The organism is Streptomyces sp. NPDC050287, assembly GCF_044459385.1.
In the GTDB taxonomy this organism is placed as follows: domain Bacteria; phylum Actinomycetota; class Actinomycetes; order Streptomycetales; family Streptomycetaceae; genus Streptomyces.
The window spans coordinates 623,002-680,672 of sequence record NZ_JBITIY010000005.1 but is presented as its reverse complement, the minus strand read 5'-3'; the positions used below and the strand labels follow the sequence as shown (position 1 = coordinate 680,672).

The window sequence follows — 57,671 nt, the reverse complement described above, 5'->3', positions numbered from 1 at the left end:
CATGGGGGCCGGCTTCGCGCTGGCGCTCGCGCTGAACTCCGGCATCCGGCGGCTGCGGGGCGTGTTCCGTACGGCGTTCTTCGCGCCGGTCGTCACGAACGTCGTGGCGGTCGCCCTGATCTGGCAGTACGCCTTCAACGCGAACGGCACGGTCAACAAGGTGCTCGGCGCGGTCGGCTTCGCCGGGCCGAACTGGCTGGACGACCCGAATCTGGCGATGCCCGTCGTCATCCTGCTCGGCGTCTGGCGCAACTTCGGCACCGCGATGGTGCTGTTCCTCGCCGGTCTCCAGGCCGTTCCCCGGGATGTGTACGAGGCCGCCGCCCTCGACGGGGCGGGCCGGTGGCGGCAACTGCGGCACATCACCCTGCCGTTGCTGCTGCCCACCACGCTCATGGTGTCGGTGCTGCTGACCGTCTTCTATCTCCAGGTGTTCGACGAGCCGTACCTGCTCACGAACGGCGGCCCGCTCGGCTCCACCGAGTCGGTGGCGCTGTACACCTACCGGCAGTTCGGGTCCGGTGAGTTCGGTACGTCCTCGGCCGCCTCCTTCGTGACGCTCCTGCTGGTGGCCCTGGTGAGTGTCGTCCAGTTCCGATTGCTGAGGTCCCGCACATGACCGTCGTAGCCGCGCTGGAGAACGCGGACGTTACCGCCGCCGACCGGATCGCCGTACGCCGCCGGTCCGTCGCCCGCCCGTTGCTGTACGGGGCGCTGGTGCTGTGCGCGCTGCTCACGCTGCTGCCGTTCTTCTGGGTGATCAGCGGCTCGTTGCGCAGCCTCGACGAGATCCGTTCCGATCCCGGTGCCTGGCTGCCGCACCAGGTCACCTTCGACAACTTCGTCCGGCTTTTCAGAACCCAGGGGTTCGGCCGGTTCCTGGTCAACAGTGTCGTGGTCGCGCTCGCCGTGGTGGCGGGCAACATCGTGGCGGCGTCGGCCGCGGGCTACGCGCTCGCCAAGTTCGACTTCGGGGGCAAACGGATCGCGTTCGGCGCGGTCATGGCGGCGATGATGGTGCCGTTCACGGCGGTGTTCGTGCCGCAGTTCGTGATCACCGTGGACCTGCGTCTGGCGGACACCCTGACCGGGATCGCCCTGCCCGGTGCGGCGATGCCGATGTGCGTGTTCATCATGCGGCAGTACGCGCTGTCGATCCCCGACGAACTGCTGGAAGCGGCCCGCATCGACGGGGCGGGCGAGTTCCGGATCTTCTTCCGGATCTTCCTCCCGCTGGCCGGACCCGCGGTCGCGACGGTCACGATCCTGTCGTTCCTGTACTCCTGGAACAACTTCATCTGGCCGCTGATCGTCGCCCAGAGCACGTCGAGTTACACCCTGCCGGTGGGCCTGGCCGCCACCAGCCAGGCGGCGGCCCATGTCACCGACTACGGGCTGATGCTCGCGGGAGCCATCGTCGTCATGCTGCCGGTGCTGCTGCTCTTCCTGTTCCTGCAGCGGTACTTCGTGCAGGGCGTCGCCGGAACGGGAATGCGGTGACCGTGATGAACTCCCTTCTCGCGCCCGGCGAACCGGTCACCGTGCACGCCCCCGCCGGCACCGTCGTCGGCCGCGGCACCGGCCCGGTACGGCGCTTCCTCGGCATCCCGTACGCCGAAGCGCCCATCGGCGCCCGGCGGTTCGCGGCACCGGTCCGACGCGGTCGGTTCCCGGAGCCGTACGACGCGTCCCGGCACGGCGCCACCTCCCAGCGCGTGCCCCTGTTCGCGACGACCACCGTGCCGGAGCCGTCGGTACCGGGCGACGACGTACTGAACCTCGGCGTCGTCGCCCCGGCCGCAACCGACGACCGCGGGCCCTTCCCCGTCCTGGTGTGGATCCACGGCGGCGCCTTCCTCGCCGGGAGCCCGGCCAGTCCCTGGTACGACGGCCGTGCCTTCGCCCGGGACGGCGTGGTGTGTGTCACCGTCGGCTATCGGCTGGGCGTCGACGGGTTCGCCGTAATGGACGACGTGCCCACCAACCTCGGCCTGCGGGACCTGCTGCTGGCGCTGGACTGGGTGCGGGAGAACGTCGCCGCCTTCGGGGGCGATCCGGACCGGGTCACCGTCGCCGGCCAGTCGGCCGGGGGCGCGGCGGTCCTCGCGCTGCTCTCCTCACCGGCGGGCGCCGGCCGCTTCCACCGTGCGGTCAGTGTGTCCGGCGGCTTCTTCGCGGGGAGCGGAGGCGTCGGCTTCCTCGAACAGCTCGGGCGCAGGCTCGGTGTGCCGCCGACATGGGCCGGGTTCGGTGGCTGCTCCGTGGAGCGCGTCCAGCGCGCCGTCCTCGACCTGCGCGACGAGCGGGCCGACGGTCGGCTGGTGCTCGGCCCGGTCGTCGGCGACGACCTGCTGCCGGTGCCGGTCGGCGACGGGCTCGCCGCGCACGGGCAGGGCGTACCGCTGCTGATGGGCGCGACGGGCGACGAGTTCGACAGCGGGTCGTCCGACGCCGCGGAAGACCGCACGGAAGACTCCGGGGAAGGCGCCGAGGAGGACCCCGCGGCACGCACCGCCGCGCGTGCGGCCGGCACCCGCCTCACCGACACCCTGTTCCGCGCCGCCTGCCCGCGCGCGGCGGCAGCACGCCGCGACGCCGCGGCCGGTACCTGGCTGTACTCCTTCGAATGGCCCTCCCCCGCGCTCGGCGGCGCCGCGCACTGCGTCGACCTCCCGTTCTTCTTCGATGTCCTCGACGCGCCGGGCGTCACCGAGGCCCTGGGCCCGAACCCGCCCGCGGACCTGGCCACCGCCATGCACGCCGACCTGGCCGGATTCGTCCACGGTCGGGAACCCTCGTGGGAACGGGCGGCCGGGGTGCTCGGCGACCCGGCGCGCGAGTACGGGCGGCCCGGGGCAGCGCCCGTCGCGGACACCACCGGCGTGTTCGATCCCGTAGTACGGACGCGGCCAGAGGCGGCGGAGACGTGCTGATGGCCGGGATGAACCAGAGCGCGGTCCGACGGGTCAACACCTCCGTCATCCTGCGCGCCCTCGCGGTGTCGGCCGGACCGGTCACGTTGACCGCGCTCGCCGAGCAGGCCGGTCTGTCCCGGCGCACCATCGAACTCATCCTTGACTCGCTCGTCGAGGCGGGCTGGGTGAGCGAACTGGACCGGGTGCCGACGAGCGGCTGCGCCGGCCGCCCCGCCCGGCGGTACGAACTGCGGGCGGAGCACGCGCTGTTGGCGGCCGTCCGCATCACCACCCTGGACGCCTCCGCGGTCGTCGCCGATGTACGCGGCCGCGTCGTCGGCCGGGCGCACGGGCCCCTGCGCTCCTACCAGGACCCGCAGTCCACGCTCGACGATGTGGCGTCACTGGTGCGGGAGGCACTCGACGACGCGGGCGGATCGACGGACCGGCTGCGGGCCGGCGCGGTCGCGAGCGGCGGTGCGATCGACGACGAGGGAGTCGTACGACGCCTGGTGCACACGACACGCTGGGAGGGCGTGCACCTGCCCGGGGAACTCTCCCGGCGGCTCGGGGTGCCCTGGTTCGCGGACAACGACTCCAACCTCGGCGCGCTGGGCGAGCGTTGGCGAGGAGTGGCGGGCGACCACGACAACGTCGTCTGGGCCCTCCTCGGCAACCGGACCGGTCTCGGCGTCCTCATACGGGGTGCCGTCCACCGGGGTCTCGACGGCGCCGCGGGCGAGATCGTGGAGGCGCGGTCGATCCCGGCCGGCTCGGTGGAGAACCTCCCGGTGGCCGGGCTGACCTCACCGGAACCGGACCGCAGGAGCCTCGCCCTCGACCGGTTCGCCGCGGCCCGGGCCGGCGAACGGTCCGCGCTCGCCGAGGTCGACGAGTTCGTGGAGAACATCGCGTCCATCCTCTCGATCCTGTCGTGGACGGTCGCGCCGTCCCTCATCGTGCTCGGTGGCGGTCTGGAGGACGCGGCCGACGTGCTCCTCCCCCGGGTCCGCGAGGCGCTGCGCCGGGCCCGCACTCCCGCGGTCGAGCTGCGGGCCTCCGGACTCGGCCGGGACGCGCCGCTGGTCGGTGCCGTCAAGCTGGCCCTCGACAGCATGGACACCGAGCTGTTCGGCCCGCTCGCCCCCAGTACGTGAACGCGTGTCAGTACACGATCGTGCGTCGAGCGGCGCCCACCCCCACATCAGCACCCGTGGCACGGGTCCACCCCCGCGCACCCTGCCACCAGACAGGAGTCTTTCTGTGACGGACATGACCGGCGTGACCGGCAACCCCCGCACCGACGTCCTCGTGGTCGGCAGCGGCATCATGGGGTCCGTCGTCGCCCGGCTGCTGCGCGAGAGCGATCCGGCGCTGAGGATCACCATGGTCGACGGTGGCAGCGCGATAGGGACCGCCCCCGGAGTGCACCTCCATGACGTCGACGACCCGGTGCTGTGGTCGCGCTACAACGAACAGGTCGGCACCGGCGTCCAGGGCATGTACACGGGCGCCGAGGTGGTGCGCGAGGTCCCGGACAGCCTCACCGGTCTGGCGCCCGGCATGTTCCACGCGCTCGCCTTCGGTGAGGACGCCGAGGCGATGCCGGCCACGGCGCTCGCGTGGAACGCGGGCGGCATGGGCGTGCACTGGACCGCCGCGACCCCGTGGCCCGCCGGGGACGAGGTGTTCGACTTCGGCGACCCGGACCGCTGGGCCGCGGACCTCGACACCGCGCGCGCCCTGCTCGCGGTCACCCCCGCCGCGATCGGTCCGACCGAGGTCGGCCGACTGGTCCTCGACGTCCTGCGGCACCACTACGACGGCATCGGGCCCGGCGACCGGGAGCCCCAGCCGATGCCGATGGCCGTCACCCCGGCACCGTCGGGCCCCCTTCCCCGCACGGCGCCGGGTACGGTCTTCCCCGCGATCGCGGCGGGCGGCGATCCCGCCTTCACCCTGCTGACGGGCACGCTGGCGACATCCCTCGTCGTCTCGGGCAACCGCGTCACCGGCGTCCGGTTGCGCCGCGTCGCCGACGGCACCGGGTCCTCCGAGTCCTCCGAGTCCTCCGAGTCCTCCGAGTACGAACTCCTCGCCGACTCGGTGGTGGTGTGCGCCGACGCGCTGCGCACCCCGCAACTGCTGTTCGCGTCCGGCATCCGGCCGCCGGCGCTGGGCCGCCACCTCAACGAGCACGCCTTCGTCACCGCCCGGGTGCTGCTCGACCTCGACCGGTTCGGCCTCCGCCTCGACGCCCTCCCCCTGCCGCGCGCGGGCGAGTTCAGCACGGACTCGCTGTGGCTGCCCCACAACGGGACGGCGCAGCCCTTCCACGGCCAGATCATGAACCGCACCTATCTGGACGAGGACGGCCGCCCCCTCGCCCACTCGGTGGGCCTCTCGCTGTACGTCCCCGTCGAGTCCCGCCCCGAGAACCGGCTGGTGTTCTCGGAGACGGAGACCGACCTCGCCGGGATGCCGCGGATCGGCGTGGAGTTCGGGTACTCCGACGCCGACCGCGCGCTGATCGGGCGGGCACTGGACGAAGTCCGGTCCCTGGCCGAGGAGTTCGGCCCGTTCGACCCCGCCACCGAACGCGCGCTGCTGCCGCCCGGCTCGTCGCTGCACCTGACCGGCACCGTCCGGGCGGGCGCCGCCGACGACGGCACCAGCGTGTGCGATCCGGACGGCCGGGTGTGGGGCTACGACAACCTCTACCTCGCCGGCAACGGAGTCATCCCGACCGCGATGGCCGCGAACGTCACCCTGACCGGCGCGGTGACCGCCATCCGGGCCGCCCGTGCCGTGGCCGCCCGCAGCACCGCGCTCGCCGCGCACTGAGAGAAAGCTGGAGAACGTGATCGACCTCGCGAAGGAATACCGCGTGGCGCTGCCCGCGTGGATCGACGACGAGCTGGCCGACGTGCCCGCCGTCGTGCCCGGCCGCGATGACCGGATGCGGCTCGTGCACCGGCTCGCCGACCGCAACTGGCGCGAGGGCAACGGCGGTCCGTTCGCGGCCCTCGTCGCCGAGCGGGACACCGGCCGGATCGTCTCCGTCGGGGTGAACGTCGTGCTCACCTCCGGCGTCTCCAGCGCGCACGCCGAGGTCGTCGCACTGGGCCTGGCCCAGACGGCGACCGGCGGCTGGGATCTGGGCGGCGCAGGGATGCCCGCGCACGAACTGGTCGTGAACTGGCGTCCGTGCGTCCAGTGTTACGGCGCGACCATGTGGTCCGGGGTGCGCGGCCTCGTGGTCGCCGGAGAGGGCCCGGAGCTGGAGGAGATCACCACGTTCGACGAGGGCCCGCTCGGCGCCGACTGGGCCGAGCAGTTCGAGGCACGCGGCATCGAGGTCGTCGGGGATGTGCTGCGGGACGAGGCGCTCGCCGTGTTCCGCGGCTACCGCGAGGCCGTGGACTTGGCCGACGGCGTCGTCGTCTACAACGCCCGCGGAGGTGCCGAGTGACCCCGCGCTTCGCCACGGACGTGGTCACCTTCTACCACCCGGGGTTCTGGGGCCTCGACTCCGCCGACGCCGTTCGTGACTGGGCCTTGCGGCATCCCCGGCGTTTCTGGGAGCGGGTGATGGACGCGCTGGCCGAGACCGCGGTCACCGGTATCGAGCTGACCTTCGCGCCCGGCGACCTCGACTCGGTGCTGCGTGCCTTCGGCAGCGCGGCCGCGTTCCGGCGGGAGCTGGACACGCGCGGCCTGTCCGTCGTGAGCGCCTTCATCGCCGGCGGCGAGGCCCCGGACTGGCGCCGCGGTGACAACCTGCCCGCCATCGTCGCCGACGCGGAGCGACGTGCGGCCTTTCTCGCCGAGGTGGGTGCGGAGCTCCTCGTGACCGGGCTGCCCATGCGGACGACGTTCGGGACGCGCCCGCCGTTCTTCGTCGACGCGGCGTACATGGCCCGCATGGCCGACATCGCACATGTGGTGGGCGAGGCGGTCACCCGGCACGGGGTGAAGCTCGCCTTCCACACGGAGTCCCACAGCACGCTCTGGTACGAGCGGGACATCGACCTGTTCATGGCCCTGACCGACCCGCGCTATGTATGGCTGTGCCCCGACTCCTGCCATATCGCCCTCGGGGGCGGCGACCCGGTCGCCGTCGCCCGTCGCCACGGCCCGCGGATCGCGCTGGCGCACTGGAAGGACGCGGTCGGACCGATCGACGTCCACCTCACCGTCGACGACACGATCTACGCCCAGCAGCAGCCCTACATGACCGCGCTGGGCACCGGCATCGTGGACTGGCAGGGATGGGCCGACGCGATGACACCCACCCCCGGAGCGGACATCGTCCTCATCGAACTGGACGAGGCGGCGGACCCCGTCGCCGCACTGCGGGCGGGAACGACGGTCGCACGGAAGGCCCGCTCGTGACCGGGTCGGCCCGGGCTCGGCGGCGGTAGCGCAGGTCTGGGCCGTAGTCCCGTCACGGCCGTAGTACCGGTCACGGCCGTAGTACCGGTCACGGCCGTAGTACCGGTCGCGGCACTGCCCGGGCCGCCAGACGCGGGGCTCGCCGTACGAGGGCCGTGACCGTCAGGCCTATCGCCGCGCCGACGGCGACGGCGACGGCGCACGGGTAGTGCGTCGTCGCCCGGTGTTCACGCGTTCGAGGGACCAGCCCGGGATGCGGGAGCAGTCGGGCATCGGCGGCGTCATTCCAGACGATGGCGTTCCTCCTCGCTCCAGGCCCGGGTGTCGCGGGGCGGGACGTAGAGCTCCTCGTCGTGGGCCAGGCCGCCGGCGACGGCACGCTGCCGCGCCAGCTCCGCGTCGAACTCCAGGCCCAGCAGGACCGCGATATTGCTGATCCACAGCCACACCAGGAAAACGATCACCCCGGCGAGAGTGCCGTAGGTCTTGTTGTAGGAGCCGAAGTTCGCCACGTAGAAGGCGAAGCCCCCTGACGCGATCAGCCAGATGACCAGTGCGAGGAAACTGCCCGGAGTGATCCACTTGAAGCCGCGCCCCCTCACGTTCGGAGCCGCCCAGTACAGGAGCGCGATCATGATCGTGACCAGGACGACCAGCACCGGCCACTTCGCGATCGCCCAGACCGTCAGCGCCGTGTCCCCGATTCCGAGCGCCGCCCCCGCCTGCCGGGCGAGACCGCCGGTGAACACCACGATCAGCGCGCTGATCACCGCGAGCACCAGCAGGAGAACCGTCACGCCCACGCGGACCGGCAGCAGCTTCCACACCGGCCGTCCCTCGGGTATGTCGTACACGGCGTTCGCGCTGCGGATGAAAGCCGCGATGTAGCCGGAGGCCGACCACACCGCGAGCACCAGGCCCACGATCGCCATGATCGAGCCGACGCCACCCCGCCCCTGCAACTGCTCCACCGCGTTGCGGATGATGTTCCGGGCCGAGCCCGGAGCCAGCTTCTGGAGGTTGTCGAGGACCTGCTGGGTGGCGGAGCGGCCGGTGACGCCCAGCAGCGACACCAGCACCAGCAGGGCCGGGAACAGCGACAGCACGCCGTAGTAGGTCAGCGCCGCGGCCCGGTCGGTGAGTTCGTCGGCCTCGAACTCCTTCACCGTCCCCTTGAACACCGCCTTCCACGACCCCTTCGGCAACCGGGTCGGTTGGTCCGGAGCCCGCCGTTCCACCTGCTCGTCCGGGCCGGGTGACTGCTCCCGGGCGGATGCCGGCTCGGTCTCGGTGTCATGATCAGATTTCGATGTCCGCACCATGAGGTCCGGAGTACCCCGTTTGCCCCGGTCATGCGTCGACCCGCCCGCGTTCGCGCGAGCGGGCCCGTCACCGAGCAACGGTCGCCGTACCGCATACCGGCTCCGGGTCAGCAGGGCTGACGCCACACCCCCAGGTCCGGCTTCTTCACCATCGAGGACAGTTTCAGGCGGTGGGACTCGGCGCAGAAGCTGCTTCCGGGTTCCGCGTACTCCACGTGGAACACCGCCTTTCCGGCCTCGATGAACGGCGTGAGGTCCGTGCACTCGTCGTATTGGGCGCACTCCTCGTTGACCGCGAAGTCGAAGTCGGCGAGGAGCTTGGGGATCTGCGGGAGGTCGTTCTTGAGCCCGACCGACAGCCCGCGCGCGTGGGCGAGGGCGGCGATCATGCGGTTGTACCGGAGCTGGTCGTGTGCGGTGAGCGGGAAGCCGGTGTCGTTGCCGTAGCCCTCCACCAGGTCGGGCTCCACCGCGCCGAAGCCCTTGTCGCGGCACATGTCGAAGCGGCGTTCCATGATCGGCCGCAGGACGGACAGCTGCCGGATGTCCAGCCACCGCTCCCCCTCCCAGCCGTTGGACTCGCCGAGCACCGAACGGGGGAAGGCGTCCTTGTCGGGCTGGAAGTCCTCCCAGGCGCCCACGTTGACGTAGCAGATGACCTTACGGCCGTCGCGGTGCAGACGGGCCACGTCCGCCGCGGAGTTCTCGAAGCCGTCGATGTCGTAGACGGGGACGTCGACGGTGGGGGTGACCTTTCCGTCGAGCTGCCACTGCCAGGCCAGGCCGGGACGTGGCTTCCAGAGCGCTTTCGCAGGGGCGGCGGGCGGGGAGGGGGACTTGTGGGCAGTGGGTGGTCCGCTCGGGGCAACAGGTGTTGCCCGGGATCCGGGGGCGTGGGACGTCGCGGAGGACGCACCGCGGCTCTCGGCCGGCCGGGTCCCGGGAGTCGTCCCGTCGGCTCCGGAACAGCCCGCCAGGACCATGGTCCCCAGCGCCGCCGCGTACACCAGTGCTCTGTTCCTCATCGCTCCGTTCCTGTAGGTGCGGGCGTCAACTGGGCCCAGGGGTTGGGTGGTTCACCCGTCACGGGTCTGCTGTGTCAGGTGCTGCCGAGGGGCAGGTGCTCCTGGAGGGGGCGGGTGCCGCGCGCAGCCCATCAGAGTCACGCCTTCGCCGCGTCGTACTCCTCGCGCGCCTTCTGGATCGCCGCCATCCGCCGCTCCGTCCACTGCGCGAGGGCCCGGACCTGTTCGGCGGCCTCCCGGCCGAGGTCGGTGAGGGAGTAGTCCACGCGGGGCGGGATCACGGGCTTCGCATCGCGGTGGACCAGGCCGTCACGTTCCAGGGTCTGCAGGGTCTGGGTCAGCATCTTCTCGCTGACCCGGCCGATCTCCCGGCGCAGTTCACTGAAGCGGTACGAGCGGTCCAGCAGCGCGATCAGGGCCAGCGTGCCCCAACGGCTGGTGACGTGCTCCATGGCGACCCTGTGCGGGCACATCCCGACGCCGTCGGCCGCCAGCATCCGGTCGACGGTCCCGCTCTCACTTACTCCCATGCCTGTACCGTACGTCAATAGTGGCACTTCCGGAGAGTTAGTGCTTCAGACGATGAATCGGGCAGAGATCCACGTAGTCGGTGCCGGGCCGGGTCAGCGACGCATCAATCTGCTCAGGGTCGCCTTGTGTGACGTTCCGGAGCCACCTGGGCCGGCGCGCAAAGGGTGATCGCAGGGCTGCGTCAGCGAGGAGGGCGCCGTCCAGGCCGCTGAGCCCCAGGAGCCGCTCCTCATCGACGGTGCTTCGCACGTCGGCGCCTGGCCTTCGGTGCCTGGCCTTCGATGCCTGGCCTTCGGTGCCTCGCTTTCGGTGCCTTCGGTGACCAACCCGACGGCAGTCCACCGCCGGGCGCGGGCGGCGTGTGGCCGCCGACCGGCCCGTCACCTACCCGCCGGCCACGATCGCCCTAGGCACGGGAGTCCGTGTAGCGAGCCGCGAGTGTGGGCCGGTTGCCGCCCGCGACGAAAGCTGTCTCCGCGGCGAGCAAGGCGTCCAGGGCGGCGTCCTGACCCTCCAGACCTGGGACGCAGACGGTCTCCCCGAGTCGCAGCCCGGCCAGGCCGGCCGACGCCACGTCCTCGGGCGACATCGCCCAGGGGATGTTGCGGCCGGCGCCACTGTTCCAGTCCGTTGCCACGACTCCGGGGCACACCACCTGGACGCGAACCGGGGTGTCGGCGAGTTCACCGGCGAGGGTACGGGTGAAGCCCAGGGTGGCGGCCTTCGCGGCGACGTACAGGGTGCGCCGGGGCGCTCGCGGGTCCGCGCTGCCCGCGCTGAAGGCGAGGAGAGAGGCGACGGTGACGATGGTGCCCTCGCCTGCCGCCAGCATTCCGGGAAGTGCGGCGTGGACCAGCCGGACGGGGGCGACGGCATTGAGGGTGAGCAGGCCGTCGATGTCGGCCGACTCGACATCCGCGAGCGGGGCGTAGCCGCCGGCGCCGGCGTTGCTGATCAACATGCGGACGTCCCCGGCGGCCAAGCGGTCGGTGACTGCGGCGATTCCCTCGCGGGTCATGAGGTCGGCGGGCAGCACCTCGACGGCTGCTCCGTTCGCGCGGAGTTCGTCGGCGAGGTCGGCGAGCCGGTCGGCCCGTCGTGCCACCAGGATGAGGTCGCGGTCGTCCGCCAGGAGTCGGGCGTAGGCGGCGCCGATACCGGAGGAGGCGCCTGTGATCAGAGCAATGGTGCGAGTCATGGGGCCAGTGTTCGCCAAGCACTGGGCTACTGTCAAACACTTGATACCAGTGAAGCGTCGTACCCATCTCCTGTACGGAGAGGCAATCCAAGGCCGTCACCTACTTGACTACTATCAGGTAGTTTATAGCTGCCCAGCTGCCGTATTCTCGCGGCGTGACCCACGATGACCAGCGGCCCATCGCTGCCCACGCACTGGACCGAGTGACCTGGGCGCTGCGGCGCGCGGAGTGGGCGGTGCAGGCCCGGAAGGATCAGCGGATGCGGCCGCTGGGTCTCGCGGCCGCGCAGTACACCCTGCTGATGAACGTCCACAGCGATCCCGGCCTGACCGGTGCGGAACTGGCCCGCCGCCTGAACGTCACCCCCCAGGCAGTGGCCTCCCAGGTGGCCCGCCTGGAGGAGCGGGGCCACCTGGAACGCCGACCGCACCCGCGCCACCGGCATGTGCGGGAGCTGCACGTCACCGACGCCGGGCGCGATTCCCTGCGCGATGCCGATGCCGTGCTCGTGGCAATCGAGGAGCGGATCGCCGAGATGCTGGGTCCCAAGAAGACCGCGCAGTTGAGGACACTGCTCGACGAGGTGGCCGACGTGGCCCGGGAGGCGTGAGCCGGTGGGCCTGCCGACCCTCGATCCCCTCGACCTCCAGATTCTGCAAGCGCTGCAGCTCGACGGGCGCGCCCCGTTCAGCCGTATCGCTGCCGTCCTCGGAGTCTCCGACCAGACCGTGGCCCGGCGGTACCGGAGGCTGCACAACACCGTCAATGTGCGCGTTCTCGGCGTGACGGACGAGAACCGGTTCGGCCGACAGACGTGGGTCGTACGACTGCACTGCATCCCGGACGTGGCGGAGCGACTCGCGGACGCCCTCGCCAGACGCCCCGACACCCTCTACGTGAACCTCATCTCAGGTGGCACCGAGGTCGTCTGCGGTATGAAGCCCCGCAGCCGGAAGGCGAGGGACGAACTGCTCTTCGGCCGGCTCCAGCGCACCCGGCAGATCGTCAGGGTGACGGCGCACTGCCTCCTGCACTCCTTCTACGGCGGCTCACTCGGCTGGTTGAACAAGTCCCACGCCCTCACCCGCGAACAGGAGTCCGCTCTACGCCTGCCGGATCCGGTCCCCCTCGATGCCCCCCTCAGTGCGGACGCGGCCGACGAGGCGCTGCTCGAGGTACTCCGCCGCGACGGCCGGGCCACCCTGGCCGACCTGCACAAGGCCACCGGCCAGTCTGAGTCGGCGGTCAAACGGCGGCTCGAGACCCTGCGCTCCACCGGCGCGCTGTACTTCGACGTGCAGTACGACCACGGGTCCCTCGGACAAGACGTCAGCGTGATGCTCTGGCTCACCGTGACACCCCGCGCGCTGGCCGACGTGGGCCGCAGCATCGCCGCGCATCAGGAAGTGGGTTTCGTGTCCGCCATCACCGGCCAGGAGAACATCGTCGTCTCCGCCCATTTCAAGGGCTCCGACGAGCTCTACACCTACCTGAGCGAGAAGATCGGCGCCCTCGACGGCATCCAGGCGGTCGAGTCGGCTCTTGTTCTGCGCCAGGTCAAGCAACTCACGTACGAACCGAACCGTAGCGCTGACCACATGTTGTGAGCCTGTCCACGCTGTCGCGTCGTGGTCCGGGACCCAGCGAAGTGAGGTCCCGGACCACACGGGCGGGCGCTCTCCCGTCCCCACCCACGTCGCCCATACCGGTCCGGGCCCCGCGTGCCCCGGGCGGACCCGTTCCGGTGCGTACCGCTGCCTCGCTCTCAGCCGAGGGCTGCTGACCGGGTGATCAGTTCAGCCCTCCGCATGTGCCAGTTCCACGTCGAACGCAACGCCCGGCCCGTCCACGGACACCGGTGCGGCGACCGGCGGATAGCCGCTGGCGATCACCGAGTAGTCCCCCGCGTCCAGGTCGGTGAAGGCATAGCCGCCGTCCGGCCCGGTGGTCGCCGTAGCGATGACGTTGCCCGCCTTGTCCACGAGCGTGACCCGCGCGTCAGTCAACGGCCGGCGATCGGCGCCGGCCCGCACGGTGCCCTGAAGTACTGCTCCCGGCCACAACGTCACGTCCAGACGGGCGAGTCGAGGGCCGGACACCCGCACCGGGAGAGCGGCGGGCCGGAATCCCGCCGCGTTCACCACCACCGTGACATCACCTTGCGGCAGCTCACCGAACGCGAACGCGCCGGATTCATCGGTCGTTTCAGCGGCCAGTGCGTCTCCCCGTACATCCGTCACCGCCACCGTCGCACCCTGAACGGGCGTCCCTTCCCCAGCGGTGACCACCGTGCCGACCAACCCGCTGTTCGCGGACAACAGGACGTCGTACGACAGCGGCTCATCACCCACCACCACGGTGGACGCCTGCGGTTGGTGGCTCTCCGCCGCCGCGATCAGCACGTACGATCCCGCCGCCGGCACGTCGAGACGGTAACGGCCTTCGGCATGCGCCACGGCCCGGCCCAGTTGTCGCCCGCCCAGTGAGATCAGCGTCAGCGTGGCTCCCTCGACCGCCTCTCCCGCCGCCCCGAGGATCCGGCCGTACAGGGCGGGACCGGAACCGCTGTCGGGGACGCGTGTGTCATCACCGGTCGCGAAACCGACTGCGCCCACCCTTTGCCCGGACTCCCCCGACCACCCCCGGGCATGGGCCCCGACCAGCAACCGCTCCGGCTCGGACTCGGCTTCGGATTCGGCTTCGGATTCGGTTTCGGCTTCCATGGAAGACTCGGCAGCCTCGGGCGCCGTGTGATCGGCATGAGCGGCGGCAGACCTCGTGGACTGCGGAGTCCGCAGCAGTACCGCGCCGACCAGAGCGGCAAGCAGCGCCAGGCACGCGGCCACGATCAGGCACAGGTAGAGCCCGTCGAGGAAGGCCTGACCCAGCGCGCCCATGGCCCGGCCGGTGTCCTTGCCGAGGTTCATCCCGGCCACCGCTCCCAGGCCGTGGGCGTCGGCGATGCCGGTGACCCGGTGTGCGACCGGTCCGGTGACGCCGGCCTCGCGCAGGTGGCCGGGCAGGGCATGGGTGCTCTTGGTCGTCAGCAGGGTGCCCAGGACGGCCGGGCCAAGAGCACCGCCGACCTGTCGGAAGGCGTTGTTGCCCGCCGACGCCATGCCTGCCAGGTGATGCGGCACCGACGCGACGGCGGTGGCGGTCATCGGTGTGATCACCAGGCCCAGCCCCAGGCCCAGGAGGGCCAGCCGCCAGGCCAGCGGACCGAAGGAGGTCCCCGCGTCGATCGCGGTCAGGGCGAACAGCGCGCCGGCTGTGGCCAGCAGGCCGACGGTGATCATGATTCGAGGCGGGATCCGGTGCATCAGGCGGCCCGCCAGGGCGCCCACGACCAGGGACATCACACAGACGACCAGCAACCGGTACCCGGCGTGCAGGGTGTCCAGGTGCTGCACCATGCCGAAGTAGAGGCTGAGGACGAAGAAGAAGCCGATCAGCCCCAGGAACGTGATCATGGCGATCAGGGTCGTCGCACTGAACGCCGCACTGCGGAACAGCGACAGGTCCAGCATCGGGCTGGGGCTGCGGCGCTCCACCACGACGAAGACGACGGCGCTGACCGCCGCGAGCGACAGTGCCGCGATCACCCGCCCTTCGGTGAACGAGGCGGCGCCGCCTTCGATGACACCGTAGACCAGCGCGCTGATCGTCACGGCCGCCATGATCTGGCCGGGCCAGTCGAGCCGGCGATCACCGGGAGCGCGCGAGTCGGTCACCAGCGGTGCCGCGACCGCGAGGGTGATGACCGCCACCGGTATGGTCGGCAGGAAGATCCAACGCCAGGTGGTGTGGTCGAGGATCACACCGGCGATCATCGGGCCGACGGCCAGTGCGGTCATCAGGGACGCCGCCCAGAGCCCGACGAAGGTGCCGCGCTTGCGCGGGTCGGGCACGGCATGGCTGATCAGCGCCAGCGTCGAGGGCAGCAGCGCGGCGGCGCCCAGGCCGGCGCACGCCTGGCCGACCCAGAGGACCTCGACCGACTGTGCCGACAGCGCGACGGCGGCTCCCACGCCGGCCATCGCGAGGCCCGCCAGGTACACCTTCTTGCGGCCGTGTACGTCGCCGAAGACCCCGGCGGTCAGGATGAGAGCGGCCATCGGGAGCTGGAACGCGGAGGAGACCCAGGTCAGTTGGGAGGTCGACGCGTGCAAGGCGCTCTGGACGGCGGGCAGGCTCACCGAGACGGTCGTCACCGGCAGATAGGCGACGAACATACCGACGCAGGCCATGACCAGCGTGGCCACCTGCCGTTCTCGGCGGTCGTTCACCTTGTGCGTAGTGCTCACAGAACTCTCCCTCATGGCACGGCGATGCCGCACTCGACTTGCAGCGCAGACAGCTTCCGGCCATTTCCTCATTCGATGCCAGCCACAGCCCCCAATACCTGGAGAACCGACATGCGGAGCAGGCTTGCGAAGGATTTCCGACAGGCCGACGGCTTTCCGACCGCTGATCCGAGCCCGCGGCGGTGATGCGCTGTGGGGCCTGGTACGGCAGGAGGAGGAGATTTCCGCGCGGGTGACCGGATTCGCTGAGCTCGTGGGCCTCGGCGGCGTCGGCGGGCGGGAGGCTGCGGTCGACACGGCCGCTCAGTCGGCCGTCGTCGGGCGCCTTGAGCAGGTCCAGCACGCGGTCGGAGTCTCGACGGCCACGGACAGCGCGGCGGCGCTCTCCCAGCCGAGTCCGGCCGGCTTTGGTGCGAGGTCCGTCGCCAGGGCATACGGGGCACAGTCGCCGATGACGGTCCAGCCCGCTCAGCCCAGCCCTCCGCGATGTCAGGAACTCTCCCAACCCGGTGCGCCTGGCTGGTCATGCCGGCCGGTCTCGCACCGCTCGGTCTCCGCGAGGGGGGAAGGATTCTTCCCTGGATAAGTCCTTTCCAGGGTGGAATTCTCCCCATTGCGGGTTCGCGCGACGGTGGCAGGGTCGATGACGTGGCCTTCGACCAGGACCCCCGCGCAGAGCGGTGAGCACCTGAACCAGCCGCCGGCCGTAGACCCGGCGGCCAGAAATCCCGGACACACGCCAGGAGAACCACCCATGCCCGAACGGAAGAAGTTCGCACCGCCCGCGATCCAGGAATTCGCCCCCAAGCTCGCGGAGGTGACCGACACGGTCCTGTTCGGCGACATCTGGGAACGGCAGGGTCTGTCCCCGCGCGACCGCAGCCTGGTCACCGTCACAGCTCTGGCCGCCCTGTACCGCAACGACCAGCTCAGCTTCCACATCGGCAAGGCGTTGGAGAACGGCGTGACGAAGGACGAGCTGATCGAGGCCATCACGCATCTGGCCTTCTACGCCGGCTGGCCCAACGCCATGACCGCCATGAACCAGCTCAAGGAGATCGTGGAGAAATCCGACCAGCCGGGCCGAGGCGGCCCCTGACCGCCCGCACCCGACGCGGCCTGGACGATCCCGGGCGACCCGGCACTGATGCCCCGGGCCGGGCGCCGCACCGGGCCGGGCCGGGCCGGAGAAGATCCGCCAGTGCCTCACCGCGTTCTTCGCAGGCGTCGAGCCGCTCGCATGCCGGCGCTGCCAGTGCCGGCGTGATCACCGTCTGAGGCCGCACAACGACCGTGACGAGCTTCCATCCGCCCTCACCGCGTCCAAGGAGATCGGAGAACACAGATGACGACGTGGACGAGCGACGAGCTCAACCGCATCGCGGAGGCCCACGAGTTGGAGATGGCGCCGCGCCGCGGTGACGGCACCCTTCGGCGGCCGGTGCCGGTCTGGGTGGGTCCGCGACGGCGACGACCTGTACGTCCGTTCCTTCCGAGGTACGGACGGCCTCTGGTGGCGGGCGGCCCGCGCGAGTCATGAGGGGCACATCCGCTCGGGCGGTGCCGGCAAGGACGTCACCTTCGTCGAGGTGGCGGACGCCGAGGTCAACGACCGGATCGACACCGCGTACCGCACCAAGTACGGCCGCTTCGGCGGCGCGTACGTCAACCCCATGGTCGCCGCGCGCTCGACAACACGCCGGACCCAACTGCCTCCCGAAGCGGTGTTGTTGCTCTTCCTTCCTGTGCTGTTGTACTGGGCGAGGAACACCTCGCCCCGCCGAGTCACCGGTGGAGGGAATCACGTGGCGTTCCCTGACGACGGCCAACGCCCTGCGCCTGTTCCCGGGAACGGCGCGATGAACGCGTCAGGCGACACCGTCCAGCCCATGCGGTGCCCTCTCGATCGCAGCAGCCAGGGAACGCAAGGCCCCGTAGGTCTGGCTGCCGGGTTCGGCGGTCCACACGACGAGCTGCTGTTCGGGATCCTCCGCGCACGTAAAGGTGGACCGCTGAAATGTCAGGTCGCCGACCACGGGATGCCGGAGCAGCCTGGTACCGCCGGCCCGCACGGCGACATCGTGCGAGGTCCACCACAACCGGAACTGCGGATCCAGCGCGGAGAGCTCTTCGACAAGCGCCGTCAGTCGGGGGTCGTGAGGGTTTCGCCTGCTGTCCATGCGCAGGTGGGACACGGCCAGTCGCGCCATGTGCTCCCAGTCCCGGTACAACACCCGGATGTCGGGTTCGGTGAACAGCAGGCGCACGTAGTTGCGCTGTTCCTCGGGGACAAGCCCGAAGTCCATCACCAGAGCGGCGGCCATGGCGTTCCACGCCAGAAGGTCCGTGGTGCGCCCGATGACGAACCCCGCCGTGAGGGTGAGGTCGTCCAGCAGGTACCGCATCTGCGGGTCGACTTCTTGCCGAACGCTCCTGTCGGCCGTGGGCAAGGCGGTCTGCTTCCCCGCGAGCGTCAGGAGGTACTCCCTCTGATCGCCGTCGAGGCGGAGCACCTTTGCGAGGGCGTCGAGGACGGCCACAGACGCCTGAACGCGACCCTGTTCGAGCCGGATGTAGTAATCGGTGCTGATCGCGGCCAGCCGAGCGACCTCCTCACGGCGCAGACCGGGAACACGCCGCGGCTCACCGGTGTCGGGCAGCCCGACACCGCCGGGGCTCAACTCCGCACGGCGCGCCTTGAGGAAGGCTCCCAGTTCGTCCAGGCTCGGCTCCCGTCGCACACGCACAGCTTCGCACCTTGCCGCGATCCTGAACATCAAACCAAGCGGCTGCCGACGCCCTCGCCCGACGGTCCCTGGCGATCGCCGCCTGAGCCATGAGCACCGAGTGCGCCGCCGATCCTCGGGCCTGTCCGGTCGCCGTTTCCGGCCGGCCGGGTGTCCGAGGATCGACCGCACGCTCGGTCCTCTCGAGCACGACACACGGCACCGGATGGAGAAAAGATGCACACCCGAACACTCGGACAAGACCTGCGGGTCTCTGCCCTCGGCCTCGGCACCATGGGAATGTCCCAGAGTTACGGCCCGAACCCCGGCGATCGAAGCGACATGATCGCCGTGCTCCGTGGGTCCGTGGACCGCGGGGTCACGTTTTTCGACACCGCGGAGGTGTACGGCCCCTACGTCAACGAGGAACTCGTCGGAGAGGCCCTCGCTCCGGTCCGTGACGAAGTGGTGATCGCCACGAAGTTCGGATTCCGCATCGAGAACGGTGCGTCAGTCGGACTCAACAGCCGGCCCGAGCAGATCCGTGCCGTCGCCACGGCCTCCCTCGAACGGCTCGGGGTGGAGACGATCGATCTGTTCTACCAGCACCGCGTTGATCCACAGGTGCCGATCGAAGACGTCGCCGGCACGGTGGCGGAGCTCGTGCAGGAGGGCAAGGTCCGCCGCTTCGGCCTGTCGGAGGCCGATGCGGAGACCATCCGCCGTGCTCACTCGGTCCACCCGGTCACGGCGGTGCAGAGCGAGTACTCGTTGTGGACCCGGGATCCCGAGTCACAGGTCCTGCCGACGTGCGCGGCACTCGGAATCGGATTCGTCCCCTTCAGCCCGCTCGGCAAGGGCTTCCTCACCGGGGCAGTGGACGCCTCCACGTCGTTCGCGGCCGACGACGTCCGGACAACGATTCCACGGTTCACGGCCGACAATCGCGCGGCCAACCAGGCTCTCGTCGAGCACATTGCATCGCTCGCGCGGGCCAAGGACGCCACACCGGGGCAGGTCGCGCTCGGCTGGCTGCTCGCGCAGCATCCCTGGATCGTTCCGATTCCCGGAACGCGGCGCATCGCCCGCATCGAGGAGAACATCGGCGCCACTCAGCTGCCGCTCTCCGCCGACGAACTGTCGGACCTCAACGAACTCGCCGGTCGGGTGGGGGTGCGGGGAGATCGCTACAACGAGCACCACATGTCGCTGGTGGAAAAATAGCCAGACGAACGGAATCACTTCCGCCGGCAGCGAGCTGCACACCCTCTGGTGTGGGCGAAGCGACCCCCGGTGTTATTCAATGAGGTGTGCGGTCAGGGATCTCGGGGCCCGGTCGCACGGGTCCGAGTACAGCCCCGGCACCGCGCCGGGGATCGCTGAGAGAGCCGCATGGACTCCACGACGCCGTCCCCCTCGTCCTCATCGCCGTTCGACCTGGTCAGCAGTGCCCTGGGGCGCTACATCCCGCGCGGCGGCGGCGGCGCCGCGGCGGCCGCCGGTCCTGCCGACGCGCGGGGCGACCGCACCACCCGCCAGCGCGTACCCGACAACCCGGCAGCAGACCGTCAGGACCAGATTCTCGGCGTGGTCAACCTGGACAGGGATCTGAGAATCACCCGCTGCAATCTGGACGCCCCCATATTCACCGGTCTGAACGCCGTGGTCGGGAGTCCCTTCACCGATCTCCTGCCCCCCGGGGACGTACCGACGGTCACCCGGCGGTTGCGGCAGGTTCTGGAGACCGGTGAGGCGCACGTCGCCCGGATCCAGCGCCTGCGGCGCGGCGACGGGTCGGAGCTGGTGGTCTCGCTGAGCATCCTGCCCGCCGCGGTGCCCCATGAGGGCCTGACTGTCTCCGTGATCGCCATGGCCAGGAGGCTGCACCTGTACGCCGCCGAAACCGCGATCGGCACCTCGCTGGACATCGGCGAAACCGCCCAGTCGCTGGCGCAGTCCCTGCTCGCTTGGGGAGACGTGGCCGCCGTCGACCTCGACTTCGCCGTGTGGACGGGCGAGGGAGTCACCGGGAAGGGGCAGGGGCGCGTCCGGCTGCGGCGGGCGGCCCTGGTGCCGGACCGGGTGTGGCCCGAAGGTTACGTGACGCCCGGCGGCGATCTTCCGAGCGACGCCGGTCGCCTGCTGGAGCAGGCGGTACGGCGGGGGGATGCCCCGCAGACCCTCGTCATACCCGACCGGGCGGCGGTCGAGCGGCTCCTGGGCAGTCCGCGAGTGGTACGTGCCCTGGTGCCCGGTGACCGGTCGGCGAGTGTGGCGTGCATACCGCTGGTCCTGGACAGCGCGCCGCCCGTCGTTCTGGGCGTGGCGGAGGTCTGGCGGCGGGCCGACCGCCCCTTCCGCGACAGCGAGCTGCTCGACCTGCAGGAACTGGTGGCCAGGACCGCCCACCACGTCGACCTGGCCCGTCAGCACCAGCGCGAGCACACACAGGTGCTGGCGTTGCAGCGCCGGCTGCTGCCCCGGAGCGGCGGCCACACCATTGAGATCGCCAGCGTCTACCAGCCCGCCACCCCCGACAGCGCGGGCGTCGGCGGCGACTGGGTGAACAGCTTTCCACTGCCGGACGGCCGTACCGCGCTGGTGGTCGGTGACGTCGTCGGACACGGTCTGGGAGCCGCGGCAACCATGGGACAGCTGAGCATGGAGGCCCGCGCGCTGCTGTCCGCGGGGCTGGCACCCGACGAGGTTCTGGAGCACCTGGACGAGACCGTGACGCTGCTGGACGACGCGGAGTCCGGGCTGGCGGCCGGCTACAGCGCCCTCGGCTCCACCTGCTGCATCGCCCTCTACGACCCGGTCAGCCACCACGTGACGCTCTCCAGCGCCGGTCACCTCCCCCCTGTCCTGGTGCTTCCGAACGGGCACGCGGGCCCGCTGGCGGTCCGCCCCCACCCCGGCCTCGGCGTCGAGTTCGCGCTGCGGGAACCGTTCGACGTGCACACGTTCGGCGCGCCCCCGGGCTCCCTGCTCGCCCTCTACACCGACGGCCTGGTGGAGGAACCGGCGCTGCAGATCGACGAGGGCATCAGCCGGCTGGCGGACGCCGTGTCCACGGTCCACCCTTGGGACGCCCTGCAGCAGGCCGCTCGGCACGTCGTATCCGCGCTGGCGCCCGTGCGCCAACGCGACGACGTGACCCTGCTGCTCGCGCGCATGATCGGCTACCGCAAGGGGGACACCGCGACCTGGCGGCTGCCCGCCCGCGACGACGCGCCCGCCCATGCCCGCGCTCACGTCTCCGCGCTGCTGCGACGATGGCACGCCAGGGGCGACACCCAGGACGACGTGCCGCTGCTGGTCAGCGAACTGGTCACGAACGCGGTGCGCTTTGCCGCCGGTCCCATCACGATACGGCTGATCAGGTCCGGAAACGGCCTGCTGTGCGAGGTGGGCGACACCGGCAACGGCAGGCCACGTCTGAGCCGGGGCGGCCTCCTCGACGACGGCGGGCGGGGCCTGCACATCGTGCACAGGCTCACCACCCGGTGGGGGGTGCGGTGGACGGACAGCGGCAAGGTGGTCTGGGCGGAAGTCGTACGGTGACCCGGTTACGGGGCGGGCACGGCCGGCGTACGCGAGCGCGGTGAGGGTAGGTGCGGCGTGCGCGTAGCCGGCGCGACCGACGGTACGGACGGCGCCCTCGGCGGAACCGGCGGCGTGACCGGTGAAGCGGGCCGCTCGTTCGCCGGTACGGGTGGCGTGGCCGGTGAAGCGGGCAGCTCGTTCGCCGGTACGGGTGGCGTGACCGGTGAAGCGGGCCGCCCGTTCGCCGGTACGGGTGGCGCGGGCTCGCCCTACCGCCACTCCCCTTCCAGGGCGGTGGCGGTGAGGCCCGGTGCCGCCGCGTACAGGACGGCGCGATCGCCCGGCTTCTGCCCGGCGTCGTGCGCCCGCCGCAGAATGTCGAACACGGCGGCGCCTCCGCGGTTGCCGCTGGTGTAACTGTCCCGGCTGTACTCCAGCAGCCCCGACGGCCACGCGTCGGGCATCGTCTGCTCCATGTACTCCAGCACCCGGGTCCCGCCGGGGTGCGCGAGCAGCACGTCGGGGTGCCAGGAGTCGGGGTCGTCCTGGTAACGGAGGCGCAGCCACTCCCACATCGCGGTGACCGTCTCCTGTACGGCGCGCGGCCCGCGCCGGTCCATCACGAAGTGGGTGCCGTCCGCCCGCGTGTCCAGGCGGTGCAGGTCCTGGGTGCCGGGCAGGGTGTGGTGCCAGGCGGCGTCCAGCCGCAGCACCGACTCGCGCCTCGGGCGGCCCGTGACCACCGCGGCGACCGCGGTGTCCGCGAAGAGCAACCGGACGATCAGGGACTCGATGGTGTCGTCCGCGGGCTGGTAGGTCGTGCTCAGCGCCTCCGCGATCACGACCAGGACCACCCGATCGGGGTCCGCGGCCACGAGATCCGCCGCCAGGGCCAGGGAGCGGGTCCCCGCGATACAGGCCCACTGCGTAGCGGGCAGCAGCATGACGTCATTGCGGAGCGGCAGTCTGTTGGCCAGGGCGATGTCCAGGCCCGGCAGCGCGGGGGTGGTGGAGTGACTGGTGATCAGGCAGTCGATGTCCGCGGCGTCCAGCCCGGCGATCTGCAGGGCCCCGCGCGCCGCACGCTCCCCGTAGGCCTGCACGGCCTCCCAGGCCGGCGCGGTGCGCTCCTGGACGGTCTGAGGCGCGGGTATCGCCTCAAGGGCGGCGATCACGCGGTCCACGTCCTGCGGGGTGAACCCGTCGCGTGCCAGCGCTTGTTGGGCGGGCCCGACGCCGACAGCCCGCAGGCCGCCGGCGTTGCCGGGCGCGACAGCGGTCTCCAGCGGCAGCATCCACCCGCGGGTCTCGATGCCTGTGCCGGCCGCGATGCCGTCGATCCGCGGCGCCCACGCCGCGTGCGGGTGCCGGTCGCGCACCTCCGCCACGATCTGGCTGGTCTCCACGGCGTGCTCGCCGTGTATCACGGCAGGAGGACATAGGTAAGCGGCCATGATGGCACCTTTCCAAGGGAACAAGGGGAAACGTCACGAGGGCTGTGGCATGGGCCGCCTGGCTAGGACTTCGCGCCCACACCGATGGGCTCCACTTCGGGAGTCGCCATTCCTGTCGAGCATGGACGCCAAATGGACATTTCCGCTGTGATGCAGACAACTTGGGCACCCTTGGAGGGCGTGATACGGCACACACCGCTGAAGCAAGGGCCGCCAGAGCGGTTGAACAGGTCGTACCTGACCAACCGTCAGCCAGGGTGGCTACACCTGGTCTGGGAGGGCACCGTCGGCGGGCGTCTCCATCGTCACCGGCGGCGACGTGCTCCAGGCTTCCAGCGCTCCGGACAAGCAGATCTGGCAGGCCGTACAAGGTGAGGTGTTAGCCGACGCGCGCCGTCTCAGCCCCCAGATCACCGAAGTCGCCCTCTACGACGATGAGGTCACGCTCACCGGGCAGCCGGAGCGGCGCAGCGACGCCGCCGTCGCGGCGGGTCTGACACGCCCCGCTGGACGGTCGCTGGAGAAGATGCGCGGACCATGTCCTCGCCGGCAAGGACAAATCTCCTTGCCGTGCCGGCAGCGGCAGGCCGTGGGTGAGGTTGCCGCTGCCCCTGCCCCTGCCCCTGCGGCAAAGGGCCTCCTGATTCCGCTCGGTTGGGACAGCAACCCCGAGCTACCAGAAGGCCCTGCCGTCATGTCCCGACCACCGAGAGATCACCGGAACAGGAACACTGCTCGACTGATCGAGCCTGCCGAGCCGTGAGCGGAAGGCTTCTCAGAGTTCCTGACCATTCCATGCCTGCCCGATCGGCCCCGCGGTCTCCCGCCGCCGCACGGGCCGAGTGTCGGCGGCCGGCGGGCTGCGTGCCGACCTCACGCATCGGCCGGCTCACGAAAACCGGAGCAAGGCGACGATGTGGCGCGCCGTCCGTGACGGGCGCTCGCGCGGCACCTGATCTCATTCCAGACGAGACGCGATCGAGGACCTCGTGCCGCGGTGTTTCCGGCGGCGGCTGCAGCTCCGCCTGAGGGCAGCTCGACGCCCCAGGACCGCAGGAACGCAGGAACGCAGGAACGCAGGAACGCAGACGACCTGCCCTTCACGGACGACGGAACGCGTGCCGCCCTGGTGTCGTCAGACCGTGGGGACTGGGCCCGCGTTCTGCACCTCGGACAGTGCCTTCTTGATGGTGACCTTCGCGAAGTATCCGGCCCCGAAGAAAATGCACTGGACGACGTACCAGAACTTCTCGGCCCCGGTCATCTCGACCAACCCGTACTCGCTCAGCGCCTTCTTCACCGGGACCTTCTGGAAGTAGGCGGCACCGAAGTACACACACCCCAGGACGTACCAGAACTTCTCCCAGGATGTGGTGGTGCCCTGACCGAGGTACTGCCGTTCTGCCATGACGTTCTCTGCCTTCCGATGACATGGGATCCGGGGAAACACGCCGATCCAGACCCTTGCGGGCAGCCTCGGGCAGCAGTCGCGCACAGGCGCGGACGCCTGACGGCATGCCGAAGCAGGAGTTGAGATGGAGTGAGTGATGCGCACTTGTCACCGTGCGGGTCGCCATGACAGCCAGCCGCCCCCCCGGATGCGCAAGACGGAGCATAGGGCAAGAGACCTTGATCGTCACCTCGGGGGTGCCGAAGTCAGGAGCACAGCTCGGAGTTGGGCCGAGGAGCACAGCCAAGGCGTCCGGCCGGCGACGGCCACTCGCTCAGGCACCCCCAAGCGCGCCTCGTGCAGTGTCGTGAACGGTCCGTCGAAGTCCGCCGGTCGTCGGGTCCCCAGGGCCTTGGCGGCGGTGAGGTGGTCGTCAGTACGTGCGCCGCGTTCCCGGGCAGTACGGAAAAACGGATGAATCAGCCTGATTCTTCGCAGGCGAAGACATTCCGACTGGTACCGCAGTACCACTCAGCCGTCGGTGTGTATCCCGTGGTCCCAGGTCCGCGGCCGACGACTCCCCTAGCTTCGACAGCAGGTGCCGCGGTACGTCCGTGGGCGAGTTCGAGGCAAAGGCCAGACGCATGATCGAAGCACGTGAGCTGACGAAGCGGTACGGGGACAAGACGGTCGTCGACCAACTGAGTTTCAGCGTCAAACCAGGCGAGGTGACCGGCTTCCTCGGCCCCAACGGCGCAGGCAAGTCCACCACCATGCGCATGATCATCGGCTTGGACTTCCCGACCGGGGGTTCGGTCACGGTCAACGGGCGCAGCTACGTGAAGCACGCCGCGCCGCTGCGTGAGATCGGCTCCCTGCTGGAGGCCAAGTCCGTCCACCCGGGGCGTACCGCGTTCAACCACCTGATGGCACTCGCGTACACCCACGGCATTGCGCGCCGACGGGTGGACGAGGTGATCGAGCTGGCCGGGCTGACCAGCGTGGCCGGCAAGCGCGTGGGCGCCTTCTCCCTGGGCATGGGCCAACGACTCGGCATCGCCGCGGCCCTCCTCGGCGACCCGGCCATCGTCATGCTCGACGAACCGGTCAACGGCCTCGACCCCGAGGGCGTGCTGTGGGTGCGCAACCTGCTGCGCCGCCTGGCGGACGAGGGCCGGGCCGTGATGCTCTCCTCACACCTGATGAGCGAGACCGCGCTGATCGCCGACCACCTGGTGATCATCGGACGCGGCCGGCTGCTCGCGGACACCACGGTCGACGACTTCACCCACGCGGCCGGCGGCGGGGGCGTGAAGGTCGCCACCACCGAGGCACGGAAGCTGCGTTCGCTGCTGGCCGGCCCGGATGTCACGATCAGCTCCTCCGCCGCCGAGGAACTGGTGGTCTCCGGCCGCGACGCCCATGAGATCGGGGCGATCGCCGCCCAGCACGGGGTGGCGTTGTACGAACTCACCCCGCAGTCCGTCTCCTTGGAGACCGCCTTCATGGAACTCACCAACGACGCCGTCGAGTACCACAGCGCTCCCGTCGACGCCCCCCGAAAGGCCACCTGATGACCGTCACCACCCTTTCCCCGGACACTGCCCGCACAACGGTGCACAAGGTGACCGGCCGCCGGGTCCTGCGCTCGGAGTGGGCAAAGTTCTGGTCGCTGCGCTCCAGTTGGATCACGCTGGCGGTCGCGCTGCTCCTGTTGATCGCGCTCGGGGCGATCGCCTCCGCCACCTACAGTCCCGACGCCGTCGCGAACCAAGGACCGCCGGGAGCCGACTCCGGCGAGAGCGACGCGGTCAGTCTGGCCCTGCTCGGCGTGACCTTCGCGTCGCTGGCCGTCGGCGTACTCGGGGTGCTGATCTCGGCGGGCGAGTACAGCACCGGCATGATCCGGTCCACGCTCGCCGCGGTTCCGCGGCGGCTGCTGGTGCTGTGGTCGAAGAGCGCCGTGTTCGGGGTGGTCGCGTTCGCCCTCACCACGATCGGTGCGCTGGCGGCCTTCCAACTGGGCACGCTGGGACTGGACGGCGAGAAGATCGCGCTGACCATGGGCGACGACGGGGTGCTGCGCAGCCTGGTGGGCGCAGGCCTCTATCTCGGCCTGGTGGGTGTGTTCGGCGTGGCGCTGGGAGTGGTGCTGCGTTCCTCCGCCGGGGCCATCGCGGTCCTGGTCGGCGTCCTTCTCATCCTGCCCGGACTGGCCACGCTGCTGCCCGACTCGTGGGAGGACTCGGTCATCCCCTGTCTTCCCAGCAACGCGGGGTCGGCCGTCTACGCCCTGCACGAGTCGTCGAACTCCCTCTCCCCCGGGGCGGGACTCGCGGTCTTCGCAGGGTGGGTGGCGCTGACACTCGCCGGGGCGGCCTACCGGCTGGCCCGGACCGACGCCTGACCAGCACATCAAGGACAATGGGGCTCATGACTCCGCACGGGGCGTCGGCCGCCGAGGACGCCCAGGGGACGCCGCTTCCGCCGCCCCTTGGGCTCGACGCCGCCTGGACGCACCCGTTCCTGGGCCATCTGCTGCGCGGGCAGAGCCGGCAGCAGCGTCTGGACCGCCGCCATCCGTGGCTCCACGACACCGCGGTCGTACTCGTCGTCGCGCTCCTCAGCCTGCCCGACCTGCTCTCCAACGGCAGCGACAACGGACCCTTCGGTGAAGCGAGCCACCGCGGTGAGCTGCCCTCCGGCGTCCCCTTCCTCTTCGCCGCCGCCCTCATCGTGCCGCTGTGGTGGCGCCGCAGGGCCCCGGCCGTCACGTTCTTCGTGATCGGGCTGGTGAACCTCGCCCAGTGGTCACTGGGCCTGTGGCAGCAGGCCGGCATCAGCGCGCTCGTCGCCCTGTACAGCCTGGCCCTGCACGGTTCCCTGCGGGCACTGGGCTGGGCCGCCGGGCTGACGGTCGTCGAACTCACGCTGGCAGTCGGCATCCTGGTGCGCGTCGACCGTCCCCTGCTGGCCCTCTTCTTCATGCTGGGCACGGCGACGGCCGCCGTCGCCGTCGGCCTGACGCTCCGCATCCGCCGGATGTACCTGGCCGCGCTGGAGGACCGTGCCGGGCGCCTGGAGATCGAGCGCGACCAACGCTTCCGGCTCACCGCCGCCGCCGAACGCTCCCGGGTCGCGCGCGAGATGCACGACATCGTCGGCCACAACCTCTCCGTCATGGTCTCTCTCGCCGACGGCGCCGCGACCCTCGCCGCCAACAGGAACGAACAGTCCGCCGAGTCCCTGCGCATCCTCGGCGACACCGGAAGGCAGGCCATGGGCGAACTGCGCCGCGTCCTGGGCGTCCTGCGCGAGGAACAGGAGCACGTGCGAACACTCAGCCCGCAGCCCGGGATCCGCGACCTGGACGCCCTGCTGGCGCGGGTCCGCTCCGCCGGGTTGGCGGTGACCTACCGGAGCGTGGGCGATCTCGACACACTGGGCAGCGGCGTCCAGCTCACCGTGTACCGCATCGTCCAGGAAGCCCTGACCAACACACTCAAGCACGCCGGTACGGGCACCGCCGCCGAGGTCACCGTGACCGCCGACACCGGCACCGTGCGCATCCGGGTCACCGACACCGGAACACCGCCCGGGGCATCCGTGCGGGCGGAGCCGGAACCGCGGACCGGCGACACCGGACACGGCCTGGTCGGCATCCGCCAGCGGGCCGCCATGTACGGCGGAGACGTCACCATCGGCCCCCGCGACACCGGCCACGGCTGGATCGTGGACATCGTGCTCGAGGTGCCGGCCGCACCCGCCCCGTCGGGATCAGGAGAACACCTGCCATGACCACCGTACTGATCGCCGATGACCAGCCCCTGCAGCGCATGGGCTTCCGCATGCTCATCGAGGGCACCCCCGGCCTCACCCCGGTCGGCGAGGCCGAACACGGCGCCGAGGCGGTCCGCCTGGCCGCCGCACTGCGACCCGACGTCGTCCTCATGGACATCCGCATGCCCGGAATGGACGGCCTCGAAGCGACCCGCCGCATCACCGCCGCCGGCGGCCGCACCCGCGTACTCATCGTGACCACCTTCGACCTCGACGAGTACGCACACGAGGGCCTGCGGGCCGGAGCCAGCGGCTTCCTGCTCAAGGACGCCCGGCCCGAGGAACTCGTGGCGGGCATCCGGGCCGTCGCGAGCGGCGACGCCATCGTGGCCCCGAGCCTGACCCGGCGTCTGCTGGACGCCTACGCCCACCAGGTCCTCGCCCCCTCCGGCGCCCCCGCGCCCGCCGACCCACGGCTCAAAACGCTCAGCGACCGCGAACGCGAGGTGCTGGTCGCCATCGGCCGGGGCTGGACGAACACGGAGATCGCCGAACGGCTCCACCTCACCGAGTCCACGGTGAAGAAGCACGTCGGACGGGTGCTGGCCAAGATCGGGGCACGCGACCGCATCCAGGCCGTGATCACGGCATACGACGCCGGGCTGGTCAGAGCCAAGCAGTGACCGGCAGCCATCCCGCCGCGATGGCGCCGCTCACTTCTTCGCGGCGAATGCTGTGCACATCGCCACTGTGCGGGTGGACATGTTAAAGCCCGAACTGAGGCCGACTCGGCTCCCTCGTGACGAGCGCACCGATGACACACCTTGTGCTGGTGAGGCTGAGGGCGGCCACCGCACCGCAGCTGAGCCTTACGGCGGTACGTCACGGATCGGCGCGGAGCCAATCGGATCGCCCTATCCACTTCCGTGGTACCGTAAGTGAGGAGTCAACCGGAAAGGCCTATCCGGATCACTGATTCGGATAGGCCTTTCCAGATACCTTCCCTCCGGTGCCATCTCATCCCGAAAGGAATATGTGCCGTGACCAGCATCGCCATCGTCGGAGCCGGCCCCCAACTGGGCCTGGCCATCGCCCGCACCTTCGCCTCCCAGGGCTTCGACGTCGCCTTGATCTCCCGCAACCGCGAGAAGCTCGACGCTCTCGTCGGCACGCTGACCGCCGAGGGCATCACCGCCGCCGCGTTCCCCGCGGACGTCCTCGACCGTGAAGCGCTCACCCATGCGCTCAAGAATGCCGCCAACCAGTTCGGCGGCATCGACGTGCTGGAGTTCTCCCCGGTGGGGACGTTCGACTCCACCACTCTGACCACTCCGGTCGAGACCGAGCCCTCTCACGTGCAGCACGAGATCGAGTTCCAGCTGTACGGGGCCATCGCCGCCACGAAGGCCGTGCTGCCCGCGATGCGTGAGGCCGGCGCGGGCACCCTGCTCTACACCACCGGCGCCGGCTCCATCGACCCCGTACCGCAGGTCGGCAACGTCAACGCCGCAGCCGCCGCGCTGCGCAACTGGGCGATCAACCTGCACAAGGAGCTGGACGGCACCGGCATCCAGGCCGCCCACGTCGGCATTGACGTGTCGATCGGCACGCCGGCCGTCCCCGGTTTTCCGACGGCCCAGCCCGAGGAGATCTCCCCCGCCTACTGGGACCTGCACACCACCAGGCGCGACCAGGGCGAGCTCGTGTTCAGCGGCTGACCCCGGACCGACTTTTGTGATCCGCCCTTCGCCCAACCTCGATCGCGCCGCGGCGTTCCGGGCCGCGGCGCGAGCGAGGAGAAGGGCTCGACCCCGATGGACCATGCCGACTGCGACGTTCGCGGCCGAGGTTTTCAGTCTCCGGGCGTCAGAGTCGCCTTCCACGATCGCACCCGCATTCTTGAGCGACCGATCCAGATAGGCTACGGTGAATGCATGGCAAGGACCCGGGAGTTCGACACCGAAGCGGCGGTGAGCCGCGCGATGGAGCTGTTCTGGACGCGCGGATACGAGGCGACATCGGTGCGCGACCTGACCCAGCGCCTTGGTATCGGGCAGGGCTCCCTGTACGCCGCGTTCGGTGGCAAGGACGGCCTTTACCAGGCCGCACTGGAGCGCTACCGCGCCACCTTCGCGGCGGCCGCCCTGCGCAACCTCGAAGAGGGGGCGGGTGCCCGATCGGCGATCCGCTCGCTACTGGTCGAGCGGATCCGGATCGCCGTCGAACAGGGTGGCAGAGGCTGCCTGTTGGTCAATGCCGCCACCGAGCGCCTGCCGGAGGACCAGCCGACCCGGCGTACCGTGCAGGACGTACTGGGCGCCAACCAGGATGCGCTCACGGACCTGCTGCGCGCGGCGGCGGAGCGCGGCGAGATCTCGACGCGGCATGACCCGAGTGCGCTCGCCGCCTTCCTTGTCACGTTCCTGAACGGGCTCCTCGTCTCGGCGAAGATCACCCCGGACGCCCACACCCTCGAACCCCTCGTGGAGGTCGCACTGACCGCGCTCGACTGACTTTTCTCATGCCCGGAAACTGTATCGAACGATCCAGATAATCGCCGACAACAACCCGCCGCCGGCGATGCCGCCTACGGCCCCGTGCCAAGACCCCCGTCTCCCCTCGCCCACCGAGACCGCACCGGCCCTCCGCGGCAGCCGATGGAACAACGGCCCGAGGCGAGCACCATGTGCTCCCGCGAGTTCTTCGCCGGTGCCGGCTCACCGCCTGTGCGATCACCTCGCCGTTGCCGGAACGCGCTTCAGCCGTGGGCGAGCCACGCGGAACACCCCAGAAAGTTGGCAGAGGAATGATTTTCGACCATCACGAAAAGCCCGTTCGCACAGGCCGGGCCACGGTCAACGGAACGAGTTTGCACTACCGGACAGGCGGGTCCGGCCCGGCGGTGGTGCTCCTGCACGGCGTGCCGAAGACCAGCTACCACTGGCGGCACTTCCTTCCGAGACTGACGCCGCACCACACCGTCGTCGCGCCCGACCTCCGCGGCCTCGGTGACTCCGCGCGTCCCGCAGACGGCTATGACTCCGCGACGATGAGCGACGACATCGCCGCACTGATGAGCCACCTCGGACACGACACCTACAGCGTGATCGGAGAGGACTGGGGAGCGGTGATCGGCTATCAGCTCGCCGCCCGCCACCGCGATCACGTCAACGCCCTGGTCTTCGCCGAGGCGCTGTTCCCCGGGTTCGGCTTCGAGGACCACACCGCACTCACGCACGAAAACGTCGCGAGCGGCATGCACCTGTGGCATCTGGGCTTCTACTTCCAGCCGGACGTGCCCGAGATGCTCATCGCCGGACATGAACGCGAGCTGATCACCTACATGATCAAATACGAGCGCAGCCACCCGGACACCGCCACCCCCGACGCGATCGAAGAGTACGTGCGCTGCTACTCCATGCCCGGCGGCATCCGCGCGATGCTGTCGATCTACCGGGCGATGCTCGTCGATGCCGAGCAGAACCGGCAAGCAGCCCAGAAGAAGCTGGACACCCCGGTACTGGCCCTCGGCGGTTCGGCCTTCATCGGCGACCGCAATGAGTCCCAGATGCGGCTGTTCGCCCACGACGTCACCGGCCATGTCTTCAACGCCGGACACGACCTCGCCGAGGAGGTGCCCGACGAGATGGCCGACGTCGTGCTGCCCTTCCTGGCCAAGCGGATGTAGTTCCCAGTCCGGGAACCCGGCGAGACGCGAACCCCGACGCTGCCGTCGTGCAGCGCCTCGGTACCGGTGTGCCGGTCCCTGAGGTCAGCCACCCTTGCCCGACGCCGGCGTGGTGCCCTGGCCGGCGCGCAGCATGGCCTCGTAGAGAGCCTCGTGCCTGGGCGATGCGGGCAGGGGGCCGCGGGCCGGGGCCTCAAGGGACTGGATCATCAACGCGACGACGCGTCGCCAGGCGTCGGGAGCGGCGTCGCCGGTGGCGTTGACGACGCCGGCGTTGGCCATGTGGAGCAGCACCAGGTCCGAGGGGTCGAAGTCCTCGCGCAGGCGGCCGGTGGCCTTGGCGCGGCCGATGAGTCGCACCATGGCCTCGTACGCCTCGTTGCGGCGTCGCTCCAGGACCTTGGCGGCGGGAAAGGTCATGGTCAGGATGTCGGCGAAGCCGCTGTCGGCGGCCTGCATCGCGCAGGCGGCCTCGATGTAACCGACGAAACCGTTCCAGGGGTCGGGGTCGTCCAGGGCGACCGAGACCACGTCGGCGTAGGCGCCCATGCGGTCGGAGAAGACGGCGTCGACCAGTTCCTCCTTCGTGGGGAAACGACGGAACATAGTGGCGATCCCCACCCCCGCCTCGCGGGCCACGGAGGCCATGGAGGCGTTCAGGCCGTCGCGCGCGAACACCGTGCGGGCGGCCGCGATGATCCGCTCCCGGTTTCGCTCGGCGTCACTGCGCAGAGGCTGAACGGCGGGACCGTCGGAGTGCTGGGCGCCAGAGGTCATACCACGCAGTCTAGCAATCGGATTGACCTATCCATTTTATGGTCGAGGCCCTGAAACCACCGGACCGGCACGACATGACCCAGGGGCCGTGCGGCAACTCATCCTCAGCCATTGCAGACTCACAGGCAGTGGTCCATGCTTCTGACGCCACGTCAGATATGCCCTCCGTTCCGACGTCCTCCGTTCCGACGTCCTCCGTCCTGACGTCCTGACGCAAGAGAAGAGAGGCCCGCATGGCTGCGACTCAGCGCAGGAGCCGGAAGATCATGATGACGCCGGACGAGCTGGACGAGTTCCTCGCCACCCAGCGCACGTGCCGCGTCGCTACCGTCTCGAGCGACGGCGCCCCGCATGTCAGTGCCCTCTGGTTCGCATGGGATGGCACCTCGTTGTGGCTGTATTCCATCGTGCGCAGCAAGCGATGGGCCGATCTTCGCCACGACACGCGCGTCGCCGCCGTCGTCGATTCCGGCGAGGGATACGGCGAGCTGCGCGGGGTCGAACTCTCCGGCACCGTGGACTTCGTGGGTGAGATCCCCCGCACCGGAGAACCGTGCCCCGAACTCGACGCGCTGGAACCGTTGTTCGCCCGCAAGAACTTCGGCCTGGAGACGATGCCGCACGATGGCCGGCACGCGTGGATCCGCCTGACACCGTCGAGGACCGTCTCCTGGGACTTCCGCAAGCTGTGACAACCAGAGCGACATGGAGAGCAGTTCGACGCATTCCTTCCATGCGTCCATCGCGCCCGGCGTCCGTTCTGTTACCCCCCAGGGGTATGATGGACGCAACTATTGGGAAGGAGCCAGCACATGGTTCAGAAGGTGTACGACGTCAAGGGCATGACCTGTGCGCACTGTGTCCAGGCCGTCAGCTCCGAAATCCACGGTCTCCCCGGTGTGAAGGACGTCCAGGTGGACCTGCCGTCGGACAAGGTCACGGTGACCAGCGAGGAGCCGCTCGATCCCGCCGCCGTCGCGGCCGCGGTCGACGAGGCCGGCTACGAGCTCGTGGGCGGTGAGGGCCAGTGAACCGGCGGGCGGATCTGCTGCGCCGGGCTGTCGGTCACCCTGTCGTCAGGCTGACGGCGGCGGCGCTGCTCCAGGCCGCGGCCTCCCGGCTCACGGATCCCGCCGCGGCACCGGCACGGAAGTCCTGCGCGTGCGGCGGCCCCACCCGCTCCCCACAGATCTGAGCCGCGTCGCACTTCGCGGACCGCCTTCCACCGTCGGCCGCACACCGCTTGCCGCCCGGTCATCCACCACCGGTACGCCGATGCGCCCGAGATGGTTGCAGGGGCGTCATGTCGACGCCACGGCGAGATGACGGGGCGTCTGAGTTACAGGGCCGGGCAGGGCGAGGCGCGGTGGGGCGCCTGCTGCTCCTGCTGCTCCTCGCCCTCGGCCTGATGCGCCTCCTCCCCCAACGCGGCCCGCCCCGGCGCGGAGAACGCCTGCACCGCTGTCACCGATCCGACGCATCCCTGCCACGTACGCCCCGGCGGACCGGGCACGCCTTCTCGCGTGCCGGCCCAGGGCGGTCAGGCCGCGCCGGCCCAACCGATCTTCTTCCCCATCGATGGCCGGGCTACGGTGGCCCGGGCGCGCAGAACCCCGGCGGCAGCGGTTCCTCGGATCAGGGTCGGTCGGCGCCCGGTCGTCCGGACCGGACGCCTTGTGCGGACCACGTTGGATCGGCGGCTACTTGAAGGTGCGCAGCCGGAGGCTGTTGGTGACGACGAAGACCGACGAGAAAGCCATCGCCGCTCCCGCGATCATCGGGTTCAGCATGCCGAACGCTGCCAGGGGCAACGCGGCGACGTTGTAGCCGAAGGCCCAGAAGAGGTTGCCCTTGATGGTGGCGAGCGTCCTGCGGGACAGGCGGATGGCGTCGGCGGCCACCCGGAGGTCACCGCGTACGAGGGTGAGATCGCCGGCCTCGATCGCCGCGTCGGTGCCGGTGCCCATGGCGAGGCCGAGGTCGGCGGTGGCGAGGGCGGCCGCGTCGTTGACTCCGTCGCCGACCATCGCGACCGTGCGCCCCTCGGACTGGAGCCGCTTGACCACGTCGACCTTGTCCTGGGGGAGGACTTCCGCGATCACCTCATCGATGCCGACGGAGCGTGCGACCGATTCCGCGACGAGCTTGTTGTCACCGGTCAGCAGCACGGGCGTGAGCCCCAGTCGACGGAGTTCGGCGACGGCCTGCGCGCTCGTCTCCTTGACGGCGTCGGCCACGGTGAGCACGCCGCGCGCTTCCCCGTCCCAGGCGACCGCGACCGCTGTACGGCCTTCGGCCTCCGCGGCGGCCTTGGCATCGGCCAGCTCGCGCCCCAGCTCGATGGCCCCCTCCGCGAGCAGCCGCTCGCGGCCGACGAGTACCGCGTGCCCGTCGACGACGCCCTGGACGCCCAGTCCGGCGACGTTCTCGAATTTCTCCGGAACGGGCAGGTTTCCGGCACGTTCGGCCGCCCCTGCCGCGATGGCCTGCGCGATGGGATGCTCCGAGGCGTGCTCCAGCGCGCCGGCGAGCCGCAGCAGTTGGGCCTCTTCGACGCCCTCGGCGACGTACACGTCCTGGAGCGTCATACGGCCGGTGGTCACGGTGCCGGTCTTGTCCAGGACGACGGTGTCGACGCGCCGGGTGGACTCCAGGACCTCCGGGCCCTTGATGAGGATGCCGAGCTGGGCGCCCCGGCCGGTGCCGACCATCAGCGCGGTCGGAGTGGCCAGGCCCAGGGCGCACGGGCAGGCGATGATCAGGACGGCGACGGCGGCCGTGAACGCGGCCGTGGCGTCGCCGGTGACGAAGAGCCATGTCAACAGCGTGCCGACGGCGATCAGGATCACCACCGGCACGAAGACGGCGGAGATCCGGTCGGCGAGGCGCTGCACGGCCGCCTTGCCGTTCTGCGCGTCCTCGACGAGCTTGGCCATCCGGGCCAGCTGGGTGTCGGCGCCGACCCGGGTCGCCTCGACGATCAGCCGGCCGCCGGCGTTGACGGTGGCGCCGGTGACCGCGTCACCGACGGTCACGTCCACCGGGACGGATTCACCGGTGAGCATGGAGGCGTCCACCGCGGAGGCGCCTTCGACCACCGTGCCGTCGGTGGCGATCTTCTCGCCGGGTCGTACGACGAACCGGTCGCCGACCGCCAGCCGCGCGACGGGGATGCGGACCTCCTTGCCGCCGCGAAGTACGGAGACGTCCTTCACGCCCAGCTCGATCAGGGCCCGCAGGGCCGCGCCCGCCTTGCGCTTGGACTTCGCCTCCAGATAGCGGCCGGCCAGGATGAAGGCGGTCACTCCGGCCGCGGCCTCCAGATAGATGGAGGAGGAGCCGTCCGTGCGGGAGACCGTGAACTCGAAGCCGTGCCGCATGCCCGGCATGCCGGCGTGCCCGAAGAACAACGCCCACAGGGACCAGCCGAGAGCTGCGAGGGTGCCGATGGACACGAGTGTGTCCATGGTGGCGGCGCCGTGCCGGGCGTTGGTGAAGGCCGCCTTGTGGAAGGGGAAGGCGCCCCAGACCACGACGGGTGCGGCGAGCGTGAGCGAGAGCCACTGCCAGTTGTCGAACTGCAGGGCCGGGACCATCGCCATCAGGACGACGGGCACGGACAGCGCCAGCGACACGAACAGGCGCTGGCGCAGGGAGAGAAGTTCACCGTCCGGCGCGGCGGGGGCCTCGGCGGCGCTCGTCGTCTCCGCAACCGCCGGAGGGGGAGGCTCCTCGGCGGTGTAGCCGGTCTTCACGACGGTCGCGACGAGGTCGGAGACCTCGACGCCCGGACCGTAGGTGACCTTGGCCTTCTCCGTGGCGTAGTTCACGGTCGCCGTGACACCGTCCATGCGGTTGAGCTTCTTCTCGATGCGGGCCGCGCACGAGGCGCACGTCATGCCGCCGATCGAAAGCTCGACCTCGGCGGCGGGCGCGGACGTCGGACTGCTGAGCGTCTTCTCGGGAGCCGTGCTGGTCATGCGAATCTCCAGGTATGGGCCGGGACGTACGGCGCCCGTATCAGCGGAGCGGTACGTCCCGACGCGGGAGCGAATGAACGTCGCACCGGGTGGAAACCCTGGGAACCGTCAGGCCTGGCCGACGAGTTCGTAGCCGGCCTCGTCCACGGCGGCGCGGACGGCCTCCTGGTCGAGCGGGGCGGCGGACGTGACCTTGACCTCGCCGGTGTCGGCGACGGCCGTGACCGCGGTGACGCCGTCCAGGGCGGATATCTCCTTCGAGACGGCGGTCTCGCAGTGGCCGCAGGTCATACCGGAGACCTTGTAGGTGGTCGTGACGCCGATGCCGTGGACCTGGACGTCGGTCGCCGCGCCGGTACCGCAGGAGCCGCAGGAGCCGCAGCAGGAGGAGCCGGAGTTCGTCTGATCGGTCATGGCTGCTTCCTTGTGTGTGAGCGTGAGCGATCTGCGGGAGGGGCCGCTCGTCCGGCCTCCCGACGATACGAACACTATACCCCTTGGGGGTATTCCACTCACGTGTGTCCCCGCTCCGAAGGAGTCCGTGTGGAGCGGGGCGGGACCGTGGTCGCGTGCAGGCAGCAGTTGGGGAAGATCACGGCCCCGGTGGCCCGGACGCGGGAGAGGGCGATGTGGTCGAGCCTTTCAAGGGCGTGCGGTCCGCCCCTGCGCGGCTGCTTCCACGGCGTCCGCCGACGACGGCCGGGCAGCGGAGCGGAGAAAAACGGCTCCGCTCAGCAGTGCGTTACGAGCGCACCAGGCGGGCGATCGCGTCGGAGGCCTCCTTCAGTTTCTGCTCCCGTTCCTCGCCGCCCTCGGCGACCGCGTCGCTCACGCAGGTGGCCATGTGCTCGTCGAGCATCTGCAGGGCGAACGACTGCAGTGCCCGGGTCACCGCCGACACCTGGGTGAGGACGTCGATGCAGTACGTGTCCTCTGCCACCAGGCGCTGGAGGCCGCGCACCTGGCCCTCGATACGGCGGAGCCGCATCATCACGTCGTCCTTGTGCTTTTTCTGCGCCGCCATGATTCCGTTTCCCTTCCCTCTCCCGAGGGTTGCCCCGCACCGCGCAGGGGGTTCCCCTTAGAAAGATACCCTGGGCCGGTATAAAGCATCTGGGGCCGATCGGAAACGCCTGACAGGCGATGCTCAGTCCAGGGAGTCCCGGATCCGGCGCAGGATGTCCAGCAGAATGCCCTGTGACGTAGCGAAGTTGAGCCTTACATAGCCCTCGCCTTCTGTTCCGAAGGAGCGGCCGTCGTTGAGGAGGACCCGGGCCTTCTTCAGGAAGAAGGCGTGCGGGTCGGCATCCAGGTCCAGACCGCGGCAGTCCAGCCAGGCGAGGAACGTCGCCTCCGGCATTCGGTAGCGCACGCCGGGCGGAAGCTCCTCGCGCACCAACTGGGCGTTGCGCGCGAGGACCGGCATCAGCTCCGCGAGCCAGGCGTCCCCGTCCCGCCAGGCGGCCAGGGTGGCGGCGACGCCGAAGGTGTTCGGTTCGCCGTACAGGTGGCTGGGGTGCGCCAGCGCCTCGCGGACCTCCGCCGCGCCGACGTGGGCGACGGCGCAGCGCGCTCCGGGCACGTTGAACGCCTTGGTGGCCGAGGTCAGAGTCACCGTGCGCGCGGCCACCTCGGCCGAGAGGGAGGCGAACGGGATGTGCTGATGCGGGGCGTGGACGAGGTCGGAGTGGATCTCGTCCGCGACGACCAGCAGGCCGTGGCGGAGCGCGAGCGACGCCAGGACCTCCAGTTCCTCGCGGCGCAGCGCGCGTCCCGTCGGGTTGTGCGGGTTGACCAGCAGCAGCACCCGGGCGGCCCGTTGCCGCAGTTCCCGGTCCAGCCGGTCGGCGTCGAACGTCCAGCTGTCGCCGTCCGGCGCGTACGGCACCGGGTGGAGACGCCGCCCCATGCTCGCGATCGTCTCCAGGAACGGCGGGTAGGTCGGGGTGTGCACCACGACGCCGTCGCCCGGCCCTGTGGCGACGGTCAGTACGGCCTGGAGACCCTGGTTGATGTCGGTGAACTCCCTTACGTACGAGGCGTCGAGCGCCCAGCCGTGGCGTTCGCGCATGCGCTCGGCGAAGGCGGGCCGCAGCGGGTTCTCGGCGGGCCGTCCGTCCCATGAGGGGTAGCCGAGGTCGTGCTCCACACACCGCAGCAGGGCCTCACGCACCTCGGGGGCGGGCGGGAAGTCCATCTCCGCGATCCATGCCGGGAGTACGTCCGGCTCGACGCGGCTCCACTTGGCTCCGGGGCGACGGGAGAGCGCGCGGACGTCGAGGTCGTCGAACATGGGGTGCCTTTCTGCCATGGGATGCCGTGCTGCCGTCCGTCATTCCTGGTGGACGCTCGGGGCGGTCTGGAGGTGGACGCCGGCGACGGCCTTGGCGACGGTCTCCGCCGCGTCCGCCGGTGTCGGACCGAGGGCGATGACGTAGCCGACGCGGTCCTCGGAGCTGCGGAGCCGGGTGAGGTCGCGGCCGGGGGTGCGGTCGAAGTCCCAGCGCAGGATGCCGGGCACGGGAGTGACGGACAGCGCGGTGAGGGTGCCGGGGCCGGGAGGGACGACGAAGCCGATCGCCGCGGCCGGCGCGGCCGGGGCCGGCGACAGCGCCGGCGCGGTACCGAGCAGGGCGGCGATCGCGCGTTCGTACTGGTCCTGGCCCGTGGCGAGTTCGACCAGCTCCGGGATGCAGTCGCCGCCGACCCGGGTGTGGGTCTCGATGACGACCGGGCCGTGCACCGGGTCGAGTCGCAGCTCGGTATGGCTGGCGCCGTATCGGATGCCCAGCCGGTCAAGGACACATCGCGTGGCGTCCCGGAGCCGCGCGGCATCGGCCTCGGTCAGCGGGGCCGGCACGACGTGGCCGGTCTCCACGAAACCGGGGCTGCCGGTCGTCTGCTTCGCGGTGACCGCGAGGATCGTGTGCGCGCCGTCCGCGCTCACCGCCTCGACACTGAACTCCGGGCCATGGGCGGCGTGTTCGACGATGTAGCGGCCCGTGTCCCGGTCACCACCGTCGGCTGCCGCTCGGGCCGTCGTTTCCACCGTGGTTTCACCAGCCACTCCGGCCGCCGCTTCCGCCAGCCACCGGTCCAGATCCGCGTACGACTCCAGTGCCGTGACCCCGGCGCTGCCCGCGCCGTCGTTGGGCTTGACGATCCAGCGGACGCCGTCGGGTTCCGCGCGTACGGCGGCGGCGACCTCCCGCGGGGTGCCGGCCGCGTACGGCCAGGCGTACGGAGTGCCGGCGAGAAGGGCGCGCATGGTGGCCTTGTCGCGTGCGCGCGCCGCCGCCTCGGGGGTCACCGAGGGCAGACCGAGTTCCGTGGCGATCCGGGCGCAGACCTCTTGGGCGAACTCCGTGAAGGACACCACCAGCCGTGGCGGGCCCAGCTCGGCCACCAGGCGGTCGACGGCGGCCCGCGCCGCGTCGTGGTCGGTGATCGGGCAGAAGACGACGCGTTCCGCGTGCGCCGCTACCTCCGGGGGCACGGCCGTACCGGGAGGCACCAGCGCCACCGGGCAGTGCCCGTGCAGCGCGATCGCCCTGGCTCCGCCGGGGCTAGGCCCGAGCAGACACATCCACGTCATGGGCATTCCCTTCCTGACCGCCAAGCGGTTTCTCTGACTTGTGCCGGCCGCCCCAGGACAGGGCCAGGCCGGTGAGCAGGGCGAGCGCGGCACCGCCCCAGTACGGCGTCGCAGCCGTGCCGGACAGCGTCTCCGGCCCGGAGCGGTGGACGACCAGGAGCGTGCCCAGCCACGCACCGACCGACTCGGCCGAACCCCACGCCACGCCTGCCAGGGCGTACGCGGCGGTGGTGGACAGCTCGCCGCGGCGTTCGCCGACCTGGGTGTCGTACAGCGGACTCCACACCAGCTCGGACAGGGTGAACAGGACCATGGCCGTGAGGACCAGGCCGAATCCGGCCGAACGACCCAGGCCGAACAGCACGACGGCGAGCGCGAGGACCGCGTTCGCCGTCAGGCACAGCAGTCCGAAGCCGGCGCGCGGGTGGTTCAGCAGCCGACGTGACAGCGCGGACACCGGTACCTGCAATGCCACCACCAGGACCGCGTTCAGGGTGAACACGAGGCCCAGCTCGCGGGTGCCGACCGAGTCCCCCAGATAGGCCGGAAGCACGTCGAAGACCTGCGCGTACGCCACCCAGGTGCCGCAGACCAGCAGGGTGAAGGTGGCGAAGCGCCGACCGGGCAGCCGGCGGCCGACGGTCGATCCGGCCGGCGCCGGCGCGCCACTGCGGTCGGCGGCCCGCCAATCGCCCGGCAAGGCGGGCACGACGGCCAGCGCGACCAGGTCCAGCAGCGCGGCCGACAGGGGCAGCCGGTCGGCCTGCCACTCCAGCAGCTGGCCGCCGATGACCGGGCCCACCGCGGAGCCGGCGTTGACGGCCATGTTGAGGTAGCTGAAGCCCCGCAGCCGCTGATCCGGCGGGAAGGCGGCGACTTGGGCCTTCATCGCCGTGGTCGCCATCGCCAGGAACAGCCCGACCAGCACGGCGAGCACCAGCCACCCGTACGTCGGCAGGCGCAGGCCCATGCCGAGCACGCCGAAGACGACGACCGCGCCGAGGTAGCCGACGCCCACCGAGGCCTTGAGGCCCAGCCGGTGGATGAGCTGGACCAGCAGCACCCCGCCCGCCCGGTTGGCCAGGATGGAGGCGCCCACCACGAGACCGGCGGACGCTCCGGAGAGCCCACGGTCGTCCATCAGCCACAGCCCGAGATACGGCAGTACCGCGAAGAATCCCGCGCAGCTCGCCGCGCGCGCCACGACCAGCGCGGTCAGCTGCCGGCTGGTCAGCAGCTGCCCGGAATCAGCGCCCTTGTCGTTCACCACCGGCGCGACTCCCCGAAGAAGTCGGGCAGCCGTACCAGCCGGTCCTCCTTGACTGCCCGCTCGTACAGCCAGTGCCCCACGGCCAGGTCGAGGACGCCGAGGCCGAAGGGCGAGAACACGGTGGGCCGGTCCGGGTCGAGCCGCACCCGGCCGCGCAGCACGCCGGCCAGTGTCCCGGTGACGAAGTCCCGTCCGCCGGTGAGCTGTTCGGCCAGGTGCGGGGAGGTGTTGGCCTTCATGCAGTGCTCGATGTCGTCGAGGACGTTGTCGGCGGAGAGCAGCGTCTGCGGTGCCAGGTCGCGCAGCGAGACGTTCAGCACCAGTTGGCCAGGACGGAAGCGGTGCTCGGACGGGACGTAGGGGGACAGTGCGGTGGTGGCGAACAGCACCAGGTCGCAGTCGAGGGCGGCGGACAGGTCCGTCTCTCGTGCGGTGGCGGCGTACCGGTCGCGCAGATGGCCGGTGAGGGCGGCGGCCGACGCGGGGTCGAGGTCGTGGCAGCGGGCTTCCGTCGGCGCGAGTCCGGCCGCGTACAGGTACTGGCAGACGGTTCGGGCGATCACGCCGCCGCCGACCACGCCGAGCGTGGCGGGCGGGGTCGCGGTGAGGGCGGTGGCCGCGACGGCGGCCGAGGCAGCGGTGCGTACGGCGCTGATGCCGGCGCCCTCCAGCAGGGCGAACGGACGGCCGGTCGTGTAGTCGTTGAGTACCAGCACTGCCGAGGCGCGCGGTTCGCCCTTGGCGACGTTGGCGGGGAAGCTGCTGATCCACTTGATGCCGGCGGTGTTCACCTCGCCGCCGAGGTAGGCGGGCAGCGCGATGATGCGGGAGTCGGGCTTCTCGGGGAAGCGGAGGAAGTAGCTGTCCGGGTTGACGCTGTCGCCGTCGTCGTGCGCCAGGTAGGCCTCACGCACCCGGTCGATCACGCCCCGTTCCTGCCCGGCCAGCAGGGCGCCGACCTCCTTGCCGGTGAGGACCGAGAAGACCGTCATCGGTGTCCCTTCGTCGTTCGTCATGTCAGTGCGGTGGCCGCCGGGCCGAAGCGGGCGGTGACCCAGTCGTCGTCGTACAAGGAGTCCAGGTAGCGGTCTCCGAGGTCGGGGGCGATGGCGAGGACGGTGCTGCCGGAGGAGATGGAGTCGCGCATGGCTCGTACGGCGGCCAGCACGGTGCCCGAGGAGCCGCCGAGGAGCAGACCGTAGGAGCGGGCGATGTGACGACACATCAGGACCGTGTCGCGTTCCTCGACCAGCACCTTGTCGAAGGAGCCGTCGTCCTCGAAGATCTCCGGCCGTCGGCTGGCGCCCAGACCCGGGATCCACCGCCGTCCGGGCGGTCCGCCGAAGGTGACGGAGCCCAGGGTGTCGACGGCCACGATCCGGGTGGCCGCGCGGGTGCGGCGCACGTACTCGGTCACCCCCATCAAGGTGCCGCTGGTGCCCGCACCGATGAACAGCCAGTCGGGGGCGCCGAAGCCCTGGAAGATCTCCACGGCAGTGGTGTCCAGGTGTGCCCCGGGGTTGGCGGGGTTGACGTACTGGTTGAGCCATACGACGGACGGGTCCTCGGCCAGCACCCGGTGGATCAGCTCGATCCGGCTCTGCAGGAAGCCCCCGTTGGAGTCCCGGGCGGTGATCACGACCACCTCGGCGCCCAGGGCCCGCATGAAGCGCACGCTGTGCTCGTTGGCGTTCGGGTCGGTGACCAGGGTGAGCCGGTGGCCCTTGGCGGCGCAGACCGAGGCCAGCGCGATGCCCAGGTTGCCGGAGGTCGACTCGATCAGCCGGGAGCCAGGCTTGAGCACCCCGTCGGCCTCGGCGTTCTCGACCATCGCGCGCGCCGCCTTGAGCTTGACGGAGCCCGCCGGGTTGAAGCCTTCGAGCTTCAGGTGGGTGGAGAAGCCGGGCACGAAGTCGGGCAGTTCGAGGAAGGCCTGACCCCAGCCCAGCTCGTAGGCCCACTGCGTCCTCACGCTCCCACCACCTTGCTGATCTGCTCGGCCAGGAAGTCGGGACGGGTCGCGTTGAGATGGTGGCCGCCGTGCGCGACGATGCTCAGCGCGAACGTGCCGGTGAAGCGGCCCCAGCGGTGAACGTGCTGTTCGTGGTCCCGCATGAGCGGGTCGTCGGCGGCGAGCAGCACGGTGACCGGGCTGTCCAGGACGGTGTCCGGTGGCAGGGCGGACAGCCGCGCCCAGGACCGAGCCGAGGCCACCGTGTGATGCCGGAACGCCGTGGCGAGCCGGTGCCGCTCGTCCGGGGTGAACAGGGCCGCGTCCAGGCCGGTGTTCTCCATCAGCCAGGTCAGCACCTCTTCGTCGGTGTGGTCCGGCTTTTCCCGCGGGTCGGGGGCCGCGGCGGTGTCGGCGGGCGGCGCCGAGGCGACCAGGAACACGTGCTCCGGTGCACGGCCCGCCCGGCTGAGCGCGAAGGCCGTGTCCAGTGCGGGGGCCGCTCCGGAGGAGTGGCCGAGCAGGACGAACGGTCCCTCGGCGTGATCGGCAAGGGCGGCGGCCAGCTCGGTGGGTCCGGTGTCGCCGTAGTCGGCCGCCAGCACCCGGGCGGGGGTGCCGGCCCGGTGCAGCGCCCGGGTGCAGTCCAGGTAGCTGACCGGGGTGCCGCCGGCGAAGGGGAAGCACACCACCGTGGCGGGCGGGCCCGCGGGCCGCAGCCCGGCGGACTCGGTCAGGTCGGTCAGCAGCGCACTCTCCCCGCGCGGGGCGGCCGGGTGACCGGCGCGCCGGGCCAGGGCTCGGGCGGTCGGGTGGGCGACCACGTCCCGCAGGGTCGCGCCGCCGGGCAGCCGGGCTGTCAGGCGCATCGCGGCGAGCGAGTGCCCGCCCAGGTCGAAGAAGCTGTCGGTGACGCCCACGGTGTCCGCGGGCAGGCCGAGGATCTCCGCGAAGGCCGCGACCAGTTCGGCCTCGGCCCGGTTCGCCGGCGGTTCGGCGGCCGGGCGTACCGCGGCGTCGAGCGGCCGGCGGCCCAGCGCGGCGCGGTCCACCTTGCCGTTGCGGGTGACGGGGAAGGCGTCCAGCCGTTCGAAGACGTCCGGCAGCAGGTAGCGGGGCAGGAAGCGTGCCAGCTCGGCGCGGAGCACGTCCGGCCGGGGTTCGGCGGGGCCGGTGTACCAGGCGGCCAGCAAGTCCCGGCCGCCGTCCCGGCGCGGCAGCACCACGGCATGGTCCACGCCCGGAACCCGGGCCAACGCGCCCTCGACCTCGCTCGGTTCGATCCGGTGTCCGCGCACCTTGGTCTGGTGGTCGCGGCGGCCCGCGCAGTCCAGCACTCCGCCGGGGAGCCAGCGGCCGATGTCGCCGGTGCGGTACAGCATGCCGGAGGCGGCGTCGAGCGTGTTGGGTGCGAAAGCGCGGGCGGTGCGCTCGGGGTCGTTGAGGTAGCCGAGGCCCACGGCCGTGCCGGTGACCAGGATCTCGCCGTAGGTGCCGACGGGTACCTGCCGCCCGTCGGGGCCGACGATGTGGATGCCGGTGTTGGCGATCGGCCGGCCGACGGGCACCCTCTGTCCGGTGGCCGGTGCGGTGAGGACGTGGTGGGTCACGTCGTCGGAGGTCTCGGTCGGGCCGTAGGCGTTGACCATCGGTATGTCGTAGCGGTCGAACCAGCGGCGGCTCAGCGCGGGCGGGAAGGCCTCACCGGTGACCAGGTTCCAGCGCAGGGCGGTCAGGGCGCGGGGCCTCAGGTCCAGTTCGCCGAGCAGGGCGTCCAGGAACGACGGAACGACCTCCAGCACGCTGACGGCGTCGTCCTCCAGCGCCCGGGCGAAGGCGGGCAGATCGGTGACCACGTCGGCGCCGTAGATCACGGTGCGCCCGCCCACCAGCCAGGCGGCGAGCAGCTGCCAGACGGAGATGTCGAAGCACTGGGTGGCCACCTGGGCGACCACGTCGTCCTCCGTCATCTCGAGCGCGTCGACCTTGGCCAGGAGGTGGTTGAGCATGCCTTCGTGGTGGACGAGCGCCCCCTTGGGCTCGCCGGTGGAACCCGAGGTGAAGATCAGGTACGCGGGGTCGGCGGGGGCCGGGGTGTGGCGGGGCGCCGGCTGCCCGTGATGATCTTCCGTCAACTCCTCGTAGCAGAGCACCGCCGGTGTGGACCTGTCGTCCGAGATGAGGGCGTGGGCCAGCGCGTCTCGGGTCGCGGCGGCGGTCAGCACATGACGGCAGGCGGACCGGGCCAGCATGGCGCGCAGCCGGGCGGGAGGGTCGGCCGGGTCCTGCGGCAGGTACACCGCGCCGAGCCGGAGCACCGCGAGGACGGTGACGGCCCAGGCGATCCCGCGCTCCATCGGCGCGGCGACCACGTCGCCCGGCCGTACTCCAGCCGCGGCCAGCTGGGCGGCCAGCCGGCCGGACCGGGAGTCCAGCTCCCGATAGGTGAGCGTGTGGGGGCCGTGCTGGACCGCGACCGCCTGCGGCCGGGCGGCCACCTGCGCCGCGAACAGCCCGAGCACACCGGTCTCCGGCAGCTCTCGCGCCTCGCCGGCGAAGCCCGCGAGCAGCGCGCGTTCCGCGTCGCCCAGCAGGACGGCGTCCCGGACTCGGGCGTCGGGGTCGGTGACCAGCAGCTCCAGGGCGCGCGCGTAGTAGCCGGCGATCCGCTGGATCTGCTCGGGCGGGAACTGGTCGCGGTGGTAGTGCAGGGACAGTGCCACCGTGCCGGTGAAGGCGTCCTGCCAGAACTCCGCGCGGAAGGGGAACTCGGTCTCGCTGGCGACCCGGGTGCGCTCCAGCCGCAGCCCGTGGTCGCGGCGCAGTTCGTCCAGGACGTGGAAGTGCGTGAAGTTGAAGACCGCCTCGAACAGCGGTTCGCGCGTGGGGCGTCGGCGCTTCATCTCGCTCATGGGATGGCGCCGGTGCGGCAGCAAGGCGGTCTCCGCGCGGTACGCCTCGCGGACCAGGTCGGCCCAACTGCCGTCGCCGACGCGGGCCCGGAGCGGAAGGGTGTTCAGGAACAGACCGGTGATGCGGTCCCCGTCGGCGACCTCGGGCCTTCCGCTGTGCTCGTAGCCCGTGAGCACGTCGTCCGTGCCGCAGACCAGCGCGAGGACGGTCAGGTGGGCGGCCATGAGCACCGATTTCACAGGTACGTCGAGGCGCTGGGCGACCCGGGTCACTCCGGCGGGGACGCCGTCCGGCAGGGGGACGTCATGCATGGCCACCCCTGCGTGGTTTTCTTCCAGGGGAAGGCGGGGCAGTCGACCGCCCTCGTGACCGTCCAGGAGGTCCTCCCAGAAGGCGCGGCTCGCCGCCGAGCCGGCCGCCTCCCGCTCCAGGCGCACGAAGTCCTGGTAGCCGGTGCCGAGCGGAGCGAGCGGCGGGGTGCGGCCCTCGCGCAGGGCCAGGTAGGCGGCGAACAGGTCGTGGTGGACGACACTGACACTCCAGCCGTCCAGCGTGGCCGCGTGGTAGCTGAGGCTGTACTGGTATCCCCGTTCGCCCAGCAGGTGCAGCTGGACGCGGACCAGGCCGCCCGTCTCCGGGCGGAAGCCGCGGGCGAGTTCGCGCTCGTAGTGGTCGTTCAGTGCCCGTTCCTGCCCGGCCTCGTCCAGGTGCGACAGGTCGGTGACCTCGACCAGGTCCGGCCTCTCGCGGTGCACGATCTGCAGCGGCTCGCTGTAGCCGGAGACGTGCAGCGAGGTACGGAGCATGGGATGGCGGGCGGCCACCAGGTCGGCCGCGGCGCGGAACGCGGCCAGGTCCAGGGGCTCGTCGATGCGGAAGCCGACGATGTCGTGGTACAGCCCCGGACGGTGTCCGGTCAGTTCGACCTCGTACAGCAGCCCGGTCTGCAGGGCGGACAGCGGGTACGCGTCCTGCACGTCCGGTGGCAGGCGGTCGACGTCGGCCGGGGCGAGCAGATCGAGCGGGCGGGCCGGGCCGGCGTCCTGCCGGTCACGCCGGACCCGTGGCTCCAGTGCGGCGAGCGTGGGGTGGGCGAACAGGTCCTGAAAGGAGAAGTCGAGCCCTGCCCGGCGTGCCTCGGCCAGCACCCGGACCATCATGATCGAGTCGCCGCCGAGGGCGAAGAAGCTGTCGTCGAGCCCGATGTCCTCGACGCCCAGCACCCGGGCCCAGATGTCCGCCAGGCGGACGGCGACCTCGCTGGTGGGCGTGCGTCGCCCGGCGCGGCGGGTGCTCCGGTGGGGCGGCGGGAACGCCTTCGTGTCCCGCTTGCCGTTGTGGTTGGTGGGGACGGCGGGCAGGGTGACGACGAATTGCGGAACCATGTACGAGGGCAGTTCGGCCGCCAGCCGGGCGCGCAGCGCCTCCTCGTCGTAGCCGTCGCCGGGGACGACGTAGGCGCACAGGCTGCGGTGGCCGGAGTCGTCCTCGACCGCGAGGACCGCGCAGGCGGTGACGCCCGGCGTGCCCTCGGCGACGTGCTCGATCTCGGCGGGCTCGATGCGGTAGCCGCGGATCTTGATCTGGGTGTCGAGTCGGCCCAGGTACTCCAGTGTGCCGTCCGGCAGCCAGCGGGCCAGGTCGCCGGTCCGGTAGCCGCGGCGGTCCGGGAATTCGGGGTCGGTGACGAAGCGCTCGGCGGTCAGCTCCGGTGCGTTCAGGTAGCCGCGCGACAGGCCGGCTCCGCCGATGCACAGCTCGCCCGGTGTGCCGATCGGGGCGGTGGTGCCGGCACGGGTACGCACCCGCAGCGTCAGGTTGTCGATGGGGCGGCCCAGCGGGACCGGTCGCCGCGGGTCCAGGTCCGCGCACGGGAAGTGGGTCACGTCGACGGCGGCCTCGGTCGGGCCGTAGAGGTTGACGAGCGAGGTGCCGTGCGGCGCGGTGAGCAGTTCGGCGAAGCGGACCGCCTGTGGGGTGCCCAGCGCCTCTCCGCTGGCGAACACCTGGCGCAGCGCGGCCAGACCGGCCCGGTCCTCGGCGACGTACTGCAGGAAGGCCTGGAGCATCGACGGCACGAAGTGCACGGTGGTGACGCGGTGTTCGGCGATCCGGGCGACCAAGGCCGCCGGGTCCTTCTCGTCGCCCGACGGCAGGGTGCACACGGAGGCTCCGGCGAGGGCCCACCAGAAGATCTCCCACACCGACACGTCGAAGGTGAACGGCGTCTTGTGCAGGATGACGTCGTCCGCGGCCAGCGGGTACGCGCGCTGCATCCACACCAAGCGGTTCACGACCGCACGGTGTTCCAGCATCACCCCCTTGGGGCGACCGGTGGAGCCGGAGGTGTAGATGACGTAGCACAGGTCGTCCGGGCCGGCGCCGCCCTCGGGCGCGGGTGCGTCGCCGTCGAGGACGCCCGGCTCGGTGGCGTCGACGAACGTTCCGGCGTACGGCAGGGACACGCGGGCAGCCGCGTCACCGACCACGACGGGTGCCTCGCTGTGCTCCAGCAGGTAGGTCACGCGGGCCGCGGGCAGCGTCGGGTCGATGGGCAGGTAGGCTCCGCCGGCCTTGAGGACGGCGTGGACCACGGTGAGTTCGAGCGGGCCGCGGGGCAGGCAGACACCCACTACCGTGCCCGGCCGTACGCCGGCGTCGCGCAGCCGGCGGGCGAGTTGGTTGGCCTGCCGGTCGAGTTCGGCGTACGTGGTGCCGTTGTCCCGGATCGCGATCCGCTTCGGGGTGCGTGCCGCCTGGTCCGCCAGGAAGCTGTGCAGGGTGGCGTTCGCGGGGACCTCTGCCGCGGTGGCGTTGAAGCGGGCGATCGCCTCGCGTTCGGCGGGGTCGGCGTCGAGGAGCGGCCCGAAGGGGGCGTCCGGCTCCCGGGTGGTCGCCGCCAGGAGCCGGACGTAGGTGGTGGCCAGCCGGTGCGCGGTGGCCGCGGTGAACAGGTCCGCCCGGTAGCGCAGGGACAGGTGCGGCTCGGTCGCGTGCAGCCGCAGGTCCAGCTGGATCACCCAGCCCGCGTGATCGGCGTCCGCGGTGGGCAGCTCGTCGTCGACCCCGGCGGCGAGATCCGTCGGGATGCCGGCCTCGCTCCGGAGGAGGTCCCCGACCGGGATGTCGAGGTGTCCGGTCGCCTCCTGGTAGGCCGTGCGCGCTGCGGCGAGCAGGTGACGCAGGGTCCCGTCGCGGGCGACGGTCAGGCCCAGCGGGAAGGCGGCCGTCCGTCCGGTGCCGGGGCTCGGGTGCCCGGTGACGACCTGGACCTGTTCGGTGTCGGTGGCCCGGGCGGCCAGCAGCGCGAGGACGGCCACGCTCAGCACGCGGGCCAGGGCGGGCTGGTCCCGGGTCAGGTCCCGGCAGCGGGTGACGCAGTCGGCGGGCAACGGGACGAGGGTCCGGTCGTGGGCCGCCTCGGTGGTGCCGGCGAGGAAGTCGCGCGGCAGGAGCGTGGGCTGCTCCCAGGAGGCGAGGCGGGACCGCCAGTACCCGGCCTGCTCCGGGTGGGCCTGCAGGGCGCGGCTGAGCTGGAACGGGGTGGTCATGGTGTCCTTCGTCTGCGTCGTCACGGCGGTCAGAGAACGAAGTCCGGAAGCTGCGCGGCCGGCGTCGCGGGCTGCGCCCGGCGCACCGGGGCGGTGGGGTCCGTCAACAGGTCGTCAAGGGTCGTCAGGTACTCGTCCAGGAGCAGGCCGGCGGACGAACTGTCGTAGAGGTCGGTGGCGTACTCCAGGTCCAGCCGCAGTTCGTCGGGGCGCAGGTACGCCTGGAGGTTGAGGTCGAACCGGGTGGTGCCCGGATTGAGCAGCTCGGTTCGTGCGGTCAGGTCCGCCGCGTGCAGGACGTGGAAGTCGATGTCCTGGAGGGCGAACAGCACGTCGAAGAGTGGGTTGCGGCCCCGTTCGGGCTCGTGGCCGAGGCGCCGTGCCAGCCGCGGGAACGGCGGCCCCTGGTGGGACAGTGCCTCGCCGGCCAGCCGGTCCGCCTGGGCCACCAGCGCGTCCAGCGTGGTGTGCTCATCCAGCCGCACGCGCAGACAGGCCGTGTTGACGAACATGCCGACGACGTCGGCGAACTCCGGTCGGGTACGGCCGCTGGTGGGCGTTCCGACGACGAAGTCCCGGCGTCCGGAAAGGCGCGCGAGCGTGGCCGCCCAGGCGGCGAACAGCACTGAGAACGCCGTGGTGCGGTGCAGCTGTACGGCCGCCCGCACCGCGGCGCACCGGTCCTTGTCCAGTACGGCGCTCACCACGGCGCCACGGGTGGCCCGGCGCGGGCCGCGGGGGCGGTCGACGGGCAGGACGGGCTCGGTCGGTACGTCCGTCAACTGCCCCAGCCAATAGGCCTCGTCGGCCTCGTCGGCGCCCCTCGCCGCCCGCTCGTGGGCCCACCGGGCCGCCGTCCGGTAGCCGGTGGGCTTCTCAGGCAGTCGTTCTCCGTCGTACGCGGCCAGCACTTCCCCGAGGAGCAGCCGCAGTGAGACCCCGTCGAGGACGACGTGGTGGGTGTCGAGGTACAGCTCGTGCCGTTCCGGCCCGCCGGTGCGCACCAGCAGGGCGCGCAGCAGCGGGGAGCCGTCGGGCCGGTGAGGCAGGAAGGGGCGTACGAAGCCGGTCATGGCGGCCTCGTCGGGTGCGGGCAGGAAGGTGAACTCGGGTGCGACGGGTGCCGCCGGTTCCTGCCGTACCCCGGTGTCATCGATGGTGAACTGCAACCGCAGCGCCTCCTCATGGGCCACCACGGTGGTAAGCGCCGCTCTGAGGCGGTCCGGATCCAGCGGCCCGGTCAGCTCCACCTTCACGGGGATGTTGTACGCCAGGGACGTGGGCTCCGCCTGCCAGAGGGCGAACAGGCCCTGCTGCTGCGGGTGCAGGGGGGCGGGGCCCTGCACCGGTTCCGGGAGGCCCGGCACCGGGGCGGCGCCTGCCGCCCCGACAGCGCGTGCCATCGCGGCGAGCGTGGTCGCCGCGAGCGCGTCCGCGTAGCCGAGGTGTACGGACCGGTCCCGGTGCAGTCGGCCGATCAGCACGCCCAGGCCCAGGGAGTTGCCGCCGAGTGCGAAGAAGTCGGAGTCAGGGCCGATGTCCGCCGGCTCCATGTCGAGGACGTCGGCCCATAACCGGGCCAGTCGCCGCTCCTCGTCGGTGAGTTCGCGGTTTGCCGGCTCGGGTGCGTTCTCGCGTTCCGGAAGGGGCAGGGCCCGCCGGTCGACCTTGCCGCTGGGGGTCAGGGGCAGCCGGTCCAGCCGGACGAACCGGTCGGGGCACAGATAGCCCGGCAGCCGCTCACGCAGCCGGCGACGGATCGCGGGCATGTCCTCGCGAGGAGCCACGACGTACGCCGCCAGGAACCGTTCCTCGCCCGGCTCGCCCACGACGCGGGTGTGCGCGTCGGCCACGCCCGGCAGCGCCAGCAGCGCGGCGTTGACCTCGGCCGGCTCCACCAGATGACCGCGGATCTTGACCTGGTCGTCCTGCCGGCCGTGGAAGTGCAGCAGCCCCTCCTCGTCGGCGTGGACGAGGTCGCCGGTCCGGTAGTGGCGCACGCCGTCCAGGCTGACGAACTTCCGCTCGGTCAGGTCGGGATCGGCGAGGTAGCCGCGGGCGAGTCCGGCGCCGGCGACGTACAGCTCGCCGGCGGTTCCGGTGGGGACCGGGCGGCCCCGGTCGTCGCAGACCCGCACCGTGGTGCCGGGGATGGGGCGTCCGATCGGGAGCGGGCCGTCGATCCGGTCGGGGACCGCGAAGGTGGTGGTGAAGGTGGTGTTCTCGGTCGGACCGTAGCCGTTGACGACGGTGAGATCCGGGCAGGCTTCGCGGACGCGTGCCACATGTCCCGGGGAGACGACGTCCCCGCCGGTCACCAGCGTGTCCAGGGAGCGGAAGGCGGCCGGGTGCTCCTGCGCCATGCGGTGGAAGAGGGGGGCGGTCACCCACGCCAGGGTGATGCGCCCGTCCCGCATCGCCTGTCCGAAACGCCAGGGCACGACCGCCGTCTCGTGGTCGACGACGTGGAGCGACGCACCGTTCAGCAGGGCGCCCCAGATCTCGAAGGTCGCCGCGTCGAAGGCGAGCGAGGCGGCCTGGAGCACACGTTGCCGCGGTGAGAGGTCGACGTAGTCCGTGTGTGTGACCAGCCGGAGCACACCGCGGTGTTCGACCATCACGCCCTTGGGGCGTCCGGTGCTGCCGGAGGTGAACATCACATAGGCCAGGGGCGAGCGCCCCCCGGGCGCGGGCGGTGACACGGTACCGGGGTCCGCAGCCCCGTCGCTCCCGGCGAGCAGCTCCCCGAGACCGTACGTCGCGGCCGGCTCGGGGGCCGTGAAGCGCTCGCGCACCCGGTCTGGGCAGACGACCACGCGTAACCGGGCCGCTTCGGTGATCTGGCCCAGTCGGCGCCGGGGGTAGGCGGGGTCGAGAGGGACGTACGCCCCGCCGGCCAACACGATGGCGAGCAGGGCCACGATCGAGTCGGCGGACCGGTCGAAGGCCAGGCCGACCAGGGTCTCGCGGGTCACGCCCAGTCGGCGCAGTCCGGTCGCGGCCGTCGCCGCCCGCCGATGGAGCTGGCGGTACGTCAGGACGGTGTCTCCCGCGACCAGGGCCGGGCTCGACGGGCGGGCGCGGACCTGTTCGCGGAAGCGGTCCTCGATCAGTCCGTCCCAGGACGGAGGGTGACTCATGCGGTTCTCCAGGTGCGGCCGGCGAACGGGCGGATCGGTGGTCGACGTCAGAGGTCCACGGGACTCGCCCCACCCTGTGTACGACGCTCGGTTCGGGACAGCGCAGGCCGGCGATGCTCGATGAATTGACGCGGGAAACTGTTTGTCCGCCCCGCCGACGTCAGTGCCGCCGATCTCGAACCAGAAAGAGGTATGCAAAGGCCGCTCCCCCGTGCGGTGTGCTGCTTCCGTCCTGGCGGGTGCGCATACGGCCGACTTGGCCAGCGGCACATCCACCGGGCTACCGCATTACTTATACCTATACCCCCTAGGGGAAGCAAGGAGTCTCCGGCACGGAGGCCGGCGCGGACCCTCGCAGCACACCGGTCCGGATAACCGGCAGACCGCCGGCCATCCGCCTTGTCCGCCCCATGCAGGCAAGACCCCCTTCGGTGCGGTATTTCTGCACAAGTAGCCCGCACTCTGCCACTCGCACCTCTCTCCAGAAAGGTGATCTTCCCCGTTGACAAGGGCTACCCCCGTAGGGTTTCCTCGGCACGGTCGCAACAGAGCACAGTCGGCGCCGGTTCGTGTACTCGGCACAGCAACTGACGTTCGGTTGAAGATGGGGGACGGCAACGATGGAGACCTCGGCGCTGAAGGTACCGATCGCTTCGGCGGGCCGCTGCGCGTGATGACATCGCCGCGCATTTTCCGATGCGGCCGGTGAACTCGACAATTTCTCTCAGAGCCGGATGACGCCGGTTTCTCTCTGGCCGCAGTGGCTTTTCCTTTCCGTTTTCCGCCGTTAACCAGCGGATCAGCTCCAGGCATGCAGTCCGTCACCCATGCACTGTGACGGGCAGTCAGCGTTCTCACACCCGCACTGGACGAGAGGACTCATGGACATCATTGGGAAGCCGTACGCCCATGATCGCTTCGCCGCCATGGCAGCGGCTCGTGGCGAGGCGACGGCGGTGGAACACGACGGCCGTCGGATCAGCTACATGGAACTCGACAGACGCGCCAACCGGTTCGCCCACCGCCTGCGGACTCTGGGAGCCGGACGCGGATCGGTCGTCATGGTCCACCTCGAGCGTTCCATCGACCTCATCGTGTCGTTACTCGCGACGCTGAAGACGGGGGCCGCCTATCTGCCCGTCGAGCCGGGTGTCCCCGACGACCGGATAGCGGCCTACGTCAAGGAGACCGGCTGCGCGATCGCCGTCACGCGTTCCGGCCACAAGGCCCGCTTCACCGGTCTCCCGGTGACGACGGTCGACGCCGATGACGACGTCACCGCCAAATCCCCCGCCGGGCCGCCCTCGACCGACGTCGGGCCCTCGGACACCGCCTACATCATCTACACGTCGGGCTCCACGGGCTCCCCGAAGGCCGTGCAGGTGGGCCACGCCTCCCTCGGCTACCTGTGCCGGAGCGTCAACGAGCGCTACGGTGTCGGACCGGAAGACCGGGTGCTGCAGTTCGCCGCGCTCTCCTTCGACACCTCCATCGAGCAGATCCTCAACACCCTGCTCAACGGCGCGACCCTCGTCCTGCCCGAGTACAACTGGGCCCCGAGTGAGCTGCCCGGCCGGCTGGTGTCGCTCGGCGTGACGGTCATGGACCTGACCCCACCGTACTGGCGGGCCTTCCTCGCCGAACTGACCCGCGACCCCACCGAACTGCCGGTGCGGCTCACGATCGTGGGCGGCAGCGCGGTGCACGCCGAGGACTGCCGGACCGCGCTGCGCCTGATGCCCGGCTCGCGGCTGGTGAACGCCTACGGGCTGACCGAGACGACGATCACGTCCTGCACCATGGAGATCACCCCGGCGGTGCTGCCGGCACAGGGCCCCGCACCCGTCGGACAGCCGCTGCCGGGAACCGTCGTCCACGTGCTCGACGAGGACCTGAACCCGGTCCCGCCCGAACGGCACGGCGAGATCTACATCGGCGGACCTGGGGTCGCCCAGGGCTACCTCGCCGACGAGGCACAGAGCAGGCGGCGGTTCCTCGCCCTGCCGGGACCGGACGAGGCAGGGCTGGTGTACCGCACCGGCGACCTGGGCGGCTGGACCGCCGACGGCAACCTGGAGATCACCGGGCGAGCGGACCGGCAGATCAAGATCCGGGGATTCCGTATCGAGCCGGCGGAGGTCGAGGCGACTGTCTCGGCGCACGATCTCATCGACGACGCCGCGGTCACCTCCTTCACCCACAAGGGAGACGAACAGCTCGTCGCCTACTTCACCGCGAATCGGGCTCCCGGCCCGCTCGATCCGGTTGAGCTGCGCGCGTTCACCGGCCGGCACCTGCCCGCCTACATGATCCCGGCGCGGTTCGTACAGCTCCCCGAGATGCCGATGACGACGAACGGCAAGGTCGATCTCACCGCCCTGCCCGATCCGTCCGGTGTGCCGACGGCCGCACCGGCGGCCGTCGACGGTGGGTCCGCGAGCCTGGTCGAGCGCGCCGTCGCCGGCCTGTGGTGCCAGGTGCTCGGCGTGGAATCGGTCGAACCCGGTGACAACTTCTTCGAGCTGGGCGGGAACTCGATTCTCGCGGCTGAACTCCTGGCGAAGGTGCGCGCCTCGCTCGGCGTCCTGATCACCCAGGTGCGTCCCCTGATCCGGTTGCTCCTGGACGACGCGACGCTGCGCAGCTTCGCGGCGGCGGTCGAGGCGGCCCGGGCCGGCACCCTCAGCACGGACAGCGCGGCCCAGACCGATCTCCGGGCCGACACCGCCGTCGGCGTACCGATCCGGACGGAGCCCGCGGGCGAGACCGACTGGGCGGACCCCTCGCACGTCTTCCTCACCGGAGCCACCGGATTCCTCGGCATCTACCTGCTGCGGGATCTGCTGGCGACCACCGGCGCCACCGTGCACTGCCTCGTGCGTGGCCGCGACGCCGGGCACGCGATGGAGCGCATCAGGAGCACCGCGCGGCGCTATCTGGACGACGAACTCGACGAGTACCGAGCGTCCGGGCGGATCTCCGTCGTGCCAGGCGACCTGGACCAGCCACGGTTCGGCCTCTCGGAGGCGGACTTCGACCGCTTCGCCAAGACCGTCGACGTCATCCACCACCCGGGCGGACTGGTCAACTTCATCTACCCCTACTCCCACATGCGCCCGACGAACGTCGAGGGCACGCGGGAGATCATCCGGATGGCAGGACGCTACCGGAACATACCCGTCCACTACGTCTCGACCATGGCCGTGATCTCCGGCTTCGGCACCGCCGGCGTCCGGCACGTCACCGAGGAGACACCGCTGGACCACCCGGACCGGCTGTCCGTCGGCTACGTCGAGAGCAAGTGGGTCGCCGAGGGGCTGCTCCTGAACGCGGCGAAGGAAGGACTGCCGGTCGCCATCTACCGGGCCGCCGACATCTCCGGCGACCGCAAGACGGGCGCCTGGAACACGGCGACCGAGATGTGCGCGATGAAGAAGTTCATCGTGGACACCGGGACTTCACCGATCGCCGAACTTCCCCTCGACTACACCCCGGTCGACTGCTTCTCCGCCGGGCTGCTGCACATCGCGTCGAGCCGGCTCCCGGCGGGCGAGATCTACCACCTGACCAATCCCGGAAAGGTGAACGTCTCCCTCCTTGCCGAGCGGCTGCGGGCGCACGGTCACACCATTCGCGAAATCCCCTGGGAACAGTGGATCGACGGGATCGTCACGACCGCGATCGAACAGCCCGACCACCCCATGACGCCCTTCGCTCCGCTCTTCATCGACCGGTGCTCCACGGGCGAGATGAGCGTCGCCGAGATGTACCTGGAAACGACCTTTCCAGTCTTCTCCCGGGACAACGTCGATCGTGGGCTGCGCGGCAGCGGCATCGAGATTCCGCCCGTGGACGAGGAGATGCTCGACCGCTACATCCGGTACCTGACCTCCATCGACTTTCTGTGAGGTGGACGTGTACATCCGCACGCTTGCTCGTTACGACGGCTTATGGGAAGCGCTGGACATCCTGGGCGGACCCGCGGAAGGGCCCGTCGCCTTCGGTGGAGAGCTGGGTCCCCAGACCCTGCTCGCCGCCTACCGGCGAGGCCTTTATCCCTTTCCGGCCGGTACGGCCGAACAGCGGATCGTCAACGAGCTGATCTACGAGTCCGCGGTCGACGCCGGTTCGGTGAAGGTGCTGCCCGGCTCTGACGAGCCCTACTCGATCGCCTGGTGTTCGCCGGATCCCCGGCCCGTCATCCGCGTCGAACAGG

43 protein-coding genes and 1 pseudogene (2 of these 44 only partly in view) are annotated in these 57,671 nt (G+C 70.9%); 24 read left to right on the top strand and 20 right to left on the bottom strand.

The features are described 5' to 3' along the window. The 7 genes from ACIBK3_RS21640 to ACIBK3_RS21610 form a co-directional block, all read left to right on the top strand. Positions 1–619, top strand: partial view of a carbohydrate ABC transporter permease gene (locus ACIBK3_RS21640; protein ID WP_399367660.1) — the 3' portion only. It extends 293 nt beyond the left edge of the window; 619 of the gene's 912 nt are visible here — the last part of the coding sequence; its start codon lies beyond the left edge, outside the window; it ends in the stop codon at positions 617–619. Next, positions 616–1,500 (top strand): carbohydrate ABC transporter permease, encoded by an 885-nt coding sequence (locus ACIBK3_RS21635; protein ID WP_399367658.1) that lies wholly within the window; start codon positions 616–618, stop codon positions 1,498–1,500. The genes ACIBK3_RS21640 and ACIBK3_RS21635 overlap by 4 nt, the downstream gene beginning before the upstream one ends. A 5-nt stretch (positions 1,501–1,505) precedes the next feature. Continuing rightward, positions 1,506–2,933, top strand: coding sequence for a carboxylesterase family protein (locus tag ACIBK3_RS21630; protein WP_399367656.1), 1,428 nt, complete (start codon positions 1,506–1,508; stop codon positions 2,931–2,933). 8 nt (positions 2,934–2,941) lie between these two features. Then, positions 2,942–4,072, top strand: coding sequence for an ROK family protein (locus tag ACIBK3_RS21625; protein WP_399367833.1), 1,131 nt, complete (start codon positions 2,942–2,944; stop codon positions 4,070–4,072). 124 nt (positions 4,073–4,196) lie between these two features. Further along, positions 4,197–5,759 (top strand): GMC oxidoreductase, encoded by a 1,563-nt coding sequence (locus ACIBK3_RS21620; protein WP_399367831.1) that lies wholly within the window; start codon positions 4,197–4,199, stop codon positions 5,757–5,759. A 16-nt stretch (positions 5,760–5,775) separates the two neighbouring features. Then, on the top strand, positions 5,776–6,387 hold the full coding sequence (locus ACIBK3_RS21615; protein ID WP_399367654.1) for a nucleoside deaminase: 612 nt from the start codon (positions 5,776–5,778) through the stop codon (positions 6,385–6,387). After that, positions 6,384–7,310, top strand: coding sequence for a sugar phosphate isomerase/epimerase family protein (locus ACIBK3_RS21610; RefSeq protein WP_399367652.1), 927 nt, complete (start codon positions 6,384–6,386; stop codon positions 7,308–7,310). The genes ACIBK3_RS21615 and ACIBK3_RS21610 overlap by 4 nt, the downstream gene beginning before the upstream one ends. A 281-nt stretch (positions 7,311–7,591) precedes the next feature. Here ACIBK3_RS21610 and ACIBK3_RS21605 read toward each other — a convergent pair whose 3' ends face one another. From ACIBK3_RS21605 to ACIBK3_RS21590, 4 genes are all read right to left on the bottom strand, one after another. Then, entirely contained in the window at positions 7,592–8,632 is a 1,041-nt protein-coding gene (locus ACIBK3_RS21605; protein WP_399367650.1) for a YihY/virulence factor BrkB family protein, read from the bottom strand. Positions 8,633–8,739: 107 nt separating this feature from the next. Next, positions 8,740–9,657 carry an endo alpha-1,4 polygalactosaminidase gene (locus ACIBK3_RS21600; RefSeq protein ID WP_399367648.1) on the bottom strand — a complete coding sequence of 306 codons (918 nt, stop codon included), beginning with the start codon at positions 9,655–9,657 and terminating at the stop codon, positions 8,740–8,742. Positions 9,658–9,794: 137 nt separating this feature from the next. Beyond that, on the bottom strand, positions 9,795–10,187 hold the full coding sequence (locus ACIBK3_RS21595) for a winged helix-turn-helix transcriptional regulator (RefSeq protein ID WP_399367646.1): 393 nt from the start codon (positions 10,185–10,187) through the stop codon (positions 9,795–9,797). Positions 10,188–10,594: 407 nt separating this feature from the next. After that, the gene (locus tag ACIBK3_RS21590; RefSeq protein WP_399367644.1) at positions 10,595–11,386 is read right to left on the bottom strand and encodes an SDR family NAD(P)-dependent oxidoreductase; all 792 of its coding nucleotides are present in this window, start codon (positions 11,384–11,386) and stop codon (positions 10,595–10,597) included. A gap of 155 nt (positions 11,387–11,541) precedes the next feature. On the opposite strand from ACIBK3_RS21590, the gene ACIBK3_RS21585 reads away from it, so the two are divergent. Beyond that, positions 11,542–11,997 (top strand): MarR family winged helix-turn-helix transcriptional regulator, encoded by a 456-nt coding sequence (locus ACIBK3_RS21585; RefSeq protein WP_399367642.1) that lies wholly within the window; start codon positions 11,542–11,544, stop codon positions 11,995–11,997. Between the two features lie 4 nt (positions 11,998–12,001). Beyond that, positions 12,002–12,994 (top strand): Lrp/AsnC family transcriptional regulator, encoded by a 993-nt coding sequence (locus ACIBK3_RS21580; RefSeq protein WP_399367640.1) that lies wholly within the window; start codon positions 12,002–12,004, stop codon positions 12,992–12,994. 189 nt (positions 12,995–13,183) lie between these two features. Here the strand turns inward: ACIBK3_RS21580 and ACIBK3_RS21575 are convergent, their stop codons facing one another. Then, positions 13,184–15,637, bottom strand: a complete 2,454-nt coding sequence (locus tag ACIBK3_RS21575; protein ID WP_399367829.1) for a DHA2 family efflux MFS transporter permease subunit — start codon at positions 15,635–15,637, stop codon at positions 13,184–13,186. A gap of 811 nt (positions 15,638–16,448) precedes the next feature. Here ACIBK3_RS21575 and ACIBK3_RS21570 point away from each other — a divergent pair. Both ACIBK3_RS21570 and ACIBK3_RS21565 read left to right on the top strand, forming a co-directional pair. Next, complete coding sequence (locus ACIBK3_RS21570) at positions 16,449–16,793, top strand: carboxymuconolactone decarboxylase family protein (RefSeq protein ID WP_399367638.1); 345 nt, start codon at positions 16,449–16,451, stop codon at positions 16,791–16,793. A gap of 319 nt (positions 16,794–17,112) precedes the next feature. Next, a pseudogene (locus ACIBK3_RS21565) lies at positions 17,113–17,325 on the top strand (DUF2255 family protein); the annotation flags it as partial. A 237-nt stretch (positions 17,326–17,562) separates the two neighbouring features. Here ACIBK3_RS21565 and ACIBK3_RS21560 read toward each other — a convergent pair. After that, complete coding sequence (locus tag ACIBK3_RS21560) at positions 17,563–18,435, bottom strand: helix-turn-helix domain-containing protein (RefSeq protein ID WP_399367827.1); 873 nt, start codon at positions 18,433–18,435, stop codon at positions 17,563–17,565. 222 nt (positions 18,436–18,657) lie between these two features. Here ACIBK3_RS21560 and ACIBK3_RS21555 point away from each other — a divergent pair, with 222 nt between their 5' ends. Both ACIBK3_RS21555 and ACIBK3_RS21550 read left to right on the top strand, forming a co-directional pair. Further along, a complete protein-coding gene (locus ACIBK3_RS21555) occupies positions 18,658–19,644 on the top strand; it encodes an aldo/keto reductase (RefSeq protein ID WP_399367636.1) in 987 nt (328 codons plus the stop codon). A 168-nt stretch (positions 19,645–19,812) separates the two neighbouring features. Beyond that, the gene (locus tag ACIBK3_RS21550; RefSeq protein WP_399367634.1) at positions 19,813–21,984 is read left to right on the top strand and encodes a SpoIIE family protein phosphatase; all 2,172 of its coding nucleotides are present in this window, start codon (positions 19,813–19,815) and stop codon (positions 21,982–21,984) included. Between the two features lie 251 nt (positions 21,985–22,235). On the opposite strand, the gene ACIBK3_RS21545 is transcribed toward ACIBK3_RS21550, so the two are convergent. Both ACIBK3_RS21545 and ACIBK3_RS21540 read right to left on the bottom strand, forming a co-directional pair. Beyond that, complete coding sequence (locus ACIBK3_RS21545) at positions 22,236–23,420, bottom strand: type III polyketide synthase (RefSeq protein WP_399367632.1); 1,185 nt, start codon at positions 23,418–23,420, stop codon at positions 22,236–22,238. A 1,135-nt stretch (positions 23,421–24,555) separates the two neighbouring features. Beyond that, a complete protein-coding gene (locus ACIBK3_RS21540; RefSeq protein WP_399367631.1) occupies positions 24,556–24,828 on the bottom strand; it encodes a hypothetical protein in 273 nt (90 codons plus the stop codon). Between the two features lie 626 nt (positions 24,829–25,454). Here ACIBK3_RS21540 and ACIBK3_RS21535 point away from each other — a divergent pair. The 7 genes from ACIBK3_RS21535 (at position 25,455) to ACIBK3_RS21505 (ending at position 32,278) form a co-directional block, all read left to right on the top strand. Beyond that, a complete protein-coding gene (locus ACIBK3_RS21535; protein WP_399367629.1) occupies positions 25,455–26,384 on the top strand; it encodes an ABC transporter ATP-binding protein in 930 nt (309 codons plus the stop codon). Further along, positions 26,384–27,217, top strand: a complete 834-nt coding sequence (locus ACIBK3_RS21530) for an ABC transporter permease (RefSeq protein ID WP_399367627.1) — start codon at positions 26,384–26,386, stop codon at positions 27,215–27,217. Before ACIBK3_RS21535 ends, ACIBK3_RS21530 begins: the two co-directional genes overlap by 1 nt. Positions 27,218–27,243: 26 nt before the next feature. Next, positions 27,244–28,608: a sensor histidine kinase gene (locus ACIBK3_RS21525; RefSeq protein ID WP_399367625.1), complete on the top strand. Its 1,365-nt coding sequence runs from the start codon at positions 27,244–27,246 to the stop codon at positions 28,606–28,608. After that, complete coding sequence (locus tag ACIBK3_RS21520; protein WP_399367623.1) at positions 28,605–29,273, top strand: response regulator; 669 nt, start codon at positions 28,605–28,607, stop codon at positions 29,271–29,273. Before ACIBK3_RS21525 ends, ACIBK3_RS21520 begins: the two co-directional genes overlap by 4 nt. Positions 29,274–29,630: 357 nt before the next feature. Further along, entirely contained in the window at positions 29,631–30,308 is a 678-nt protein-coding gene (locus ACIBK3_RS21515) for an SDR family NAD(P)-dependent oxidoreductase (RefSeq protein ID WP_399367621.1), read from the top strand. A 216-nt stretch (positions 30,309–30,524) separates the two neighbouring features. After that, positions 30,525–31,103, top strand: a complete 579-nt coding sequence (locus tag ACIBK3_RS21510) for a TetR/AcrR family transcriptional regulator (protein WP_399367619.1) — start codon at positions 30,525–30,527, stop codon at positions 31,101–31,103. A 293-nt stretch (positions 31,104–31,396) separates the two neighbouring features. Next, positions 31,397–32,278, top strand: a complete 882-nt coding sequence (locus ACIBK3_RS21505; protein ID WP_399367617.1) for an alpha/beta fold hydrolase — start codon at positions 31,397–31,399, stop codon at positions 32,276–32,278. 84 nt (positions 32,279–32,362) lie between these two features. Here ACIBK3_RS21505 and ACIBK3_RS21500 read toward each other — a convergent pair whose 3' ends face one another. Next, the gene (locus tag ACIBK3_RS21500) at positions 32,363–33,055 is read right to left on the bottom strand and encodes a TetR/AcrR family transcriptional regulator (protein ID WP_399367615.1); all 693 of its coding nucleotides are present in this window, start codon (positions 33,053–33,055) and stop codon (positions 32,363–32,365) included. Between the two features lie 233 nt (positions 33,056–33,288). Here ACIBK3_RS21500 and ACIBK3_RS21495 point away from each other — a divergent pair, with 233 nt between their 5' ends. After that, on the top strand, positions 33,289–33,747 hold the full coding sequence (locus ACIBK3_RS21495) for a pyridoxamine 5'-phosphate oxidase family protein (RefSeq protein ID WP_399367614.1): 459 nt from the start codon (positions 33,289–33,291) through the stop codon (positions 33,745–33,747). A gap of 120 nt (positions 33,748–33,867) precedes the next feature. Beyond that, on the top strand, positions 33,868–34,086 hold the full coding sequence (locus ACIBK3_RS21490) for a heavy-metal-associated domain-containing protein (RefSeq protein ID WP_399367612.1): 219 nt from the start codon (positions 33,868–33,870) through the stop codon (positions 34,084–34,086). A gap of 308 nt (positions 34,087–34,394) precedes the next feature. On the opposite strand, the gene ACIBK3_RS21485 is transcribed toward ACIBK3_RS21490, so the two are convergent. The 11 genes from ACIBK3_RS21485 to ACIBK3_RS21435 form a co-directional block, all read right to left on the bottom strand. Next, positions 34,395–34,523 (bottom strand): hypothetical protein, encoded by a 129-nt coding sequence (locus ACIBK3_RS21485; protein WP_399367610.1) that lies wholly within the window; start codon positions 34,521–34,523, stop codon positions 34,395–34,397. 232 nt (positions 34,524–34,755) lie between these two features. Continuing rightward, the gene (locus ACIBK3_RS21480; RefSeq protein ID WP_399367608.1) at positions 34,756–37,035 is read right to left on the bottom strand and encodes a heavy metal translocating P-type ATPase; all 2,280 of its coding nucleotides are present in this window, start codon (positions 37,033–37,035) and stop codon (positions 34,756–34,758) included. A 108-nt stretch (positions 37,036–37,143) separates the two neighbouring features. Then, entirely contained in the window at positions 37,144–37,449 is a 306-nt protein-coding gene (locus ACIBK3_RS21475) for a heavy-metal-associated domain-containing protein (RefSeq protein ID WP_399367606.1), read from the bottom strand. A gap of 328 nt (positions 37,450–37,777) precedes the next feature. After that, entirely contained in the window at positions 37,778–38,059 is a 282-nt protein-coding gene (locus tag ACIBK3_RS21470) for a metal-sensitive transcriptional regulator (RefSeq protein ID WP_399367604.1), read from the bottom strand. A gap of 123 nt (positions 38,060–38,182) precedes the next feature. After that, positions 38,183–39,346 carry a MalY/PatB family protein gene (locus tag ACIBK3_RS21465; RefSeq protein WP_399367602.1) on the bottom strand — a complete coding sequence of 388 codons (1,164 nt, stop codon included), beginning with the start codon at positions 39,344–39,346 and terminating at the stop codon, positions 38,183–38,185. Positions 39,347–39,367: 21 nt separating this feature from the next. After that, positions 39,368–40,630, bottom strand: a complete 1,263-nt coding sequence (locus tag ACIBK3_RS21460) for an ATP-grasp domain-containing protein (RefSeq protein ID WP_399367600.1) — start codon at positions 40,628–40,630, stop codon at positions 39,368–39,370. Next, a complete protein-coding gene (locus ACIBK3_RS21455) occupies positions 40,602–41,900 on the bottom strand; it encodes an MFS transporter (RefSeq protein ID WP_399367598.1) in 1,299 nt (432 codons plus the stop codon). The genes ACIBK3_RS21460 and ACIBK3_RS21455 overlap by 29 nt, the downstream gene beginning before the upstream one ends. Beyond that, the gene (gene sbnB / locus ACIBK3_RS21450; protein WP_399367596.1) at positions 41,894–42,916 is read right to left on the bottom strand and encodes a 2,3-diaminopropionate biosynthesis protein SbnB; all 1,023 of its coding nucleotides are present in this window, start codon (positions 42,914–42,916) and stop codon (positions 41,894–41,896) included. Before sbnB ends, ACIBK3_RS21455 begins: the two co-directional genes overlap by 7 nt. Further along, on the bottom strand, positions 42,913–43,872 hold the full coding sequence (gene sbnA, locus ACIBK3_RS21445; RefSeq protein WP_399367594.1) for a 2,3-diaminopropionate biosynthesis protein SbnA: 960 nt from the start codon (positions 43,870–43,872) through the stop codon (positions 42,913–42,915). The genes sbnB and sbnA overlap by 4 nt, the downstream gene beginning before the upstream one ends. Beyond that, positions 43,869–50,339 (bottom strand): amino acid adenylation domain-containing protein, encoded by a 6,471-nt coding sequence (locus ACIBK3_RS21440; protein ID WP_399367592.1) that lies wholly within the window; start codon positions 50,337–50,339, stop codon positions 43,869–43,871. Before ACIBK3_RS21440 ends, sbnA begins: the two co-directional genes overlap by 4 nt. 5 nt (positions 50,340–50,344) lie before the next feature. Then, on the bottom strand, positions 50,345–53,455 hold the full coding sequence (locus tag ACIBK3_RS21435) for an amino acid adenylation domain-containing protein (protein WP_399367590.1): 3,111 nt from the start codon (positions 53,453–53,455) through the stop codon (positions 50,345–50,347). An 881-nt stretch (positions 53,456–54,336) separates the two neighbouring features. Here ACIBK3_RS21435 and ACIBK3_RS21430 point away from each other — a divergent pair. Both ACIBK3_RS21430 and ACIBK3_RS21425 read left to right on the top strand, forming a co-directional pair. Then, on the top strand, positions 54,337–57,363 hold the full coding sequence (locus tag ACIBK3_RS21430; protein ID WP_399367588.1) for an amino acid adenylation domain-containing protein: 3,027 nt from the start codon (positions 54,337–54,339) through the stop codon (positions 57,361–57,363). Position 57,364: 1 nt separating this feature from the next. Beyond that, positions 57,365–57,671: the beginning of a leucyl/phenylalanyl-tRNA--protein transferase gene (locus tag ACIBK3_RS21425; RefSeq protein ID WP_399367586.1), read on the top strand. The gene runs 488 nt beyond the window's last position; 307 of the gene's 795 nt are visible here — the first part of the coding sequence; the start codon lies at positions 57,365–57,367; its stop codon lies beyond the right edge, outside the window.

Excerpts from the sequence above, each read along its gene's own strand:
- ACIBK3_RS21635 (WP_399367658.1), top strand. The coding sequence starts at position 616 with ATGACCGTCGTAGCCGCGCTGGAGAACGCGGACGTTACCGCCGCCGAC.
- ACIBK3_RS21630 (WP_399367656.1), top strand. The coding sequence starts at position 1,506 with ATGAACTCCCTTCTCGCGCCCGGCGAACCGGTCACCGTGCACGCCCCC.
- ACIBK3_RS21625 (WP_399367833.1), top strand. The coding sequence starts at position 2,942 with ATGAACCAGAGCGCGGTCCGACGGGTCAACACCTCCGTCATCCTGCGC.
- ACIBK3_RS21605 (WP_399367650.1), bottom strand. The coding sequence starts at position 8,632 with ATGGTGCGGACATCGAAATCTGATCATGACACCGAGACCGAGCCGGCA.
- ACIBK3_RS21600 (WP_399367648.1), bottom strand. The coding sequence starts at position 9,657 with ATGAGGAACAGAGCACTGGTGTACGCGGCGGCGCTGGGGACCATGGTC.
- ACIBK3_RS21595 (WP_399367646.1), bottom strand. The coding sequence starts at position 10,187 with ATGGGAGTAAGTGAGAGCGGGACCGTCGACCGGATGCTGGCGGCCGAC.
- ACIBK3_RS21590 (WP_399367644.1), bottom strand. The coding sequence starts at position 11,386 with ATGACTCGCACCATTGCTCTGATCACAGGCGCCTCCTCCGGTATCGGC.
- ACIBK3_RS21575 (WP_399367829.1), bottom strand. The coding sequence starts at position 15,637 with ATGGCCTGCGTCGGTATGTTCGTCGCCTATCTGCCGGTGACGACCGTC.
- ACIBK3_RS21570 (WP_399367638.1), top strand. The coding sequence starts at position 16,449 with ATGCCCGAACGGAAGAAGTTCGCACCGCCCGCGATCCAGGAATTCGCC.
- ACIBK3_RS21555 (WP_399367636.1), top strand. The coding sequence starts at position 18,658 with ATGCACACCCGAACACTCGGACAAGACCTGCGGGTCTCTGCCCTCGGC.
- ACIBK3_RS21550 (WP_399367634.1), top strand. The coding sequence starts at position 19,813 with ATGGACTCCACGACGCCGTCCCCCTCGTCCTCATCGCCGTTCGACCTG.
- ACIBK3_RS21545 (WP_399367632.1), bottom strand. The coding sequence starts at position 23,420 with ATGGCCGCTTACCTATGTCCTCCTGCCGTGATACACGGCGAGCACGCC.
- ACIBK3_RS21540 (WP_399367631.1), bottom strand. The coding sequence starts at position 24,828 with ATGGCAGAACGGCAGTACCTCGGTCAGGGCACCACCACATCCTGGGAG.
- ACIBK3_RS21535 (WP_399367629.1), top strand. The coding sequence starts at position 25,455 with ATGATCGAAGCACGTGAGCTGACGAAGCGGTACGGGGACAAGACGGTC.
- ACIBK3_RS21530 (WP_399367627.1), top strand. The coding sequence starts at position 26,384 with ATGACCGTCACCACCCTTTCCCCGGACACTGCCCGCACAACGGTGCAC.
- ACIBK3_RS21525 (WP_399367625.1), top strand. The coding sequence starts at position 27,244 with ATGACTCCGCACGGGGCGTCGGCCGCCGAGGACGCCCAGGGGACGCCG.
- ACIBK3_RS21520 (WP_399367623.1), top strand. The coding sequence starts at position 28,605 with ATGACCACCGTACTGATCGCCGATGACCAGCCCCTGCAGCGCATGGGC.
- ACIBK3_RS21510 (WP_399367619.1), top strand. The coding sequence starts at position 30,525 with ATGGCAAGGACCCGGGAGTTCGACACCGAAGCGGCGGTGAGCCGCGCG.
- ACIBK3_RS21505 (WP_399367617.1), top strand. The coding sequence starts at position 31,397 with ATGATTTTCGACCATCACGAAAAGCCCGTTCGCACAGGCCGGGCCACG.
- ACIBK3_RS21500 (WP_399367615.1), bottom strand. The coding sequence starts at position 33,055 with ATGACCTCTGGCGCCCAGCACTCCGACGGTCCCGCCGTTCAGCCTCTG.
- ACIBK3_RS21495 (WP_399367614.1), top strand. The coding sequence starts at position 33,289 with ATGGCTGCGACTCAGCGCAGGAGCCGGAAGATCATGATGACGCCGGAC.
- ACIBK3_RS21490 (WP_399367612.1), top strand. The coding sequence starts at position 33,868 with ATGGTTCAGAAGGTGTACGACGTCAAGGGCATGACCTGTGCGCACTGT.
- ACIBK3_RS21480 (WP_399367608.1), bottom strand. The coding sequence starts at position 37,035 with ATGACCAGCACGGCTCCCGAGAAGACGCTCAGCAGTCCGACGTCCGCG.
- ACIBK3_RS21475 (WP_399367606.1), bottom strand. The coding sequence starts at position 37,449 with ATGACCGATCAGACGAACTCCGGCTCCTCCTGCTGCGGCTCCTGCGGC.
- ACIBK3_RS21470 (WP_399367604.1), bottom strand. The coding sequence starts at position 38,059 with ATGGCGGCGCAGAAAAAGCACAAGGACGACGTGATGATGCGGCTCCGC.
- ACIBK3_RS21465 (WP_399367602.1), bottom strand. The coding sequence starts at position 39,346 with ATGGCAGAAAGGCACCCCATGTTCGACGACCTCGACGTCCGCGCGCTC.
- ACIBK3_RS21460 (WP_399367600.1), bottom strand. The coding sequence starts at position 40,630 with ATGACGTGGATGTGTCTGCTCGGGCCTAGCCCCGGCGGAGCCAGGGCG.
- sbnB (WP_399367596.1), bottom strand. The coding sequence starts at position 42,916 with ATGACGAACGACGAAGGGACACCGATGACGGTCTTCTCGGTCCTCACC.
- ACIBK3_RS21435 (WP_399367590.1), bottom strand. The coding sequence starts at position 53,455 with ATGAGTCACCCTCCGTCCTGGGACGGACTGATCGAGGACCGCTTCCGC.
- ACIBK3_RS21430 (WP_399367588.1), top strand. The coding sequence starts at position 54,337 with ATGGACATCATTGGGAAGCCGTACGCCCATGATCGCTTCGCCGCCATG.